Annotated in this window: 55 protein-coding genes, 1 pseudogene and 1 riboswitch (1 of these 57 cut by a window edge); of the genes and pseudogenes, 39 read left to right on the top strand and 17 right to left on the bottom strand. The window is 35.6% G+C overall.

All coding sequences use genetic code 11. From position 1 onward, the window contains the following. Positions 1-359 precede the first annotated feature (359 nt). Complete coding sequence (locus J2Z26_RS08325; RefSeq protein ID WP_193537311.1) at positions 360-920, bottom strand: FAD-dependent oxidoreductase; 561 nt, start codon at positions 918-920, stop codon at positions 360-362. A gap of 221 nt (positions 921-1,141) precedes the next feature. Here J2Z26_RS08325 and J2Z26_RS08320 point away from each other — a divergent pair, with 221 nt between their 5' ends. After that, the gene (locus J2Z26_RS08320) at positions 1,142-1,693 is read left to right on the top strand and encodes a sigma-70 family RNA polymerase sigma factor (protein WP_319638062.1); all 552 of its coding nucleotides are present in this window, start codon (positions 1,142-1,144) and stop codon (positions 1,691-1,693) included. After that, positions 1,677-2,876 (top strand): hypothetical protein, encoded by a 1,200-nt coding sequence (locus J2Z26_RS08315; protein ID WP_193537309.1) that lies wholly within the window; start codon positions 1,677-1,679, stop codon positions 2,874-2,876. The genes J2Z26_RS08320 and J2Z26_RS08315 overlap by 17 nt, the downstream gene beginning before the upstream one ends. 69 nt (positions 2,877-2,945) lie before the next feature. Here the strand turns inward: J2Z26_RS08315 and J2Z26_RS08310 are convergent. From J2Z26_RS08310 to J2Z26_RS08300, 3 genes and pseudogenes are all read right to left on the bottom strand, one after another. Beyond that, a pseudogene (locus tag J2Z26_RS08310) lies at positions 2,946-3,269 on the bottom strand (hypothetical protein); the annotation flags it as partial. 18 nt (positions 3,270-3,287) lie between these two features. After that, positions 3,288-3,455, bottom strand: coding sequence for a hypothetical protein (locus J2Z26_RS08305; RefSeq protein ID WP_193537305.1), 168 nt, complete (start codon positions 3,453-3,455; stop codon positions 3,288-3,290). Then, complete coding sequence (locus J2Z26_RS08300) at positions 3,452-3,787, bottom strand: winged helix-turn-helix transcriptional regulator (RefSeq protein WP_193537391.1); 336 nt, start codon at positions 3,785-3,787, stop codon at positions 3,452-3,454. The genes J2Z26_RS08305 and J2Z26_RS08300 overlap by 4 nt, the downstream gene beginning before the upstream one ends. Positions 3,788-3,971: 184 nt before the next feature. Here J2Z26_RS08300 and J2Z26_RS08295 point away from each other — a divergent pair, with 184 nt between their 5' ends. The 11 genes from J2Z26_RS08295 (at position 3,972) to J2Z26_RS08245 (ending at position 12,675) form a co-directional block, all read left to right on the top strand. Next, a complete protein-coding gene (locus J2Z26_RS08295; protein ID WP_193537303.1) occupies positions 3,972-4,703 on the top strand; it encodes a GTP cyclohydrolase II in 732 nt (243 codons plus the stop codon). A gap of 240 nt (positions 4,704-4,943) precedes the next feature. After that, positions 4,944-5,144, top strand: coding sequence for a helix-turn-helix transcriptional regulator (locus J2Z26_RS08290; protein ID WP_193537389.1), 201 nt, complete (start codon positions 4,944-4,946; stop codon positions 5,142-5,144). Between the two features lie 3 nt (positions 5,145-5,147). Next, positions 5,148-5,450 carry a hypothetical protein gene (locus tag J2Z26_RS08285; RefSeq protein ID WP_193537301.1) on the top strand — a complete coding sequence of 101 codons (303 nt, stop codon included), beginning with the start codon at positions 5,148-5,150 and terminating at the stop codon, positions 5,448-5,450. Positions 5,451-5,461: 11 nt separating this feature from the next. Next, the gene (locus tag J2Z26_RS08280) at positions 5,462-5,650 is read left to right on the top strand and encodes a hypothetical protein (protein WP_193537395.1); all 189 of its coding nucleotides are present in this window, start codon (positions 5,462-5,464) and stop codon (positions 5,648-5,650) included. Positions 5,651-5,828: 178 nt separating this feature from the next. Next, positions 5,829-7,241 carry a flavin monoamine oxidase family protein gene (locus J2Z26_RS08275; protein WP_193537299.1) on the top strand — a complete coding sequence of 471 codons (1,413 nt, stop codon included), beginning with the start codon at positions 5,829-5,831 and terminating at the stop codon, positions 7,239-7,241. A gap of 97 nt (positions 7,242-7,338) precedes the next feature. After that, positions 7,339-8,442: an AI-2E family transporter gene (locus J2Z26_RS08270; RefSeq protein ID WP_193537297.1), complete on the top strand. Its 1,104-nt coding sequence runs from the start codon at positions 7,339-7,341 to the stop codon at positions 8,440-8,442. Between the two features lie 139 nt (positions 8,443-8,581). Further along, complete coding sequence (locus tag J2Z26_RS08265) at positions 8,582-9,574, top strand: phosphotransferase enzyme family protein (RefSeq protein ID WP_193537295.1); 993 nt, start codon at positions 8,582-8,584, stop codon at positions 9,572-9,574. Between the two features lie 121 nt (positions 9,575-9,695). Beyond that, positions 9,696-10,622 (top strand): ABC transporter permease subunit, encoded by a 927-nt coding sequence (locus tag J2Z26_RS08260; RefSeq protein WP_193537293.1) that lies wholly within the window; start codon positions 9,696-9,698, stop codon positions 10,620-10,622. 14 nt (positions 10,623-10,636) lie between these two features. Continuing rightward, the gene (locus J2Z26_RS08255) at positions 10,637-11,533 is read left to right on the top strand and encodes an ABC transporter permease (protein ID WP_193537292.1); all 897 of its coding nucleotides are present in this window, start codon (positions 10,637-10,639) and stop codon (positions 11,531-11,533) included. A gap of 116 nt (positions 11,534-11,649) precedes the next feature. Continuing rightward, positions 11,650-11,940 (top strand): HNH endonuclease, encoded by a 291-nt coding sequence (locus tag J2Z26_RS08250; protein ID WP_193537290.1) that lies wholly within the window; start codon positions 11,650-11,652, stop codon positions 11,938-11,940. 87 nt (positions 11,941-12,027) lie between these two features. Next, positions 12,028-12,675, top strand: a complete 648-nt coding sequence (locus tag J2Z26_RS08245) for a hypothetical protein (RefSeq protein ID WP_193537288.1) — start codon at positions 12,028-12,030, stop codon at positions 12,673-12,675. 28 nt (positions 12,676-12,703) lie between these two features. Here the strand turns inward: J2Z26_RS08245 and J2Z26_RS08240 are convergent, their stop codons facing one another. Then, entirely contained in the window at positions 12,704-12,928 is a 225-nt protein-coding gene (locus J2Z26_RS08240; protein ID WP_193537286.1) for a hypothetical protein, read from the bottom strand. 225 nt (positions 12,929-13,153) lie between these two features. Here J2Z26_RS08240 and J2Z26_RS08235 point away from each other — a divergent pair, with 225 nt between their 5' ends. From J2Z26_RS08235 to J2Z26_RS08215, 5 genes are all read left to right on the top strand, one after another. Then, complete coding sequence (locus tag J2Z26_RS08235) at positions 13,154-13,663, top strand: GNAT family N-acetyltransferase (protein WP_193537284.1); 510 nt, start codon at positions 13,154-13,156, stop codon at positions 13,661-13,663. Positions 13,664-13,909: 246 nt separating this feature from the next. Further along, on the top strand, positions 13,910-14,695 hold the full coding sequence (locus J2Z26_RS08230; RefSeq protein ID WP_193537282.1) for a DUF1189 domain-containing protein: 786 nt from the start codon (positions 13,910-13,912) through the stop codon (positions 14,693-14,695). A 34-nt stretch (positions 14,696-14,729) separates the two neighbouring features. Continuing rightward, complete coding sequence (locus J2Z26_RS08225; protein WP_193537280.1) at positions 14,730-14,927, top strand: hypothetical protein; 198 nt, start codon at positions 14,730-14,732, stop codon at positions 14,925-14,927. 30 nt (positions 14,928-14,957) lie between these two features. Continuing rightward, positions 14,958-15,206 carry an OsmC family protein gene (locus J2Z26_RS08220; RefSeq protein ID WP_193537278.1) on the top strand — a complete coding sequence of 83 codons (249 nt, stop codon included), beginning with the start codon at positions 14,958-14,960 and terminating at the stop codon, positions 15,204-15,206. A 161-nt stretch (positions 15,207-15,367) separates the two neighbouring features. Further along, a complete protein-coding gene (locus J2Z26_RS08215; protein ID WP_193537276.1) occupies positions 15,368-16,093 on the top strand; it encodes a hypothetical protein in 726 nt (241 codons plus the stop codon). Positions 16,094-16,348: 255 nt separating this feature from the next. Here J2Z26_RS08215 and J2Z26_RS08210 read toward each other — a convergent pair whose 3' ends face one another. Together J2Z26_RS08210 and J2Z26_RS08205 are read right to left on the bottom strand one after the other, a co-directional pair. Beyond that, positions 16,349-16,807, bottom strand: a complete 459-nt coding sequence (locus J2Z26_RS08210; protein WP_319638061.1) for a Fur family transcriptional regulator — start codon at positions 16,805-16,807, stop codon at positions 16,349-16,351. 208 nt (positions 16,808-17,015) lie between these two features. Further along, a complete protein-coding gene (locus J2Z26_RS08205; protein WP_227413734.1) occupies positions 17,016-18,152 on the bottom strand; it encodes a CAP domain-containing protein in 1,137 nt (378 codons plus the stop codon). A gap of 204 nt (positions 18,153-18,356) precedes the next feature. Here J2Z26_RS08205 and J2Z26_RS08200 point away from each other — a divergent pair, with 204 nt between their 5' ends. The 9 genes from J2Z26_RS08200 (at position 18,357) to J2Z26_RS08160 (ending at position 28,225) form a co-directional block, all read left to right on the top strand. After that, the gene (locus J2Z26_RS08200; RefSeq protein ID WP_193537272.1) at positions 18,357-19,328 is read left to right on the top strand and encodes a bile acid:sodium symporter family protein; all 972 of its coding nucleotides are present in this window, start codon (positions 18,357-18,359) and stop codon (positions 19,326-19,328) included. Between the two features lie 150 nt (positions 19,329-19,478). Next, the gene (locus J2Z26_RS08195; protein ID WP_193537271.1) at positions 19,479-20,324 is read left to right on the top strand and encodes a methyl-accepting chemotaxis protein; all 846 of its coding nucleotides are present in this window, start codon (positions 19,479-19,481) and stop codon (positions 20,322-20,324) included. A gap of 151 nt (positions 20,325-20,475) precedes the next feature. Beyond that, positions 20,476-20,592, top strand: a riboswitch (SAM riboswitch). A gap of 194 nt (positions 20,593-20,786) precedes the next feature. Next, complete coding sequence (locus J2Z26_RS08190; protein WP_193537269.1) at positions 20,787-21,902, top strand: sugar ABC transporter substrate-binding protein; 1,116 nt, start codon at positions 20,787-20,789, stop codon at positions 21,900-21,902. Between the two features lie 658 nt (positions 21,903-22,560). Next, a complete protein-coding gene (locus tag J2Z26_RS08185; RefSeq protein ID WP_193537267.1) occupies positions 22,561-24,117 on the top strand; it encodes a sugar ABC transporter ATP-binding protein in 1,557 nt (518 codons plus the stop codon). After that, entirely contained in the window at positions 24,068-25,066 is a 999-nt protein-coding gene (locus tag J2Z26_RS08180) for an ABC transporter permease (protein ID WP_193537265.1), read from the top strand. Before J2Z26_RS08185 ends, J2Z26_RS08180 begins: the two co-directional genes overlap by 50 nt. 121 nt (positions 25,067-25,187) lie before the next feature. Further along, on the top strand, positions 25,188-25,823 hold the full coding sequence (locus J2Z26_RS08175) for a pentapeptide repeat-containing protein (protein ID WP_193537263.1): 636 nt from the start codon (positions 25,188-25,190) through the stop codon (positions 25,821-25,823). 144 nt (positions 25,824-25,967) lie between these two features. Further along, the gene (locus J2Z26_RS08170; protein WP_193537261.1) at positions 25,968-26,384 is read left to right on the top strand and encodes an SRPBCC family protein; all 417 of its coding nucleotides are present in this window, start codon (positions 25,968-25,970) and stop codon (positions 26,382-26,384) included. Then, the gene (locus tag J2Z26_RS08165) at positions 26,385-26,759 is read left to right on the top strand and encodes an ArsR/SmtB family transcription factor (protein ID WP_193537259.1); all 375 of its coding nucleotides are present in this window, start codon (positions 26,385-26,387) and stop codon (positions 26,757-26,759) included. It abuts the gene before it with no gap. A 140-nt stretch (positions 26,760-26,899) separates the two neighbouring features. Beyond that, the gene (locus J2Z26_RS08160; protein ID WP_193537257.1) at positions 26,900-28,225 is read left to right on the top strand and encodes a hemolysin family protein; all 1,326 of its coding nucleotides are present in this window, start codon (positions 26,900-26,902) and stop codon (positions 28,223-28,225) included. 43 nt (positions 28,226-28,268) lie between these two features. Here J2Z26_RS08160 and J2Z26_RS08155 read toward each other — a convergent pair whose 3' ends face one another. From J2Z26_RS08155 to J2Z26_RS08140, 4 genes are all read right to left on the bottom strand, one after another. Further along, positions 28,269-29,498, bottom strand: a complete 1,230-nt coding sequence (locus J2Z26_RS08155; protein WP_193537255.1) for an MFS transporter — start codon at positions 29,496-29,498, stop codon at positions 28,269-28,271. A 13-nt stretch (positions 29,499-29,511) separates the two neighbouring features. Beyond that, positions 29,512-29,997 carry an NUDIX hydrolase gene (locus J2Z26_RS08150; protein ID WP_193537253.1) on the bottom strand — a complete coding sequence of 162 codons (486 nt, stop codon included), beginning with the start codon at positions 29,995-29,997 and terminating at the stop codon, positions 29,512-29,514. Between the two features lie 118 nt (positions 29,998-30,115). Next, the gene (locus J2Z26_RS08145; RefSeq protein ID WP_193537251.1) at positions 30,116-30,895 is read right to left on the bottom strand and encodes a tyrosine-protein phosphatase; all 780 of its coding nucleotides are present in this window, start codon (positions 30,893-30,895) and stop codon (positions 30,116-30,118) included. A gap of 440 nt (positions 30,896-31,335) precedes the next feature. After that, on the bottom strand, positions 31,336-32,268 hold the full coding sequence (locus tag J2Z26_RS08140; protein WP_193537249.1) for a manganese-dependent inorganic pyrophosphatase: 933 nt from the start codon (positions 32,266-32,268) through the stop codon (positions 31,336-31,338). A 204-nt stretch (positions 32,269-32,472) separates the two neighbouring features. On the opposite strand from J2Z26_RS08140, the gene J2Z26_RS08135 reads away from it, so the two are divergent. From J2Z26_RS08135 to J2Z26_RS08100, 8 genes are all read left to right on the top strand, one after another. Further along, entirely contained in the window at positions 32,473-32,928 is a 456-nt protein-coding gene (locus J2Z26_RS08135; RefSeq protein WP_193537247.1) for an NUDIX hydrolase, read from the top strand. Further along, a complete protein-coding gene (locus J2Z26_RS08130) occupies positions 32,922-33,077 on the top strand; it encodes a hypothetical protein (protein WP_193537245.1) in 156 nt (51 codons plus the stop codon). Before J2Z26_RS08135 ends, J2Z26_RS08130 begins: the two co-directional genes overlap by 7 nt. Further along, positions 33,077-33,982, top strand: a complete 906-nt coding sequence (locus J2Z26_RS08125; protein ID WP_193537243.1) for a hypothetical protein — start codon at positions 33,077-33,079, stop codon at positions 33,980-33,982. Before J2Z26_RS08130 ends, J2Z26_RS08125 begins: the two co-directional genes overlap by 1 nt. A gap of 1 nt (position 33,983) precedes the next feature. Next, positions 33,984-34,586: a hypothetical protein gene (locus J2Z26_RS08120; protein WP_193537241.1), complete on the top strand. Its 603-nt coding sequence runs from the start codon at positions 33,984-33,986 to the stop codon at positions 34,584-34,586. Between the two features lie 121 nt (positions 34,587-34,707). Continuing rightward, positions 34,708-35,307: a hypothetical protein gene (locus J2Z26_RS08115; RefSeq protein WP_193537239.1), complete on the top strand. Its 600-nt coding sequence runs from the start codon at positions 34,708-34,710 to the stop codon at positions 35,305-35,307. A gap of 132 nt (positions 35,308-35,439) precedes the next feature. Continuing rightward, the gene (locus J2Z26_RS08110; protein ID WP_193537237.1) at positions 35,440-35,850 is read left to right on the top strand and encodes a hypothetical protein; all 411 of its coding nucleotides are present in this window, start codon (positions 35,440-35,442) and stop codon (positions 35,848-35,850) included. A 182-nt stretch (positions 35,851-36,032) separates the two neighbouring features. Continuing rightward, positions 36,033-36,575, top strand: coding sequence for a VUT family protein (locus J2Z26_RS08105; RefSeq protein ID WP_193537235.1), 543 nt, complete (start codon positions 36,033-36,035; stop codon positions 36,573-36,575). A 102-nt stretch (positions 36,576-36,677) separates the two neighbouring features. After that, positions 36,678-37,184 (top strand): DUF1648 domain-containing protein, encoded by a 507-nt coding sequence (locus J2Z26_RS08100; RefSeq protein ID WP_209794325.1) that lies wholly within the window; start codon positions 36,678-36,680, stop codon positions 37,182-37,184. 45 nt (positions 37,185-37,229) lie between these two features. Here the strand turns inward: J2Z26_RS08100 and J2Z26_RS08095 are convergent, their stop codons facing one another. Then, complete coding sequence (locus J2Z26_RS08095) at positions 37,230-38,141, bottom strand: DL-endopeptidase inhibitor IseA family protein (protein ID WP_193537231.1); 912 nt, start codon at positions 38,139-38,141, stop codon at positions 37,230-37,232. A gap of 245 nt (positions 38,142-38,386) precedes the next feature. Between J2Z26_RS08095 and map the strand changes: the two genes are divergently transcribed. Then, positions 38,387-39,130 carry a type I methionyl aminopeptidase gene (gene map, locus J2Z26_RS08090; protein WP_193537229.1) on the top strand — a complete coding sequence of 248 codons (744 nt, stop codon included), beginning with the start codon at positions 38,387-38,389 and terminating at the stop codon, positions 39,128-39,130. Between the two features lie 101 nt (positions 39,131-39,231). On the opposite strand, the gene J2Z26_RS08085 is transcribed toward map, so the two are convergent. Together J2Z26_RS08085 and J2Z26_RS08080 are read right to left on the bottom strand one after the other, a co-directional pair. Then, positions 39,232-39,318, bottom strand: coding sequence for a YjcZ family sporulation protein (locus J2Z26_RS08085; protein WP_193473254.1), 87 nt, complete (start codon positions 39,316-39,318; stop codon positions 39,232-39,234). 187 nt (positions 39,319-39,505) lie between these two features. After that, positions 39,506-39,592, bottom strand: coding sequence for a YjcZ family sporulation protein (locus J2Z26_RS08080; RefSeq protein ID WP_193473254.1), 87 nt, complete (start codon positions 39,590-39,592; stop codon positions 39,506-39,508). Between the two features lie 224 nt (positions 39,593-39,816). Here J2Z26_RS08080 and J2Z26_RS08075 point away from each other — a divergent pair, with 224 nt between their 5' ends. Beyond that, on the top strand, positions 39,817-40,302 hold the full coding sequence (locus J2Z26_RS08075; RefSeq protein ID WP_209794323.1) for a hypothetical protein: 486 nt from the start codon (positions 39,817-39,819) through the stop codon (positions 40,300-40,302). Positions 40,303-40,335: 33 nt separating this feature from the next. Next, positions 40,336-41,022: a serine/threonine-protein kinase gene (locus J2Z26_RS08070; RefSeq protein ID WP_193537226.1), complete on the top strand. Its 687-nt coding sequence runs from the start codon at positions 40,336-40,338 to the stop codon at positions 41,020-41,022. A 43-nt stretch (positions 41,023-41,065) separates the two neighbouring features. Here J2Z26_RS08070 and J2Z26_RS08065 read toward each other — a convergent pair whose 3' ends face one another. Both J2Z26_RS08065 and J2Z26_RS08060 read right to left on the bottom strand, forming a co-directional pair. Then, on the bottom strand, positions 41,066-41,788 hold the full coding sequence (locus tag J2Z26_RS08065; protein ID WP_193537224.1) for a DUF421 domain-containing protein: 723 nt from the start codon (positions 41,786-41,788) through the stop codon (positions 41,066-41,068). Positions 41,789-41,799: 11 nt separating this feature from the next. After that, the gene (locus tag J2Z26_RS08060; RefSeq protein WP_227413759.1) at positions 41,800-42,663 is read right to left on the bottom strand and encodes a VanW family protein; all 864 of its coding nucleotides are present in this window, start codon (positions 42,661-42,663) and stop codon (positions 41,800-41,802) included. Between the two features lie 149 nt (positions 42,664-42,812). Between J2Z26_RS08060 and J2Z26_RS08055 the strand changes: the two genes are divergently transcribed. Further along, positions 42,813-43,679 carry a hypothetical protein gene (locus J2Z26_RS08055; RefSeq protein ID WP_193537221.1) on the top strand — a complete coding sequence of 289 codons (867 nt, stop codon included), beginning with the start codon at positions 42,813-42,815 and terminating at the stop codon, positions 43,677-43,679. Positions 43,680-43,730: 51 nt separating this feature from the next. Here the strand turns inward: J2Z26_RS08055 and J2Z26_RS08050 are convergent, their stop codons facing one another. Continuing rightward, positions 43,731-43,855, bottom strand: the 3' portion of a protein-coding gene (locus tag J2Z26_RS08050; protein ID WP_193537219.1) for a hypothetical protein. 451 nt of this gene lie beyond the right edge of the window; only the last 125 of its 576 coding nucleotides appear in the window; its start codon lies beyond the right edge, outside the window; it ends in the stop codon at positions 43,731-43,733.

Below are 43,855 nucleotides of genomic sequence, written 5' to 3'. Positions count from 1 at the left end.
CGAGGTCACATAAATCAGTTTATGAACCCTCAAAAGAGTGAAACCAAGAAAGTGAGGTCACATAAATCAATTTATGAACCCTCGAAAGTGTGAAACGAACAAAGCGAAGTCACATAAATCAGTTTATGAACCCTCGAAAGTGTGAAACGAACAAAGCGAGGTCACATAAATCAGTTTATGAACCCTCAAAAGAGTGAAACCAAGAAAGTGAGGTCACATAAATCAATTTATGAACCCTCGAAAGTGTGAAAAGAACAAAGCGAAGTCACATAACTCCTTTCTTAAGTTCCACATCAGCTTCATACAGTAAATAAGGCAATAATCCCCACATCGGATTATTGCCTTTTTAAAAGTCATTCTTACTTTAACACGTCATGATCAACATAACGTTCGCCATTAAGTTCGCTAATTACATTAATGGCAACATGTGCACCGTGTCCAGCTGTGATGATAGTATGCACACTTAACCCTGCTACAGTACCTGCACCCCAGATACCCTCGATGCTTGTTTTACCGTCAGCATCAACATCTAAAACAGTTTTAATTCTAGGCTCTGTACCTGGCTTTGTTTTTAAGCCTATTTTTTCAGCTAGATCAATGCCGATTCCAGTTGCGAAAATGACATGTCTTGTTTCGAAGGTTCCATTTTCCGTCTCAACAGTGAAGCCTTCGACAGTTTTCTGGATGGTTGTCGCTTCTGTTTGGACAAACTCTGTACCGAACTTCCCGGCTTGTTGTTTTCCAATTTCAATTAAATCTGGCCCGGAAATTTCTTTTACACCATAATGATTCTCAACCCAAGCTCTTTTAGTCATACTTTTATCGTTGTCTAGCACTAAAGTCTTTTTCCCTGCTTTTGCAGCAAATAAAGCAGCGTTTGCACCAGCAGGCCCAGCACCGATTACTAAAATGTCATACATATTTGTTCCTCCTAATTATTATCCTTATATATCTTACTATCATTATTTTAGTAAAACGAAATAGAAAGTGTCAATTTAGTTGCTCACGCAGTCTTAACTACCAAAATTACTTTTTGAAACCTAAGCTATTGATATCTCGTCAAATATATGTCATTAACGAAATATTAACCGGTTTTTATATAAATGAACACGAGCTTAAGCGAAAAAGAGGGTGATACAGTGTGAATACACTACATGAGGTTCGGTCAAAAAATGACCAGTTAGAAGTCATTATGAATAGGTTTGGGGAAGAGATAAAAAGACTGATATTTAGTTTTACAAAAAACTGGACAGTAACAGAGGATTTAACTCAGGAAGTATTTGTTTCCGTTTATTTACATTTAGAGGGTTTTAGAGAAGAGTCTCAGATTAAAACATGGGTTTATCGAATTGCGATTAATAAATCAAAGGATTATCTGAGAAGCTGGGCATACCGAAAAATGGTGATTACGGATTCTTTTACACAAGAGAAAGACTATTTAAATGAACAGCCAGATATTCTTCTCGTAAAAAACCTTGAAAACCAACAGCTATTTGAACAAGTGATGAAACTTCCTTTGAAATATAGAGAAGTTATTATCTTATTTTACTTGAAAGAACTATCAATTGAAGAAGTGAGTGAGATGCTTCAACTTAACACCTCGACTGTAAAAACAAGGCTAAAAAGAGGCAGGGATAAGCTGAAAAATAGTTTTATCGTAGAAGGAGGCAATCATGATGGAATCAAAGCTTAACAAATTAAAAGAAGATTATCAGTCTAGCTTTTCTTCAAGACCAGTATTTACAGAAAAGGATAAGATGAGAATTAGAAGTCGTATCGAAAATGGTACTATTCCAAACAAATTCTCCGGCACTCACTTTTTTCCTAGAATGATGACCGCGTTTGTTCTCGTAGCATTGTTTGCATTTGCGGTGGGTATTGCTGGAGAAAGATTGGGGCTATTTGACTCTTTGGGACCAGCGAATGATATTAAAACTCCTGTTGGAGAGGAAACAGAACGTGAAGGTGAAGTTGAAGAGCAACCAATAGAACTCACAGAGTCAGACAAAATAACAGAGGCCCTACAAAGAGAAGGATTACCTTTAGTAGGAAATAATATCTTTGATCCTAAGAGTGTAAAGCCGGGTGATCAAGTGGCTGGATGGCGTCTAATTGAAATTGAAGCTATCCCTGGTTCCTTGGAGTATCCATATGACACAACAAAAGCTTATTTTGAAGGGAAAGCAACTATTACAGGCACTATTGAGCTTGTGTCAGAAACAAATGAACTTTTCGGTGGTATGGTTACTTTTACAGTAGATGAAGAATCAACTCACTTGTTGCCGATCTCCCATCATGATACTAGAAAAAAATGGTTGATTTTTGAAAATCAAGAAGAGGCAAAAGAAATCCTCCAACTCTCCTCCGGAGAAACATTGGAGGGGGTAAAAGTGACCCTTGCTAATTATAGTGTTCAATATGTTCCTAGTGATGTCACAGATTTTGCGACACTCATATCGTTTGATGGTGCCTCAAGTTTTGAGTTGATTTCACCGGAGCTCGAAAAGGTCTATCAACGCTTTCGAACAGATTTCAATGAAGAAGCTCTAATTGGATTAAGCCCGTTAGATATTTTTAAACTTTATTATTATGCTGCATCGATTGAAGATTACCGCACTCAATATGAGCTTTTTATTTTTGATGAGGAATATATAAGAGTATTTGAAACCTATGAAGATTACCTTCAAGCTGTAAATGAGACTAGAGAAGCGAGCTCAAACTTGCTCGAAATGATCAGCAAGAGCAACTTAATGGAAGTTATCCTGCCTGATGATGAGAATGCTGCTATTACAGTAGGGGATCTAGAGGGTACAAGTTTTGGGCTAGTTAAAAATAAAAAAGGAATCTGGAAGGTTCAGTGGCTTCCTCTCCAGTAAAATAAGCACAAAAGAAAATAGCCGGGTAGTGAACAATTTACATGTCATCCCGGCTTTATTATTTCAGACTTATTTTAACCCCTGTATTTCCTCTTTGATTTCAGCTACTGTCTTTTCAAGCTCTTCGCCCCAATGATCATTTACTGTATGAAACACAAAATTTCCGTCCGTATCTAGTAGAGCATAGCCCCTATAAGGAACGTCGTTATTTTTCATGTTAAATGGGTCAATGATTTTAAACTCAGGGTCAGAAATAAAAGGTAAACTATAACTAAATAATTCCTCTAAACCATTATATAGCTCCGCTTGTTCCTCAGGTTTATCGGCACTTATGATATACATGTTAGCATCAATATCATTTAATAATTCAAAGTTATCATGCAACTGACCTAGTTGCTGCTGACAAAGTCCTCAGGTGTAGGTTGTTATAAAGAAGAAAATAACTGGTTTCTCTTGTGGAAAGGTCACTTCATTCCCAGTGTGATCCAGAACTGTAATCGGTTCATTCATTGTATTTGCACCACACGCTGATAAAAGTAGTGTGAACAATAATAGAATCGTGGCATATCTTCTTTTCATCGGTTACTCCTTTCAATATCTTCATCTGTTATCCACTCTTGTGACCAATTTTGAATCTCCGTAATGATAGGTTCTAATGCGCGTCCCTTTTCAGTTAATGAGTATTCAATTCGCACAGGTGTTTCAGGAATAACTTCACGATGAACGATTCCTTCTTTTTCAAGTTCTTTTAGTCTTTCAGATAGAAGTCTTCCACTTATCGGCAAAGATGCTTCCATCGAACTAAACCGCTGTGTACCGGAAAGAAGTGAAAAAACAATCAATCCACTCCAACGGGTGCTTATTATTTTCATGGCAATTTCAAATCTAGGGCATAATATAGATGGATTTATTTTTATCACCTCATTCGGATTTAGGACTACTTTCTTGCATTTTTCTAAAAAGAACCTTAATATATTTTAACGTATACTAACTTTTTAAAACAAGTTTATTTTTAATAAAAAGCTCACATGACGTAAATTTGTTACACTAATGAAGGTCATTACGTTTAGTAAGTGAAAAGAGGAGTAAACAATGATGAACAGCAGCAAACTTGACGCAAATACCCTATCTATAATAGAGAAAAAAATAAAACTTATCAAATCAGCAAAGGGTGCTATCTACTTAGTAGGACCTATTAAACTTCCAGTGACACTTGCTGGAAAAACGGTTATTTTTCAGTGGTATTGTTGGTTGCAATGCAATGAAGTAACTGAGAATTATCAGCGTATTATTGAAAAGCTTTCTTCCGTTAATTTAGCTGAACTTCAGCAATCAAGTGTTCTAGTGTATGGTGATTTTGAAAATGATGAAGAAGCACTTATACGAATGCACTCAATTTGTCATACAGGAGATATCTTTGGTAGCAAACGTTGTGATTGTGGATACCAACTCGACCAAAGCTTACAAATGATCGTTGAACACGGTACGGGTGCTTTGTTCTATCTAGCAAATCATGAAGGTAGAGGAATTGGCCTATTTAGTAAGGCAATGGCATATGTTCTTCAAGAAAATGGCTATGATACGGTTGAGGCAAATCTACAGCTTGGTTTCGTTGACGATGCTAGAAATTACGATGATGCCATTCTTGTCCTTAAGGCACTGAGATCAAACCCAGTGACATTAATTACAAACAATCCTAGAAAAGTAGAAGCATTAAAAAGTGCTGGTATGGATTTATCAGGTCGTACACCACTCTGGGGGGATATCTCTGAATTTAATGAAAAATACCTAAGTACAAAGGTTGTCCGTTCTGGACATTTGAAATAATAGGTGAAAAATAAAGTCAGCCGACTAGGCTGGCTTTTTTTGCTTGAAAAAGCTGAAATGAAATGTTATTCAATCTAACTTAACTACCATTCTGTCGAATCTTTAAGATATTCGTTCTAACGCCAAGCTTACATGAAAACTAACTAAAATTAACTCTTGTAATAATATACCAATGTAAAGTATACTTTACGTAAAGTTTGTTTTACGTAAAGCTAGCTTTACATCAGGAGGTTGATTCCTATTCAAAATCGATTACGGGAAAAACGTGGAGAAAAGAATATTACACAAGAACAATTATCAGAATTAGTTGGCGTTTCAAGGCAAACCATTATTTCATTAGAAAATGGGAAGTACAATCCATCATTGGAGTTAGCTTTTAAATTAGCTAAAGCGTTTGGTTGTCATATTGAGGACATTTTTATTTATCAGGAAGGGGAGTAACTTATGGGAGAGATACAATGGATTGGATTAGCAGGTTTATGGGGAGGAGCTATATTTGGTTTTTCAGGCTGGTGGTTAGGTAGAAGAATGGCAGCCAAGAAGCGGGGACTTGATGAGCGTTATCTTCAAATATGGAAAAATGCACGTGGAGGTAGTTGGATGCTTACATTAGGTGCTTTGTATGTCCTGTTTACCTTGCAATTAATGGGGGTTAGTTTATCTGCTAATACAACATTGGGAATTTTGTTCATCGTTCATTTAGCAGGTTGGGCTGTGCTAGGCGTATACAATCAATTTAAACTGTAGGAGGAGTGTTGATGTTTAAGAAGGTAGATGAGAGTCAGATGTTTAAAAGGTCATTACAAATTGGTTTAACGGTTAGTTTGTTTTTTCTCCTTGTTTCGCTTTTTACTGGGCAATGGGGTTTCTTCCTTTGGAGCTTATTGCCAACTTTTATTACAAGCACGAATGGATATTTTATTTCAAAAAAGGCTTCACAAAAATGAGACGAATCTTCGATGAGGATTCGCCTTTTTTTATTGTTGGTTCTTTTCTCAAAGATTGTTGTTATTTACTATGAAAAAGACTTGGTGTTTTCATTAAAAGTATTGTTATGAAATGCACATAAAAAAATCATACTAATATCTATCACTTAACATAGGAAAGTAGGAATTATTAATATTTATGGAATACACGCGTGAAGATGTATATCACTCAGAAAGTAGGAAGAATCGCTCAATTGCCATTGTTGGTGGCGGTCTGGCCGGTTTAACATGTGCCTACCGCTTGGCCACTCATGGAATTATGGCAACAGTATTTGAAGGGAATAGTCGGCTTGGGGGGAGATGTTGGACGGAAAGGGCAATGTTTAAAGGTAGTCAGTTTGTAGAAAGAGGAGGTGAAACGATTGACTCGAAACACACCTCAATTCTTTCTCTAATTGAAGAGCTAGGTTTAGAAGTGGATGATCTTATTGCTGCAGAGAAATCTTATGCCAATCCTTGTTATTATTACAACGGAGATAATCAATATCATCAGTTACAGCAAGAATTACAAGAGGTCGCTCGAAGACTGAATAATGAATACAGAAGAGCAGAGTTTCCAGTGCTTTACTACCAGTTTACAAATCGAGCTTGGGAGCTAGACAATATGTCTATCACGGACTGGATTGAACAAAATATCGAGGGAGGGGAACAATCAACTGTCGGGCAGCTTCTATGTACTGCCTATTCAATTGAGCATGGAGCAGACTGTAGTGAACAAAGTGCACTTAATTTGGTTCAATTATTTTCAGATGAACAATCGACCAATTCTTCAGTATATGGAAGTGCTGATTCAAGGTTTAGAGTTAGTGGTGGAAATGATTTACTTATTAAAAAACTAGAAGAGAAATTGTATAACCAAATAAAACGAAATCATAAGCTCGTATCAATTATCAGAAATACAAATGAAACCTATACACTGTCTTTCCAGAGTAAAGGAACAATCGAAAAAGTGCATGTTGACTATGTTGTTTTAGCAATTCCTTTCTCTGTATTATCAAATTCTGTCGATTTTTCCCACAGTGGATTTAGGCCGTTAAAAGTAAATGCTATAAACGAATTAGGTATGGGCTGTAATTCCAAAATACATATGCAATTTGACCAGAGGATATGGCAACAGTGTAACTATAATGGAACCTCATATTCGAATCTAGGCTATCAGTACACGTCCGATAGCACGAGGGCTCAATCAGGTCTACAGGGAATTCTTGTTCAAATTTCTGGAGGAAGTAATCTAAAGTCTATGGCTGAAAAAGGAGTAGATGAGTATACAAGAGAAGTGATTATGGAATTAAATCAAGTTTTTCCAGGGCTTCAGCTTTCCTATACGGGTTTGAAAAGTGTTGATTTATGGTTTAAAGATAAGTGGGCTGGTGGATCTTATTCTTTTCGTAAGATCGGCCAGTTTACGAGATTTGCAGGTGTAGAAATGGAACGTGAAGGTTGCTGTTTTTTTGCAGGTGAGCATACTTCAGTAAGGTTTCAAGGATATATGAACGGAGCCGTAGAAAGTGGTGAGAGAGTTGCTTTGGAAGTGATTGAGTCTCTATACTAATAAGACTGTCCATTCCCTTATTCTTGATGGTGTACAAATTCCATAAATACCCTTACTATAGAAATATATATATTCTAAGTAAAAGAGGTAGGTATGGTTGATTAAAAATAAGTTTCAGTCTTGGACATTACAAATACTAATTTTAGTTACAATTTTATATTTGTCATCAAAAATTACATTTTTATTTGAACCGGTTGTTGTCTTTGTTTCAACATTGTTTTTTCCGATTATTATTTCAGGGTTTTTGTTTTTCTTATTAAATCCAATGGTAGGTCTGCTGCAGAAATGGAAAATCCCAAGAATACTTGCCATTCTAATCATGTATATCGTGTTTATTGGGGTAGTTGTCTTAGTCATTAGTATTCTTGCACCATTGATTTCAAGTCAATTTACACAATTGGTAAAAGATCTACCAGTTTATGCTGATCAGACAATGAAACTTATCGACGACTTATCGAAAACGCCACAATTTAATTGGTTTATGACTCAAACATATGTACCCATTAATCAAATTGAAAATGAACTGATTCGCTTTGCCAATACATTACCTGACCGTGCTTCACAAACAATAGCAAATATTTTTGGTTTAATTGCCAATGTTACGATTACGGTTATTACGGTTCCATTCCTCCTCTTTTATATGTTAAAAGATGGACATAAATTTCCGATTGCACTATCGAAGTTTTTTCCTAATTCGATTCGAAAGGAAACGATCGATACACTTAAGGATACCGGGGAAACCTTGGCAGCGTATATTCAAGGGCAAATACTTGTTGCCTTATTTGTAGGAACCTTAGCGTTTATTGGATATCTTATTATTGACTTACCTTATGCATTAGTGATGGCGATGATTGTTGCAGTAACAAATATTATTCCGTACGTTGGTCCTTTTTTAGGAGGAGCACCAGCTGTCATTATTGGTTTTTTCGTTTCACCAACAACAGCACTCCTTGTTATTGTAGTTATTGTGATTGCTCAACAAGTGGAAGGAAATCTACTTTCTCCATTAATTTTAGGAAAACGTTTAGATACACACCCAGCTACTATCATTATTTTATTATTAGTTGCGGGTAACTTGGCCGGTGTTTTAGGGATGATTCTTGCAATTCCAACCTATGCTGTGTTAAAGACAGTGGTACTAAATACTGCCAGGTTGTTAAAAGCGAGAAGAGAACATCTTGAAGAAACCAAACTAGAATAGCAGGAGAAGCCATTCATTTTGTGGATGGCTTTTTTGTGCATTAGTGGTAATATATTCCTTGTGTAATGAAAAACAAGAATAATAAAAATATTTTTCTTGATTACCAACACCAATAGATAGATTAAAAGAGGTGTTTACTATGATGCAGCTAAGTACAATGAAAAAAATAGTGTCAACGGTTGATCAAGATTGGCGAAGTCCATTCGCTGAACAACTCTTAGAAAAATGGGGTTATGATGAAAAAGAAGTTTACTATTATCGCGGAAGTGCTAATTTTATTTTTGTTTTTAAAAGAGAGGGTCAATGGCATTTTCTACGATGTAATGAGTCAACTGAAAGAAACCTCGAGGATTATCAATCTGAGTTGGAAATCCTCCAACTTCTTGAAAACTCTAGCGTCCGCGTTACGAAACCAATTAGGTCAAAGGATGGAAATTTAATTGAAACGATACTTACTGAACTAGGAACCTATCATTGTGTTGTATTCGAGGCATTAAATGGTGAACAACTGGAGCTTGAGCAACTTGATGAGAATGGGTATTTCTCATGGGGGAAAACACTTGGTCAGCTGCACCAAGCCTTTATGAAACTACCAATCTCATTGAAGGAAAGTCGCCCTAGTTGGAGAGATCACATTCAATTTATAAAGGATACTGTTCCAGCTGATGAGATATCTTTCTATCAGGAGCTGCATGTAGTGGAGGAGTGGCTGACTAATCTGCCGATTACAGATGAAACATTTGGTCTGATTCATTATGATTTTGAATTGGATAATCTCAAATGGAATGAACAAGGTATAAGTATTCTAGACTTTGATGATAGTGTACAACACTGGTATGTTGCCGATATAGCCTATGCGTTAAGAGACTTATTTGAACAAGAAGTTGATCTATATCATCCATCTTTCACTCAATTTATGAAAGGCTATTCATCCGAAAATAGTGTCAATTTGGATCTACTAACGGACCTAGTTTGGTTTATGAGGCTTCATCATCTCGTTACTTTTGCAAAGCTTTATCGATCGCTTGATATTAGTAATGAAGATACGAATCCGAAGTGGCTTTCGGAATTAGTAAGTAAATTTGAGACAAAGCTTGAAAACTATCGAGCTTCATTTTTAAAAAATAAATAAGTAAAGTAATTAACACCGTTCCTATATTGGGACGGTGTTTTCTTAAACTCTTACAAAAAAAGGAAAGAAGGACATGGCGCCGAATATTTATTATACATATAGAGAGTAAGGGGGCAGTCCAATGAAGATAGTCCAAGAAATGGTAAAGCTTTTTTTTATCTATTTGTTAGTAGTAACTTGCATCATTCTCTTCGTTCTAGTTCCAAGAACGCCAAACCTGGAGCTAAGTGGGGGTTGGGCAGGTGTTATGAAATATGATTATTCGTTTAGTTTAGCAGATTATAAGAACAATGTGGTTGGGTACCTTTCTCAGGTTGTAGAGACTAAAAGCCTCGGTCCTACCAAGTGGAAAACGAGAAGTGTGGAAGATGAGTTGCTTAAATTCGTTCCAAAAAGCATGTTAGTTGTGTTCCTAGGCCTTTTTCTTTGTCTTTTGTTTGGTGTACTAAAAGGAATCTATGATTTTAGAAAAACGAACACGAAACAGAACCTCTTTGGTAATGGTACTACTTGGTTATTTCAATCCATTCCAGACTATTTTATCATCATATGTGTGATATGGATTGTTTATTTTAAGTTGCCGTTTACGATTTTAGGAGACGAAGATTGGTATAAGTTTATCGCTCCAGGAATTTTAGTTTCCATTGCCCCGTCGTTTTATGTTGCAAGACTAACATCCGTTTCATTGCTTAGTCAAAAAGACGAGCCTCATATTCAGGTAGCCTTTTCAAAGGGCTTTACGGAAAAACTAGTTCTGTATCGTCACATGTTTAAACAATGCATAATTACTGTTTCAGGATACCTTCCTTCAGTTATGGTTTTCTTGTTATCTAATTTATTGGTGGTGGAATATTTACTAGCTTACGAGGGTGCGGCATATCGATTGTTCTCAGCCATAGGATATTCAAATTTTATTAGCCCATCCATGCTGGCTAGAAAAGTGGATGAGAGTGGATTAATTATAGGAATCAGTATTTGCTTTTTATTATTCGTTATGGTTGCTCATATCGCCAGTCGACTAATAAAATTAAAACTTGAGCCAAAGTAAGAGGTGAAAAAACGATGAAACATAACCGACTTTTGTTTATAGGGATAATCATGGTAACTATTCTACTACTAATTACACTAATTGGTCCCTATATTCCTTATGTTAAAAATGAAATAGATGAAGCGAGTCGTGTGAGGTTTGGGGAAAATAACGTCATCATGACTGCTCCATTTTCGCCTGAAGAACAATTTCCTTTTGGGACCGATAGGGAAGGAAGAGATTTGTTAAGTGTTCTTATCGTAGGTGCCAAGGACACGTTGCTAATGATGCTTGTCATTTGTCTGATTCGTTATTTACTTGGTATTCCATTAGGGCTATTGGCATCGAGGGGTAAAGGTTTTTTCTCATGGATTGTATCCTCATGGAATCATATTTTCTCAAGTGTGCCCATTATCTTTTCTGCTATGATTTTATTAAGCATTCCGGTGCTAGTTTTGCATGAGTTTCGTTTTTTTTGGTCAATCCTGATTATAGCCTTAATAGAGGTTGGTAAAGTTGCTCATATAGTTCAAGAAGAAACGATTGGTATTTTAAAAAAGCCCTATATTGAAGCTGGAATTACGGTAGGTATGCATCCATTGAGACAGCTAATCTCAAACATCCTTCCTAATATCTTACCGGCGATTGTGGTCAACTTCTTCATTGATATAGGGCGCACTGCACTACTAATTGGTCAAATGGGTATATTTGGTATCTTTATTTCTCAGGTCTTTGTTCAGACTGGTGCATTTGCAGCTGAGACAGTGAACACAAGCTTAAATTGGTTAACGTTATTGGGACAAGCGCGGAAAGATATATTAAATGCCTTTTGGATTCCGTTTTATACTTGTTTGGTAATCACCTTTACCGTTTTTACATTTAATATTTTAGGAGAAGGACTCAGAAGACATTATGATCGACGGTCAGTGTAATTTTATAAAAGAATGTTTGGATGAGAGGTTAATGGAGGATACTTAGTTTAACAATGCATAGTTGCAAAGATGAGTGGAATTTTGCAAACTGATAAAATAGGTTTTGGAGGATTGTTATGGAAGTTTGTGAACTTTGTGGTCGGGATGAAGTGGATACGACAGTACATCATTTAGTACCCAAGGAAATGGGTGGAACTTTTGGTGAAACTGCTAATTTATGTATTCCGTGCCATAAACAAATACATGCACTTTATACAAACCAGGAAATTGCTGCACGATTAGCCACCATCCGAGATCTAAGGGAGGATGAAAAGTTATCAAGCTTTATTAAATGGATTCGTAAACAACCTTCAACCAAACTAATGAAAATTCGTAAATCCAATGAGCGGAAACGTAAAGGAAGATGACAGGTGTACATACATATGATTCCATTTTATTGGATAAATTCGGTGATATTTATGGTACGATAGATAAAAAGACATATAGGGGGAATTATGAAGACTTTAATAAAATGGGTATTAGGTATTCTATCTGGTATTGTTTTGATTATTGGCATAATGATTTTTATTTTTCTCCAAAGCATGAAGCCAGATAAAGATGAGGTTGCTAAGATTGAAAGACAAGCTGAAGAATATATAGCAAACACCTTTACCGATAAAGTCGTTATATTTGATACGTTATATGATAATATGGGAAACTTTACTCATTTTGAGTATGCTGCTAATGCAGAAAATAAACGTGATGGGACGCAGTTTTTAGTGTTCTTTAATAAAGAGACAAATCAAATGGAAGATACCTATATTGCGGATCAATGGGAACGACAATTAGAAGGTGAAATTCGACCTTATCTAGAAAGTACATTGGGTACACTTGATGAACTTTGGATCTTTTACCCAGAAAGAACTGGAATTGAGTTCAACGTTGACCCAAATCAACCGAGTAGTTATAAGGATTATGAAGCGAAACCTCATGTGATGATCTTTATCCCTAGGAAGGCAGACTCTTGGGACAAAGAACTTTTTGAAGGCATCGTTAGCTATTTGCAAAAAGAAGCAGGGGTTAAGCATGGCAGTGTTTCTCTTGAGTATATCGACAAAGGGGTCCGCTTAGAAGGTGATAAGAGCTGGCATGAGGAATTTTAACATGAAAATACGAATCAAAGTTACTTTACTACAGTAACCTTGATTCGTTTTTTGTTTCTTTGTTTTGCATATGTTCGAGTTCGAGTCGCAATTTCTGTGTTTCTATCAGGTAGTTTTCGTGTTTTAGTTTCTCAAGCTCTAATTCATCCTTGAGCATGTCTCGCTTTACTTTTGCTTGTTTTTGAAAATGCTCAGTAACAAGAGCTACCAAAGGAATCGAAAATATCATTACAACCGCTACTAATCCTGTCATGGGAATACCTCCTTATTAGTATCTTCATATACGTATTTGGTTGTTAGTGAGTTTCATTTTCTGAAAAATTACTTTTCATAAGTTTACCAAATGTGGTAGGTTTTTGGTATGGGTTATATAAAGTTATTATAAGATTAGAGGTAATAATTGAATTGACGACAAATTAAAAGGGCAATATGATTACCCTTGGTGGCTTGAGTATTTTAATTAATGGGGGATTACACAATGGAGCAAAAAGTGGTGATTGAAGAAGTTCTCGTACTTGATGAGTATATGGGTCAGCTTTCAGAGCTCCTCGTACAAGTTGTAGAAGATGGTGCATCAATTGGATTTCTCCCACCTTTGGGAATGAGTGAAGCCCGAGCATATTGGGATGGTGTCCTACAGACTGAATGCATTCTATTTATTGCAAAAGTAGGAAATGAGATTTCTGGTACCGTTCAACTCCATTTGAATATGAAGGCAAACGGATGTCATCGTGCAGAGGTGGCCAAATTAATGACACATCCCGGATTTCGACGAATGGGGATTGGTCGCCAGTTGATGGAAAGGCTAGAGGAAAAAGCGAAGAGTGAGGGAAGGTCACTACTTGTTCTCGATACGAGAGAAGGAGACCCGTCTAACCAGCTATATCGCACAATGGGATATTTGGAAGCAGGGAAAATTCCAAATTACGCGAAATCTGCTAATGGTGAGTTCCATGCTACCATTTTTTACTACAAAGAACTTGATTGATTCGAAGGGGTGTTGGTAATTTATACCTCCCTATATATGACCTAAACGCAACACCTTCATCCATATACCCCTGGGTAAAAATTTCAAACAAACTATATATGTATATGTCTAGGTCAGATACTCAATGAAAAAAAGATATGACATTTCCTGCCAGTTTTTATTACATGAACTAAAAAAATAACTTGATTATTTTCAAAACTAATGAATAAAATGGAAAATAAGACAAGGTTTAGGAGGATTTACAACATGGGATTTTTTAATAAGTTTATTTTTAGTATGGGGAAATTTGAAAAGTATCCAGATATGGTTAAGCAAGGTGTAGGAAAAGCATTTCTCTACCTATTTCTATTCACGCTACTTTTTGGAACGATACATAGTATTATTATCGGATTCCAGATTAATAAGGATATAGGTGGTTTTGTTTCGGATATTAGTGGCAATATTCCTGAGTTCACTTTTTCAAATGGTGTGCTTGATGTGAAGGAACCAATGCCCATCATACACGAAGATTTAGATGGTAGTACCCTTATTATTGATACAACGGGGCAAACAACACCTGATATTTTAGATCAATATGAATCAGCGACACTAATTTTATCTGATCAAGTCATTACAAAAGAAAATGGATTTAAATCAGAAGCATTCTCTTTCGGCGATTTTGTTGGAATCACGTTTGACCAAGATGATATCGTTGACAAATTACCTTTACTACAATGGTTTAGTTTTATTGCTGCATTCTTTGTCTGGATTGGCTTTTTCATCGGAAAGTTATTCAGTTCACTGCTATTAGCATTGGTAGGTTTAATCCTTGCAGCAATCCGAAAAAAGAAGCTGTCTTTCGGAAGTCTTTACAGCTTAGCTATTTATGCTTTAACTGTACCTATTCTATTAGATATTCTGCTACAAGTATTTAGCGCAGACTTACATAATCTAGTATATTATGTGATTGCAATTGCATATATGTGGCTTGCTATGAAGCATTTCAGCCCAAAGGAAGAAAGTGAGTTTAGCGAACCAATTGACACATACTAAAACAAGCCAAACTAGTATCAATGGAGGGGATAGGATGAGTAAACCAATTGAATTGACCAAAATTACAATTATTCAAAAGCAACCCCCACATCGTCAGGCATTTATTAAAGGTTTTGAAGATGAGCCAGTTGACTATGGTGTCCATGGAGGGGTAAAGGAATTCTATGGGGCTGTACCCGAAGTGGAATATCCTTCAACCCTAGACCATATCGTTGCAGCTGCTGGTGGTTGACTAACGGGAACGTTATCACGCGCACTGGTAGTGCGTAAAATCCCAACGTATCCAGATAAACTAAAAACGAGTGTTGAAGGAACCATTGAAGCACCGGATGGTGTATTAAAGATTACAAAAATCCGTTGTCACTATGAGTTAAAGATTCCAGCGGGTAAGCGGGACGCAGCTGAAAGAGCTCTAAATGTTTTTGAACAAGGCTGCCCAGTTGCCCAAACCCTTAAGGGAAATGTGGAGTTCATTCATTCATGGGACATCGAAGAATATGAGGAAGAATAAAATGAAGAACAACCAATTCTTTGGGATTGGTTGTTTTTTTGTAGGTACAAAGACTTAAAAATAATAAAACTTTCCTCATATGGTAGAAATTAGTTTTCATATTGTCGACGTAATTATATAATTAAGTCGAAAAAAGTAGAAAAATTGAAGGAGTGCTAATAGTGGAGATTATTAACAAGGGATTAGCACTTGCGTCGATTGAAGCAATGGCTAAGGTTGAGGTCATGGACAAATACCTGGATTTCTATGGAAAGAAGATAGATTCTATTGAAATACGTAGCATTGTTAATGATATTTTTGGGATAAACTTAAATCGAGTATCAGAAGAGGGAGAGGGAAAGGCAACGCGTTCCTATCCAGATGAAATCATGGATGGGGTAAGGCAGATACTTTCTATGGAAGGCACCTTGAGCGAACAGGAAGCCTATATTATGTCGCTACCGAAGGTTCAGGTAATGGATTTATATCTCCAGTACTATGGTGAGAAAATAGAAAGCTCAGAGATTCGTAGAGTCATAGACCAAATCTTTGGTATAAATTTAAATGGAATTTCTGGCTTAGAGGCAGCACGTATATCTCTCTATTCTAAAGGTCAATGGATTTCAAAAACGGAACGTGACCTATTTGAGGTACATACTGGAACTGGAGACATTGATGTATGGATTTTACCTTCAAAGTATTTAATTGAGAATACAGGTATATCAACATTGCCTGAGGAACTACAAAATTTATTGAAAAACCTTGGGTACTGGTATAACAGTGATAAGGGTACATTCTACTACTCAACAAATTACAATGAAACGGTACCAGATGTGTTTAAAGGTCAAACGATGGGGGCAATTAGCAACATTGTTAATTTAATTACAGCTAATAATCCAGATTTATAGAGAGCAACAGAAAATTAAATAAAAACAGGTGATTTTACTGAAATCACCTGTTTTTTTATTTATGTCACTTACTATTCATAGTTTTAATACGGATGCCACAATTACACTTCACACTATGCTTTAGCATTTTTACAATACCCTGGCATTTTGGACAAATCTTCTGCTTAGTTAACATAGATTTCTTCTTCTTCCTTTCTATGATTACTCTTTATTATATTTATTCTCAAAAGTTACTCAATAAATGGCTATTCTGCCCTATTTATCAGCCTGACAAACTGTACACTCACCATAGATTTCAAATTGGTGAGTACGAATATAAAAGTTTGTTAGCTTACGTACAATTTGTTCTATTTCAACCAGACTTGGGTAGTTAAAATCTACAATAGCACCGCATGTTTCACATATTACGTGATAGTGGTTCGAATTGTGCAGCTCATATTTGCTAAAACCGTTTCCATAGGGAAGTTCCTTTAGAATATTGAGTTTCACGAATAATTTAATATTGTTATAAATGGTTGCAACACTGATATAAGGTATTTCACGATGGATATCATCAACTGTTGGATGCCCTTTTAATGACATGATTGTTTTTATGATAATAAGTCTTTGAGGAGTGATTCGTAAACCATGTTCTTTCAGAAAGGGAATGAGTTCTTTGTATTGATCATCTTCTTTCAGAAAGGGAATGAGTTCTTTGTATTGATCATCTTCCACGCTAAAACATCCTATCCACATATATTTGAAATTTAGGATCCAATTATAGAGATATGGATCAAGACAATTTATCGATATTTTATGATAACATTTATTAAAGTAAAATGAATACTTTTTTATAATAACTATAATTAAAAGAATATTTTAAATAGTTACCTGTTGGCGTCATAAATAAAAAAAGAACACCTCGTTTGGTGTTCTTGCTAAGTCAATTACTGTAAAACTTTTGTGTATAGTATGGCTGTGATTTTGTATTAAAAGCTACGCCAACTCCTAAATTTCTAAAATCTGGCTGGAGGATATTTTCTCTGTGACCTAAGGAGTTCATTAATCCCTCATGAGCAAATATACTACTAAATTGTCCATAGGCTAGATTTTCCCCTGCAACTGTGAAAAGTATATCGTCTTCTAACATCCGATCAAAAGGGGACTGTCCTTCAAGGTTAGTATGTGAAAAATAATTATTTTGAGCCATATCAAGACTATGTTTGCGGGCTGTTTCCTTAACATGATCGTCCCATGAAAGAATAGGTAATTCATGATTTACACGAGTGGCATTCGTTAAGTCGAACAATTGGTACTCAAAGCCTTCTTTTAGTGTATCACTAGAAGCTGTATAAAACTCTTTTTTACTTTTTTCTACCTCTTCACTTACAATTTGTATGGAGGTAACAGTATCTTGTTGATGTTGGTCGTAAAAGACGGTGACATAGCTGTTATCCACTAAAAATACATCATAATCACGGTCTTTTTCAAATTGGTAATAGGTCATCCCTTTTCGAATCTTATTAAGTGGAACTCCCAATTTCTCTATTACTGATGCCTTTACGCTTCCTCTTTCTATACCATGAGTGGAGGAGATGAGGTCGTGAGGAGTATATAATCCTACTACCTCATCGTTTACATTATAGGAAATCATGATAAAGTTTTGATAGTTATCATGATAGGCATTCCACATCAGACCATATTCATTAGGAGTTGATCTAATCGGTGAGCCAATCCTTTTTTCTATCTCACTTCGTGTTTCACCAAGTTCAACATTATATATCGAAAAAGCTTGCTTTGTTGGAGTTATTAACTCAGGTTTTTGGACCTCGGTTTTTGAATTCACATCTGTTTCTGATGTTTGTAACCTTTGGTCAAGCTGATCCATCAATTGAATTATACCTTCTTGAATTGTTCCAACAGCAGCAATATATTCAGGACTTGCACGTATTTCGTCTATGTCTGTTTTTAGTGTGTTTAGCGTAACATCTAATTTATTTTTTTCTAACCATTTTTCAAAGGTAGACCAAGCTGAAAAAAGAAATAAAAGAAATGCAAATAATAATATCAATCGTCTCAAGCGATCTCAACTCCTCTCTTGCGTACTACCATTCTAGCCAGAAAAAATGAGTTTCAACATTATTTTAGAGTAAAATTTGAAGAATTGTAAGAGTAATAATGGAAATGAACACTATCCTAACACGTATCTATTCAAATAACTGGTATTCTAGTAGAATAAATAATTAGGTTTTGTTGATGCAACTATTTAGGAGTGTTTTTTTAAATGTTACAGACAGTAAACAAACAACTAGAAAAATATATGGCTTTGATTACTCCAACAGGAGTTGTTCTTGGAGTGTTATTTGCAGTTTGGTTAATTGATTTCACCTTTTTAATACCCTGGATTTTTGCCTTTATAACATTTGCAGGAAGTTTAAGTTCAAATTTTACCGCTCTGAAAAGAGCAATCCTACATCCATTGCCAATCATACTAGCGTTAGGGTTATTGCATATCTTAATGCCAGTCTGGGCGTGGTCAGTAGGACATCTTACTTTTAGTGGTGATGTATACACAATTACTGGGTTAATATTAGCTCTAGTCATTCCAACTGGGATAACGAGTGTTCTCTGGGTTTCGATATGTAGAGGAAACCTTGCTCTAACCTTATCAATCATCTTGATTGATACATTACTATCCCCGTTTATCGTACCTTATACACTTTCTATCTTTGTTGGTACGAAAGTGGAGATGGATGTTGGTGGCATGATGACAGGTTTATTTTTAATGGTTGTCTTACCTTCACTAGTAGGTATGGTTTTGAATCATATAACGAATGGGAATATAAAGGAGAGTTGGGGACCCAAATTAGCACCATTTTCCAAAATCAGTTTAGGTCTTGTTGTAATGTTAAATGGCGCGATTGTAGCTCCATATTTACGAAATGTTGATTTAAGACTAATCTGGGTGGCTGTCGTTGTTTTCTTTGTTGCTTTCACAGGGTACTTGTTCGCCTTTTTACTAGGCAAATTATTTAAGTGGAATCAGGAAACGGTAATTGCTCTTACCTTTACTGGCGGGATGCGAAACATCAGTGCTGGAGCAGTTATTGCAACTTCCTTTTTTCCGGCACAAGTGGCTGTACCTGTTGTAGTTGGGATGTTGTTTCAGCAGTTACTCGCCTCATTGTTTGGATATGCTCTTAATCGACATTATAGACATAAAGAGGATGTTGCTCAAAGACATCATGTGGGTTAAAGGTTGAAGATTTAGATTAATATAGTTCTTAATACCTAATACTAAAATAAATAATGATAGTAGAGGTGTATAACGATGGACCTTTTAGACTAAATGGACTAAAATGTTAATCATATTACAACTATAATTATCTTAGAAAGAGGATAAATTATGACGATATCATTTATTCCTGAAAAAGCTACTGAACAAGAGGTACTATCAAACATTATAAAAACTATTCCAATCATTCATTCTATGCTTCCAGATATTGCTATAGGGGTTACGAATACTGAAGAGTGGTTAGTCTATTATCCTAGTAAAAAAATTGATATCGGAGCCCGTCCTGGCATGAAAATTAATCCAGAAGAGCCATTAACTGATTGTATCCGCTTTAATAGGAAAATTGAAGTAGAGGTACCGGCAGAATTTTTTGGAATTTCCTTTACTGGGTTAGCTGCACCAATCGTTATTGGTAGGAAAGTAATTGGGGCAGTTGCCATACAGATGCAGAAACAAAATGAAAGAGCATTACGCAACATATCTGAGCAAATTGTTGACTCTCTTTCTACTGCAAACAATCAAGTTCACAATATAACTCAAGCGGCTTCCGATCTATCATTAATAAGTGACGGATTAATGGAAAAATCAATAAAGGCATCAAAAGAAGTAGAAAATACAGAAGAAGTTCTATCATTTATAAAAAAAATCGCTGACCAAACCAATTTACTAGGGTTAAATGCATCGATTGAGGCTGCCCGTGCTGGTGAAAAGGGAGCTGGATTTTCAGTAGTTGCCAATGAGATTAGAAAACTATCTAATGAAACGGTAGCATCTACAGAAAAAATACGCAAAACACTAACAAATATTCAACAATCTATGAATGCAATCTCAATTGAAATTGAGAAGGTTGTTAAAGTCGGAAATAACCAGGCAAATTCAACAGTGGAAATTTCAAATTTTATAAAAGAAATTGAAATGATGAGTCAAAAACTAAAACAATATGCAGATGAGTTATAAGGCTTTGAACTTCTCAATGGCGGATATGAGTAATAATACTACTATTTAGAAGTTATTAAACTTTAAAAAAATTAAAAATATTTGTTGACATTATTTCTCTACCACGTTAAAGTAATAACTATCAAATTTAACCACAAACTTAATACGTGATCTCTTATCAAGAGTGGCGGAGGGACTGGCCCTACGATGCCCGGCAACCGTTCCATATTTTTAAATGGAATTGGTGCTAAATCCTGCAAAGCAAGTTATTTGTTTTGGAAGATGAGAGAGGATTATCGGATAATGCCGCTTAAACCTCTCTTTTTAGAGAGGTTTTTTTATTGTCTTCTTCTAGCTCTAGCGCCCTGAACAAGGCGCTTACGCTTTTGGGTACATAGCATCCTCTCAATACTACAGGCAAGGAGGAAAATGACAGCTCAGATCAGTATTAAGAAAACTACTTAGAAAAGGGGAACTAACAAAATGTTTAAAAAATCTTTAGTCAAAACAGTGTTAACTTCAGCAGTAGCCTTTACACTTCTATTAGCCGGCTGTGCTTCAGGAGAAAATACAAATCAAGCGAGTAATGAGAAAGTAAGTTTTGAAAATGTCCCAGAGCGTTTTGCGAATGGAGAAGGTGCAAAAATTAAAGTCATTCGTAAAATTGGTGGAGATGATCATACCGCACAATTTTTAGCTGGTGCAAAGGAAGAAGGAGAGTCACTTGGCTTTGATGTGGATGTATTCACAGCCAATGGCGATACAGCTAAATTCCATGATGCAATCGAGCAAGCATTAACACAAGACTATGATGGCTTTATTATTTCACATGGTGATGATGCTGCGACGGTTGATGGAGTGAAAAAGTTAGTTGAAGCAGGAAAAAGTGTCGTTACCTTTGATTCAAACCCAGACCTTGCAACAATTGCAGGTGTAACGTTAACATCTCAGGATGATGAAGCATTAGCAACATTAGCTCTTGAACAATTAGTAAAAGAGCATAATGGTGAAGCGAATATTGTGTACCTATGGGTAGATGGGTTTCCACCTATGGTAAGAAGAAACAATGTTTATAAAGAAGTACTAGCCAACAATCCTGAAATTAAAGAGGTTGAGCGTTTCGGTGTAGCAGCTGCTGATACATCTGTTCAAACCCAAAATGCGGTAGCAGCCATGTTAAACAAACATCCAAAAGGTGAAATCGATGCGATTTTTGCTACATGGGATGCTTTCGCAATCGGTGCAGCACGTGCAATTAAAGAAGCTGGTAGAGATGAAATCAAAATTTATGGTATTGATGTTTCTAATGCGGACCTACAAGAAATTCAAGCGGATGGAAGCTCTTGGAAATATACGGCTGCAGTAGATCCAAAATTAATTGGTGCTGTTAATTTAAGACTTTTAGCGAAAAAATTAGCTGGAGAAGAAACTCCACAAACTTATGACTTAGAAGCATCTCTTATCTCACAGGCTGACCTACAGGGTTCTAGTGATCCAGTTAATATGGTGAATCTAGCAAACATTGTAGAAGGCTGGGGTACATCAACTGCGTTTGATGAAGAATGGATGAAGGTGTTAAAAGAGCATTATCAAAAGTAAATTTTGTTGCTAATGGTTTATGTGACCTGGGTTTGGCCAGATGGTTGAAATGAGGTCACATAACATCATTTATGCGCCATGGGTTTGGTAGAAATACCGAAATGAGGTTACATAAATCCATTTATTCACCCTGTAATTGGTCAAATGGAGTAAATGAGGTCACATAAATCCATTTATGCGCCCTGTAATTGGTCAAAAGGAGAAAATGAGGTCACATAAATCCATTTATGTGCCCTGTAAATGGTCAAATGGAGAGAATGAGGTCACATAAATTCATTTATGCGCCCTGTAATTGGTCAAAAGGAGAAAATGAGGTCACATAAATCCATTTATGCGCCCTGTAATTGGTCAAAAGGAGAAAATGAGGTCACATAAATCCATTTATGTGCCCTGTAACTGGTCAAATGGAGAGAATGAGGTCACATAAATCCATTTATGCGCCCTGTAATTGGTCAAAAGGAGAAAATGAGGTCACATAAATCCATTTATGTGACCTGTAATTGGTCAAATGGAGGAAATGGGGTCACATAAATCCATTTATGTGCCCTGTAACTGGTCAAATGGAGGAAATGGGGTCACATAAATCCATTTATGCAACCGCAATCTAGCTATCTACTAGAAATGAAGTAACAATATCACTAAAAAGGAGTGAGGATGGATGTCAGTATCGCAACTTCACATGAATAACATTTCCATCGAATTTCCTGGTGTAAAGGCTTTGAATAATGTGAATTTTACAACCTCAACTGGAAAGGTTCATGCTCTTATCGGTGCGAACGGTGCGGGGAAATCAACGCTTATGAAGGTTTTGTCAGGTGCGTATAATCATTATTCTGGTCAAATCACCCTTGATGGGAAGCCGTTGTCCATCCAATCTCCAAAAGATTCTCAGGACTATGGAATTCAAATTGTCTATCAAGAGGTTGACACAGCCCTTATTCCTAATTTAACTGTTGGTGAAAATATCATGCTTAATCAGACAGTAAATAGTATGGTCAAGAGGTTATTCGTCAATTGGAATGAGTTACATAATAAGGCCACCACTATTCTAACTAAATTAAAAATAAAAGTATCCTCGAGAACATTAGTTAGTGAACTAACACTAGCTGAAAAACAAATGATACTCATTGCACGAGCAATCTTAACAGAATGCAAGTTTCTTATCTTAGATGAACCTACTGCGCCATTAAGTCAATCTGAAACAACTGAGTTGTTCCGAATTGTAAACGAGTTAAAGGCAAACAATGTTGGTATTATCTTTATTTCACACCGCCTACCAGAGATCTTTGAACTTTGTGATGAAATCACTATTATGCGCAATGGAGAATTTGTTAGCTGTGAATCAATCTCTCATACATCACAGAACCGGGTCGTTGAACAAATGTTAGGAAGAAAGCTGGAGGAACAATATCCTAATCATGCTATTACAATAGGAGAAACGATTCTTGAAGTTCATAACCTATCAGACACGTTTAAAACTAAGAACCTTTCAATCTGTGCTTCTGCTGGTGAAATTGTTGGGATAGCGGGTCTTGTAGGGGCTGGTAAAACAGAGCTGTGTAAAGCTTTGTTTGGCTCCTCAAAAATAACATCCGGAAAGATTCTATTAAATGGAAAAGAGATAAAAATTAGCAGTCCATTTGATGCTGTAAAACAAGGAATTGTGCTCGTTCCTGAGGAAAGAAGAAAAGAAGGAATTCTTGTTGAGGAATCAGTAGTAACAAACCTTTCAGTAGCCAATTTAAATAAGTTTACTAGCTTTTTTTCTTTTATTAATCGTGCTAAAGAGAAGGCCCAAGCAGTTGAATTGATTAAGAGTCTTGACATTAAAACACCTTCGACAGAAACGAAAGTTCAGCATCTATCAGGTGGAAATCAACAAAAAATTGCAATTGGTAAATGGCTCATTACGGATGCAGATGTTTATATTTTTGATGAACCAACTAAAGGGGTAGATGTTGGCGCGAAGAAGGATATCTTTGAATTGATTTCCGGCCTGGCTCGACGAGGAAAGGCAGTACTATACGCATCCTCTGAAACATCAGAGATTATTGGAATTACGAATCGAGTGTATGTCTTGTACGATGGAAAAGTGGCAACGGAGCTAGAAACTTCTAAAACGAACGAAGAAGAAATCTTATTTTATGCAGCTGGAGGTACTACACATGAAGGATTCAGTCACAGCAACTACGAACGTAAAGAAAAAATCCTTTGATCTATTTCATTTTTTTTATAAATACGGAACGATCCTGACAATCTTTATGTTAATCGCTGTTTTTGCCGCTGCGAACCCATCTTTTATCCAGGGAAACAATCTAATAAGTATTCTACGATCCATTTCGATCGTAACCATTATCGCGATTGGGATTACTATTTCTCTATCAGTTAATGGATTTGATTTATCAGTGGGCTCAGTGGCCTCGTTGTCGAATGCAATTGTCATATCGATGTTTGTTTGGTTTTCTCAAAATACAGTGATTGCCATTTTTGCAGCGATTACTGCAGCCTTGTTGGTGGGGGCTTTAAACTCCTTTTTAATTGTAAAGATGAAAATTCCAGACATGCTATTAACCTTAGCCATGATGTTCATCATTCAGGGGATAGCTCTAACATATACAAAAGGAGCAACTGTTTCTCAAAATATGATTATGCCTGATGGCAACTTTGCTGAAGGAGTTATTAGCCCATTTTTTGCTAGTCTTGGTCAGGTCCCTTGGATTATAATCATTATGGTTGTCGTCGTTGTTTTTGTTCATATTTTTCTAACGTATACAAAGCATGGTAGATACATGTATGTTATTGGAGGGAATATAGAAGCAGCAAGATTATCAGGTATTCCAGTTAATCGCTATAAGGTCATTGCATATCTACTGTCTGCACTGTTTGCTTCAATTGGAGGAATCATTTTAGCTTCTAGGGTCATGACTGCTGAGATTAACGCAGGCTCGCCCTATTTGATGGACTCAGTTGCTGCTGCATTTATCGGTTTTTCTGTTTTAGGAGCTGGAAAACCCAATGCCTTTGGTACATTTGTTGGTGCTGTTTTAATTGGTATTTTACAAAATGGATTGGTCATGATGTCTGTTCCTTACTATGCTATGGACATTATAAAAGGAACAGTGTTAGCCTTCGCGCTTGCAATTACGTATTATAAATTGAGGTAAAAGAAAAGAGGGTAGTATTCTACGTTATGTAGGATGCTACCCTTTTTAGGTTAAATCATGTAACATAAGTTATTAGAGAAACCAGAAGGGTCTCTCATCAATTGAGAAGGATGTTCTTATAATGAATAAAATAAAGATTCAATCACCAAAAATACCATCGTACTTAGAATCAGCTAATTTTGATGATATGGAAGACAGGTACATAAGTGCATGTACTATAAGTGACTGTACTATTTTTGAAGAAGAAATCAATCGAATGCGTTTTGATCAAGTTGTTTTTAAAAATGTAACCTTTATGGATGTTACATTTACGAATATTGAACTTACCGATGTTATCTTTGAAAAGTGTGACTTATCAAATACAGACTTTAGTGGAGGAGCTATCCATAGAGTAGAATTTATAGAATCAAAATTAGTTGGTCTAAACCTAACAGAGGCCACTTTCGGAAATGTGGTATTTGATAACTGTTATGCAAACTTAAGCTCTTTCGGATATGCTTCTTTAAAGAATGTGAAATTTGAAAGGTGCTCCCTACGTAATGGGGATTTCTTTGAATGTAAATTCAACAAAATAGATTTTACGGATTGTGATTTAGTTGAAGCCAACTTTACGAATACTTCATTAGATGGAATTGATCTTAGTAGTTGTAAAATTGATCAATTAAGTCTTTCACCAGGAGATTTGAAGGGATGCGTAGTATCAAGTGAACAAGCAATTGCATTTGCAAGGCTTTTAGGGATAGTAATAAAAGAATAACAAAAGGCAGTTCTTGAGTACTTTCGAGATCTGCTTTTTCCTGTTTTAAAAAATATAGTAAGGTTGACATGAAACCAAATGGTTCTATATAATGTAAAAAGAGAAACCATTTGGTTTCATATTAGAAAGAAAGAAGGTATTGAAATGCCAACTGTACAGGATATAAAACAAACTATAACATTTAATGCGCCTATCCAAAAAGTATGGGACAAAGTATCAACTTCAGAAGGAATTGCTGCTTGGTTTATGCCAAATGATTTTCAGGCAGAAGTAGGGCACGAGTTTCATTTGCAATCTCCGTTTGGTCCGTCACCTTGTAAAGTATTAGAAATTGAACCACCTAATCGTTTAGCATTCACTTGGGATACAGATGGATGGATTGTTGAATTCATTTTAAAAGATTTAGGGGATAAGACTGAGTTTACGTTAATCCATAGTGGTTGGAGAGATTCTGAAGAAATTGTAGGAAAGGCCAACGAAAAAGCTTCTGTTATACGTGATCGTATGAACCAAGGATGGACAAGCATTATTGAAAATCTTGGTAAGGCAGTGGAGGCTTAGGTGTCCCAGCCCGCGCAAAAGCATGATGTTTTCCAAGCAATTGCAGACCCTACTCGTAGAGAAGTATTAAAATTATTAGCAGAAAAAGAGCTACCTATCTCTGAGATTACCTCACATTTCCCAATGAGCCGAACAGCGATTGCAAAGCATTTAAATATTCTTTCAGAGGCTGACCTAGTTAGCGGGCGAAAGGTTGGAAGAGAGAAAAGATACAGGCTACACCCTGAATCATTTTCAGAGTTAAAGGATTGGTTGTCCTATTTCGAACAATACTGGTCGAATAAACTTTCAATGCTTAAGCATCTTGTGGAAGAAGAAGATAGTGAGCTCAAAGTTGTAAAGAAAAAAGATTACCATCATGACAGGACCGATTAACTTCGGTCCTTTTTTCAATACCTATTTTTCGAATAAAATATGACATTTAATAAAAAACTAAACAAATGAGAGTAGCAAATCCCCTCACATAAAAGAGGATTATTTATTATATAGAGGATTACTAATTGGAGCTGGTAACAGTGAGTATGGAATTAATCATTCTTTTGATTTTAATAATACTGAATGCTTTCTTTGCTGCATCAGAGATCGCCCTAATTTCTTTAAATGATAATAAAGTAAAATTGATGGCGGATAGTGGAGATAAAAAAGCAATAATGCTCTATAACCTTCTGGATGAACCTAGCCGGTTTTTAGCTACGATTCAAATTGGAATTACTCTTGCAGGGTTTCTGGCGAGTGCGTTTGCAGCGGGTAGCTTTGCCGGGAAATTAACCGATTTACTAATTACTTTTGGGGTACCTTTACCGGCACGTTTACTTGATACACTTTCGGTAATTGTGGTTACCCTTATATTATCCTACTTTACATTGGTAGTGGGAGAGCTCGTTCCAAAACGACTAGCTTTACAAAAAGCTGAAGCTATTTCAATGTTTGCAGTTGCTCCATTAACCTTCCTTTCAAAAATTTCTTCACCATTTGTAAAACTATTAACATTTTCAACGAATACAATTGTTCGTCTTTTTGGAGTAGACCCTAATGCGGAAGATGAAAATGTAACAGAAGAGGAAATTCGTATGATGGTGGATGTTGGAAAAGAGAGAGGGACGATACAAGAAGCCGAGAAAATAATGATTAATAATATTTTTGAATTTGACAACAAAACGGTTTCTGACATCATGACACATCGGACAAACATTGTCGCCATTCCCTTACAATACACGCTAAAGGAAACGACTAGGCTAGTTTTAGATGAGAGATACACCAGGTTTCCAGTTTATGAAGAGAACATAGATAACATCATAGGTGTTTTGCATTCCAAGGATTTAATTCAGTTTATCGAAAACTGTGAGGAAGAGCGTTTTAATATAAGAGAGCTTTTAAGGGACCCTTATTTTGTTCTTGAATCAAAACAAATTGACGACCTTTTAAAAGAAATGCAGGAATTCAATATTCACATGGCTATTGCAGTTGATGAATATGGAGGTACCGATGGTATTATTACAATAGAAGATATCATTGAGGAAATCGTAGGTAATATTTTTGATGAATATGATGAAAATGAAGAGGATAAAAATGAAATTGTTGAACTTGGCAATGGCCAATATCTGATAGCGGGAAGTGCCAACCTATATACAGTTGAAGAAATAGTAAAAATGGACTTGCCAACAGATGAATTCGACACAATAAGTGGCTTTGTGATTGGTCAAATCGGCTATATTCCTTCCGCTCATGATTTACCCATAGTTGAATATCAAAACATCATTTTTTCAATTGAAGAAATGAGTGATAAACGTATAATGAAAGTTAAGATAACGGTTAAGGAAAATGAAGTAAATAAAGACTAAAACAAGCAAAAACGTAGAATCTTCGTTTTTGCTTAGTTTTTGTCTAATTCGATAATTCATTTGTTTCTTTAAAATAGATCGCTCTAGATGGTCTATACACTAGTAAGATTAAAGCTAAGCTAACAACCATGTTAAGTACAGAGGCAATGATAATGGTATAACGTAGTTCTAAAATCTCCCCAGTAAAACCAATTAACAAGATTAATGCAATTTGAAGGAAACTTTGGAAGGTCCCAAACACACTTAAGATCCGCCCCATCATATCGGTTGGTACGTTATTTTGAACAAACGTCATGAAACCAGTGTTATAGAAAGCATTAAAGTAACCTAGTATGATAAAACCAACTGCGACAGATGTGAAAGAGAACGATAAAGCATAAATCAGGTAACCGATAGCAACCATCAAGTAACCAATTCCCATTAGTTGCTGGATTGAGAGTCTCTTTGAAAAAACTGATACGGTCAGAGAACCTATAATATGACCAATTCCTGTTATGCTAATTAAATATCCAAAATCTGCTTCCGAAAGTCCGAGAACCTTTTGAGTGAAGACAACCTCTTGAGCGTCCATTCCTAAGGCAATAACCATTATAAACTGAGCAATCGCGTAGATTGTTACTATGTACTTACTGTTTTTACTAAAGGTTAGAACATGTCGCCAATCCTGTTTAAGGTTAGTGAGACTTAAGGCATTCCCGTGTGAAATACTATTGTTTTTCTCTAGATTTGGTAGAAGGAATAAGATGATTGCTGAAACAATAAATGTAACTGCGTTGATCCAGATAGCAACTTTTGCAGAGCTAATAATTAATAGTACACCTGCAATTGCAGGGCCAACTAAAAAAGCACCGGATGTCACAAGACTACGATATGAATTGAATTTTTTTCGCTGCTCCTGTGGGATTAATTTCGTGATATAGGTCATTGATGTTGGCTCGAAAAACGCTCTTGCAACAGAAAGAAAAAATAGACAGGCATAAATAAGCCATATCGATGTTAAAAAAGGAATAATAGCTACTAAAAGTGCACGAAATATGTCAGAGGCAATCATAAGATTTCGCTTGTTACTTCGATCAATGACACTACCTGACCAAAATTTTGTAAGTATCGAAGCAATTGGCCCCATAATCCATAATCCTGCTACTGCAGCCGCCGAATTTGTGACTTGTAGGACAAGGATATTAATAGCTATAAGGTAAATAAAATCACCAAAGGTGGATGTGCCAATCCCGAATAAAAGTAATAATGAATTCTTTTTTGATGTCTGGTTCAAACAAACAACTCCCTTATTTCATAGCTTCCTTTAATATGAGTGTACTAAGCTCGTGATCATCTATCACATATGGGAGTTCCTCTGGTTCGACCCATATTCTTGAAGTTGCTTCATTTTCACGTTTAAAAGGAAGACATTCAGTTATGTCCATTCGATAAAACAATTGATAGCCAATTAGAGGATACTTTCCGCGGGGATCAAAATGTGGGTTTTCTTCATGACTTACTTCAATCATTCCGATATATCTGTGAGTCCCTTTAACATATCCCTCTTCATACACTTCTCGATGGAGAGCATCTTCAGGTGTTTCATTGGCCTCTATATGCCCACCTGGTGTGTTAAAGCCTCTTCCATTAATATGTACAAGTAATATTTTGTCTTTATAAAAGCAATACCCATGAACACTCGTCACTTTCTCATGAGGAGGAAGTTCTGTAGTAGGATACCATGTAAGCTTAATATAGTGCTCGTCCCAATTCACATAGATAGTCTTTGTCATAGGATTCATCCTTTTCTAGTAAACTTATAACTTGATTCTACCAAAATATGGAGAGAGAATAGGGTGTTTTTTTCATGAAAGAAGGTTACCTGGGGAGTAGGTAACCTTAAAACCCAACTTAATCTAACATCAAGTCTCTAATATTTTGGAGAGTTCGCTTTTCAATTCTACAGCCTTCTATTAAAAACCCTTCGACTGAACCAAATTGTTTCAACATATAGTCATGTGTATCTTTTAAATAATCTGCTTTCACAATAAGCACTGGTTTAATTCTTTCTCGTGGGATTTGAAATAAACTCATCAACCTTATAAATCTTTCAATCTTTTTCATTCTTGGTTCAATTAAGTCATTAGAACGTAAGTACTCCTGCATGACTGTTTCAAAAGGAACACCACATGTCAATTGAATCAGAGCTGAAAGGAGTCCTGTACGATCTTTCCCTCCTGTACAGTGAATCAAAGCAGGCAAATTACGAGATTGTGAGATAAGAGTTAGCGTTTGATTTATTTCTGCGACTCTTTCAGTAGCCATGCTTTGATAAAAATCCTTTATTAAAACTTCAAAATCCAAATCCTTTGAATTGCCCGTTAGGAACTTGAAAAACTCTTTATGTGAAAAATCCTGGCTATCATGGTAAATCGGGATGTGAATTTGTTGTAAGTTTTTAATCAATGGAACCCGGTCAGGCTTTGATTTTCTTTCATTCTCAGTTCGAAGGTCAATGATTAATTTTAAGTTATGTGATTCCAAGGTTGTGAGGTCTTTTCGTGTTAATCGTGATAATTCATCTGATCTGTATAGTACGCCAGATTTCATGTACCGACCATCTGTTGTTTTTAGCCCACCAATGTCTCGAAAATTATATAATTTATCAAATGTTTTTATAGTTGTTGTCATGTCCTGATCCTTTCACTATGTGGAATGCATCTCCACAAATTGTTTATTTAGTAGATAACCCTTCTTCACTATTCACTCCACCTTTCTACGAGAATTTGCCTTATCGGCATTTACTATTATACATGGTAGATTTTCCTAGTTAAAGATAAAGCTAGGAAATGTATGAATACGATAAAGACACTTTGTTTAGCGAGAAAATGGGGTAGATCAACGAGTAAATTAAGTAGAACCGCGAGAAAATCCAGCAAGTCGCGAATATGTTAGTGGGAAAGGCGAGAAAAGTGGTTTATTGGACTGAGCTGATCTAGAGTAAGACAGTATTTCCTGAAAAATCGTAAAGAATACTCTAGTTTACGTTGTAAATTCCTTAGTAGGAAGCTAAAGCCCTAATAACTCACAAAAAAACTGGCACCAGTTATTCACCAGTGCCAGCAATATGCTTATCGTCTAGCTAAAGTTTCAGTTAAAACCGGTACGATTTGCTTTTTACGAGATACAACACCTTTTAATAAGGTTGTGTTGTTATCTAATTTAACATTGTATGCTTCTTCAACAGCATCTGCCTGCTTACCAAGAGCAAGACCTACTGAATCATTATTTAAAATGTCAGTAACCACGAAGAAGAATAAATCTAGGTTTTTAGCTGCGATAACAGCATTTAGTGCATCTTCAATTTCACCTTGACGAGCAAGAACCTCTTTCGTATCAACAGCATTTACTTGTGCGATTTCCACTTTATAACTACCCATTTGGAACTCTTTTGCATCAAGAGTAATTAATTGAGCAATTGTTTTATCACTTAAGTCTGCACCAGCTTTTAGCATATCAAGACCATAACTATCCGCATCTACACCAGCAATCTCAGCTAGTTCACGAGCTGCAGCTACGTCTTGGTCTGTGCATGTAGGTGATTTGAAAAGTAACGAGTCAGAAATGATCGCAGAAAGCATTAAACCAGCAATGTTCTTTTCAATCTCTACACCATTTTCCTTATATAGTTTATTCAAGATTGTTGCTGTACAACCAACTGGTTCACAACGGTAGTATAAAGGATCACTCGTCTCAAAGTTAGCGATACGATGGTGATCTATTACTTCTAATACCGTTACTTCTTCAATGCCATCTGCACTTTGTTGACGCTCGTTGTGGTCAACTAAGATAACTTTTTTAGCTTCAGTTGCAACAGAGCTGATTAAACGAGGAGCTTCCGCTTTGAATGTATCTAAAGCAAATTGAGTTTCCCCATTAACTTCTCCTAATCTAACTGGCTCAACATCCATGCCAAGTTTCGTTTTTAAATCTGCATAGGCAATCGCAGAACAAATTGTGTCAGTATCAGGGTTTTTATGACCGAAAATAAGTACTTTTTCCATACTCGATCTCCTTTATATATGTAGTTTGTTTGTTATAAGTTTACCATATGTTAGTCGATTAAAAAATGAAAGACCACTAATTAGAATATCACAAAATACGTATGTCGTAATCTTCATTTTTTTACTTTTTTATAAAAATGGTAAAATCAACTGGAAAAAGAATGGTATAATATACGGAAAATTGTGAAGCTGGAAGTGGATAGTATGATACGAAAAGCAGTGGGGGCTATTATTTATCAAGAAGATGAAATTCTACTTGTACATAAGGTGAAAATGAGCGAGGCAAAATCAGGGCCAGAAAAGATAGTAGGAGAATGGGATTTCCCAAAAGGTGGAGTCAAACCGACTGATTTTAATCTTGAAGAAGCACTACTCCGGGAATTATATGAAGAAACCGGTTCAAAGGAATATCAAATCAAAGGTAAGTTTGACCAGAAAGTTTGCTTTGAATTTTCTCAGGATATAAAAGAAAAGATTGGCTATGATTCACAGGAAACGACGATGTTTTATGTTGAATTTCAAGGAGAACGAGCTTTATTACAACCTATTGATGATGAAATCAGTCAGGTCAAATTTGTTAAGAGAGACAAAGTCTTAGATGAACTAAGTTATGGTGAGACAAAAGAGTATTATAGATTGGTGGTGATCAAAAGATGTTAATCCTAGTCAGTTTGCTCTTTATTACAATTTTGTTATTATTAATCTTTCTGTTCAAAAAAGTGAGAAAGCTAGAAACAATGCTTGAACAGCAGCAGGTAGAACATAATGAAATGCTCGTTTTATTAAAACAAATCAAGGAGGAGAAATGATGAAAAAATCCATATTGTATGTTGGATTAGTGGTTATACTCCTTAGTTGGGTTGGCAATTATCTCTATTTTTCTATGAATCAATTAGATAAACCAGTTATGCTCAAACACTATTACCAAGAACATATTGAAGAGGAAACGTTATTTGAATTACATTACTTAATTAATCGTAATCAAAAGGTAGATATTTCAACTATTCATATTCCTGGATTAGACTATGTTCAAATCATTGATGAAGACCATCAATACAATACATATCGACATCATAAATTAAAAACAATTTTTGTTAAAATTGACAAACATATGCTAGAGGACAAAATCAAAGATGGCTTCGTCATTAATGAAGTCGAAGCGTTCCTAACAAATGGGGAACGTGTTATATATGATATTGGAGAAATTACCCTTGCTGAGTGGAAGCGAGGTCCATTTGAATTTCGTGCTGCAGGTGGTTCTTCAGATGGCAGCTCCTTCGATTTTGTGGCTGCAGAAGAAGATCTAACTCTACATTCGTACGAAATACCATATCTTGAAAAATTATCAAATGGGTTAACATTGTTTGTAAATCATGAGCAAGCTTCACTTACGCCCATTGCTATAGAGATGAGAAATGGGCACCATTTACCAGATGATAATCCAGCAGAGAAGTTAAAGGATGTTACGGTTGACAAATTAGATCAGAAAATCTTTCCACTTGAATTGGGAGCAGGGGAGTTCTTAAATGTAGAGCACCATTTTTCTTTTACTGACAAAGACCCAAGTCAACACCATTATTACTATTTTGAGGTTGTATTTAATGGAGAAACAAAGGATGGAAGTTCCTTTACACATGGTACGGTTCTTCATTATAATCCGTATTTTAGTGAGTACGATATAAAGCAGATAATAAAAGAGGAAAGGGGGAAATAAGTTGAGCAGTGGTTATAATAGGCTACTTTGGGGATTTCTACTTGTTATACTCGATCTTCGAATCATAGGCTTTGATCTATTAATCGATGCAGTTGGTTACTTTATTGTTGTTTCGGGTTTAAAAATCTTAAGTGCACAATCAGAATCTTTCAAGAAAGCACAAGTTTTTGGTGTAATTCTCGGCATCCTTTCAATTCCCTCAACGATTGATTTTGCAGCGACATTACCATTAGGACAAGGGATTTTACCGACCAACCTTTTCATAGGTTCATTGTTTTATTCTAGCATTCTTGGCTTTTTACACATTGTTCTCGCATTTTGTATTTTTAGAGGAATGATAGATATGGCTATTAAAGCCAATCTTCATGGTATGCCGAAGAGAGTACAAGGAAGAGCGCGTTTTTATATTATTACGTCCATCATTATAGTTGCAGTCATGCCACTATTATTGAATTTGAATGATGAAACAGGAATGTATGTACTTTTTACTTTTGCATTTGTATCTTTTATTGTTGAATTATTTTTTATCCTACTTATCAGAGAATTTAGGAATTCATTTCGAAAATTGGAGAAAGTAACAATCATTCCAAGAGATGAGGCTTAGCAGCTTCATCTTTTTTACTCCACATAGTGCAATGGTTCTAATTCTTATGTTAGTCCTCACGTATCACCGCTTAAAAGAGTATACTGCAACATAACATTCTTTTAAGGGTGGTAATTTTATTATGAGATGGAGAAATTATGGCTTATGGGCTTCAATTGCCTCTCTTTTATATATGTTTTTTCGGGACATGGGACTTCAAATTGATTTAACACAATGGGAAACCTACGTTAATGGTATATTAGGTGTTCTTGTAGCTTTAGGAATCATTTCAAATCCAGAGGCAAGTAAAGGGTACTTTAAAATTAAAAAAAATGTAACGGGGCAAACAGGTCAACAGATGGCACAAAACGTACAAAATCAATTCGTTCAGAATGAGATGACAAATCAAAATCAGCAAATGCCTACCAATGAACCGAGCATTCAAAATTCTGCATCGTATGGGGTACCGATGACTTCTCAAAACAATAGTGGAGAAAATGCAGTAAACCAACAACTCCAACAACCGATCAATCCAGCAAATCAACAAGGTCAAATGCAACAAACTCCAATGAATCAACAAGATCCAGTGCATCAACAAAACCAGGTTCAGCCAAATACAATGAAACAACAACAAAATATGCCACAACCTCAAAACAAGCCTCAGACAAATAATCAACCAAGGGAAGAAGTTGAAGCCCCGCCAATGGAACAAATAGGTGCTGAGCATAACGAGAGATGGTAAATTCGAAAGGTAGTTAGCGAGAAACTAACTACCTTTTTTTACGTTTACTTTTAAAAGTAACAAACAAAATTGGAGATATTCTTTAATTCTTGATAGAATAGTAGAGAATATAGTTTTACTGGAGGACCTAATATGTCTGCTATTGATAATTTAGTTACAGAATATAATGATGTACTTGTTAATATATATCAGTTTAATGAAGATTTACAAAATGATGAAGAGGTTGCTTCTTTCTTAAGTCAATTTAAGCACTGGTATTACATCCCCGATCTAAATATGTTTGGACCAAGTAAATACATTGGTTATAAAAACATAAACTCGATTGTTTTTAACCAAGGAATCCAAAAGTCTGAAGTAGAGACCGGCAAAGTTCTAAAAGAATGGTTTTACCCACTTGAAACTAATACGAATGAAGATCTTGTTTTACGTACTGAATTAGCTAGTTTGTTAGAACAAGCTGATAAAAAGTTGCGTGCAAATGCAATTATACACGTGCCAAAAAGCGTATTATTTTTAATGCTCGAGCCTAAATCTGTTGGGTAAGTTTGTACTAATTATAGAAATATTTAAAAAACAGCATTTAGGATCTTTTTTATGATACAATAGCTTCACTTGAATAAAAAATCCGCATTTGCGGTAGAGGTTATTAGCTACCCTCTCAAAAAAACTAAGAGGAAACAGTACTCCTTTTGGTGTACTGTTTTCTTTATTTGGAGGAAAGAAAGATGAGGATTTTATTTTATTTATTGTCAATTGTTGCTGCTAACGTAGTAACAGCAAAGTTTGCCCCAATGCAGGTGGGAGTTTTCTTAGTACCAATGGGGACATTCTTAATCGGTGCAACTTTTATTTTTAGGGATCTTGTCCAAAATAAATATGGGCGAAAAAAGACCTATATGTTCATTGGATTAGCTCTGCTTATGTCAGCACTTGTTTCGTATTTATTAGGTGATACACTGCTGATTGTTGTTGCGTCTGCCTTAGCATTTATAGTTGCTGAAACAACCGATACAGAAATATATACAAGATTAAAATTACCAATGGCCTGGAGAGTGTTTTATAGCGGTCTTGTTGGTGGATTCCTTGATTCAGTTATTTTTGTTGTAATCGGATTAAGCCCAATTGGAGCAGGATTCCTAACATGGGAAATGGTCATTTTTGCAATTCTAGGTCAAGTGATATTTAAAACAATCGTTCAGGCAATAGGTGCGCTTGTATTGAATCAAATTCACTCTAAATCTAATAAACAAGAACCACTTATTAGCTAACTAAGAGAATCCTCCGGGCACGGGGGATTTTTTATATTTTTGAAACTTTTACTCTGCCACATTCGTAAAATCTATATCAAGCAAGTATAGGAAGTGATTACTATGTACAAAGAAAACAAGCGCCCTAAACTCAACTTGAAAACCACACCATTGGAATTTATATTAAATGCTATATCCCTATGTTTAATCATTTTGTCGGTAGTTTATCTTATAGTTGAATGGCCTAGCTTACCTAATCAGGTTCCAATGCATTTTAATGGAGTTGGAGAGGCTGACGGGTGGGGGAGTAAATGGACAGTTTGGGTTCTTATTTTCATCGGAAGTCTATTATGGGTAGGTATGTTAATCTTATCGCGCTTTCCACATGTATTTAATTATCTAACTGAGATTACAGATGAGAATGCAGAGTTTCAATATAAGAATGCTAAATTGATGATGACTTTAGTAAATACAATAATCATCGTAAACTTCACATACTTAAGTTATCAAATTGTACAGGTAGCAAAAGGTCTTTCAAATGGATTGGGGACATGGAATATGTTGATATTTATTTTGGTTTTATTAGGAACAATATTTACATTTATGTTTCGATCCTTACGTGTAAAATAAGAAGCTTGGAAATTGATTCCCAAGCTTTTTTTTATTATTATTCTTCTAATAAGATAAGTGTTCACTGGTACCAATACTTTCAATTTTAAATTCCATCTCATTTGTTTGTTGAATTAGGAAGAATAATTGGTTTACTCCAGTTGATAAAGAACCTTTATATCCATTTTCAAGTTCTACATAAATTTTAGCTTTGTATTCAACCTGGTATTTACTTCTAGAAATCTCTGTTAATTCTTTAACCTCAACTTTTTTAATTCCTTTTTTAAATGTATTTACATTAAAAGTGGTAGAGTCAATCAATTGTTCTTTTGAATGGGTAGAGTCAACTAGTAAATAATTAAAGAAAATAAGCGCTGGATTTATGTTAAATGGGATATCCAAATCTAAATAGGGTTCTTTGTCTATTCTCCAACCTACTTTTCCAACATATTTAAATTCAGCCATGTACATTACTTTTTGATCTGTTTCGCCTACTGGAACAGTTATACGATAGAACTTTCTATTTTTCTCTGTCTTGATATATTCTGTTTCAGCCTTTTCCCATTGTAATAAAGATCCCCCGTCTGCTTCTAGCTGGGCCAATTTACCGTTATATTCAATTATTCCCATTTCCTCAATAAACTGCTCGGCTGCTTTATGAGTTAAAGTACGTTTTAGGTATTTCAGTAACTCCTTTTTTGTATCAATATCAGAAGATAAAAAACGATAAAACTGGTCTTTATACATAAAAGATTTGTATTCGCCTTCTTTATAACTTCCTCCTGACTGTACATATGCCTTTGTTGAGGCAAACTTGTGTGATAAGGAAACGACTTGCTTCGAAGATATTTCTTTTTTTGCATTAACTAGTGATACAACGCTTTTTTCATTAACTTGCGAAGCCTCGCTAGCTTGAGAAAATGGTGTTGTTAGTAATCCAATTGTTAATCCAGTGATTATTAGTTTTTTGATGTTCATTAGCTTTCCTCCAAAAGGTTATAATGTTGTTTACAAATTGATTTTATAAAAAAGGAGAAGGGTAAAAGTTACAAAAAGTTTAAGAAAAGGTAGATGTTTAGTTACAGTAACAAAAATCGAATTTTAAAGTGATGAATATGATAGGAATAGTTTCGTTAACATTTCTATTTTAAGCAAGTTTATGTAAATTACAGTACAGATAGGGTATAGTTAAGAAAAAGATTAAGGATGAGAGGAACGAGAAAATGATTGTTAAAAACGAAGAAGAACTACAAGCTTTAAAAGAAATTGGAAAAATTGTTGCGACCATTCGTGATGAGATGATCCAAATGACGAGGCCCGGAATCACCACAAAAGAATTAGACGAACATGCTAAAATATTATTTGAAAAGTTTGATGCAGTCTCGGGCCCAAAGGGAGAATATGATTTCCCTGGCTATACTTGTATTAGTGTTAATGAAGAAATTGCTCATGGAATTCCGGGTTCTCGAGTAATTAAAGAGGGAGATCTCGTTAATATTGATGTGTCAGGCTCAAAAAATGGCTATTTTGCAGATACCGGACTTTCCTTTGTGGTTGGTGAAGGGGAGGAAGTATTAGTTAAAATTTGCAAGGTTGCTAAAGAGGCATTTGAAGCGGGCTTGAAAAAATGTAGGGCTGGTTCAAAGCTTAATGGGATTGGTAAGGCTGTCCATAATGTAGCGAAAAAGAATGGTTTAACGGTTATTAAGGATTTAACAGGTCATGGGGTAGGCCGTGCCCTTCATGAGCCTCCAAGTCATGTGTTAAATTATTTCGATCCGTGGGATAATGAACTGCTTCAGGATGGTATGGTGATTGCGTTTGAACCATTTATATCTACAAATTCTGAGCATATTACTCAACTAAGTGACGGCTGGACTTATGTTCCTAAGGAGAATAGTTTTGTAGCACAAATCGAACATACGATTATCATAACTAAGGATGAGCCAATTATTATTACTTTGTAATGCACTTCTATTGGTAGTTTATAAATGAGTAAGTATACAAACAAAGAACTCTGTTAAAAAAACAGAGTTCTTATATTTTAAACTAAATTTATTTAGTTAAATTACATCCAAGATGCGCCAACAATGATTAACAAGATGAATAGCACAACGATTAGTGCGAATCCACCACCATAACCAACTCCACTCATTAGAATAACACCTCCATTTGTGTTACTTACTATATACTATGGAATGATGGGTTGTTTCGTAAGGGATAAACGCCCAGTTTTTCCGGGAAAATGATTTTTTGCAATAATATTAAACATAAAAGAGCCCTATCTTCAAATTGAAGAATAGGGCTCCTGCTATATCCGAACTTATGATTATTTAATTAAATTACATCCAAGATGCGCCAACAATGATCAACAAGATGAAAAGCACTACGATTAGTGCGAATCCACCGCCATAACCAACTCCACTCATCAGAATAACACCTCCATTGTGTTATTTACTATATACTATGGAAAAAGTTACGTTTTGTAAGGGATAAATGCCTATTTTTCTAGAATAATATCTTAGATTCTGCCCATAATGGAGACCTAGGGGCAAAATAATGCCATAAGACAAAATATGTAGTAATAATATGTAGTAATAATATGTATTATATATGAAAAATGTCCCTAACTCTTTTAGAAAGTTGGGCTACAATGAAGGAGAAAAAGAAAAGTAAACTAACACTCATTTCTATTTTTAGTTGTATATATATTTGCTTATCAATAATAACTGTTCTAATAATTGATTCCTTTAGTTTCTATCCAAATGGTTATCATTCAACACTTAGTGACGATATACTAATTATTACGGAAACAAACTTTATAGGGATGGAAAAAGAGCAGTATTCTTTTCGTATAACAGATGAAAATGTTAAATCGTTATGGTTATTACAATATAAAGTGTATGAAATCAGAAATGCCTGGGTAATCACTATTTTATTTTTTGCTCTTTTACTTACATTTCCTGTATCTGGATTAGTTGGTAGGTATATAACTTATCTGAAACCATTTACACGTTTAATTAGACCTCAGTGGGTACGAATTTATGTTATTATTTCTTTGGGGATTCTTGCAGTTAATATAGTGGAATATCCGCAATTGCTCAAGGAGATGGAAAATCTTATTCGTTCTCTTTCTTAAATGTACCCAAATAATACAAAGGGTAGTGGTCATATGGAGGACAGATGGAAGAGTGTTGATGAGGATCTACGTAATATAAAAATCACTTCAACTAAAAATAATGAACTGGTAACAATAGGTCAGTATAGTCAAGTATTAGAGTGTATTGGGGTTGGTACAGATGCAGCTGTATTCAAGCAGCGATATGAACCTTCTTTTGCTTTTAAGGTGTATGCAGAAGATAAATTAAGTAAGTTGGATGCTGAGTTCTTAGTGTATCAAAAGCTAGGGAAAGCAGAATGGTTTCCAGTCTTATTCGGTAGAGGCCATAATTATCTTGTTATAAGCTACGAAGAAGGTATGACCTTATATGACTGTCTTCGAACCGGCACACATATCCCATACAGTGTGTTAAAGGATGTTGAGGAAGCAAGAGATGACTGTCTGAGGAAGGGGTTAAATCCAAGGGACATTCATTTAAAAAATATTTTACTTCAAAATGGAAAAGCTAAGCTGTTAGACGTTTCAGAATATATTCACCCCGGTAACGATTATCGCTGGAATTATTTAAAACAAGGGTATGAAGAGTACTATGATTTAATAGACGGCAAAAGGATTCCATTATGGATCATTGAATCAGTTCGACTATTATATCAACAGTCAGCAGACCAATCATTTGATTTTCAAGTATTTACAAAAAAACTAGTCAATAGATTTAAGAGCTTTTTAAGTGTGAAGTAAATTCCCTGTGTGCCTTGCTCGCAGGGGATTCTTAGGGTTATTTCTAATGCAAAATATCTGGTGGAGAACTGGTCTTATTATTTACAACTGAATAAGTGAGTTCGTTTTTTGCATTTACTGAAGCGAAGAAAATGTCATTTCGATTTAGACCATGTTTTGAAAGCTCACCTAGAACCCATGCTTCATCCAATTCTAACTGGTTGAGGATATCGGTGTATATTTTTCCTTCAACTATGACCGGATAAGAGACACCCGCTTTACTTTTGAAAATATTAAGGTCTTCTAAAGTAGGTGTTAATTTAGTAGCCTTTTTTAATACGGTTAATTTACCGTTAGCCTCAATAATTCCAACATCGACTTCGCTAAGATCAAAAACATCTTTCTCTCTTAGCATCTGTAAAATATTATCTAATGAATAACGAATCTTCTTCATTGCACCCATAACAAATTCTCCATTTCGAATGACTATGGTTGGTTCAAAGGTAATTAACCTTCCAAACCAACGTCTTTTAATGGACCAACTTGAAAACACACGTTGTAAAAGTGCAACACCAACAACGGCTAAGGCAGTGTGTAAATGGACAATCTTCGGGTCTGCAATGTCTGCACCGACAAGTGAACCTAAGGATAAAATGATTAAAAAGTCAAAGACGGGTAGTTCACCGATAGAGCGCTTTCCCATCATTAATGCCGCAAATAATAGTAATGGATAGATAGTAAGTATTCGACCATACACAACAAGTATCTCTTTCAAAGTTTCACCCATTTCCTTTCCCCCTATATTGTTCTTGGTTTGTAGTTAATTACATCAGAGGAATAAATCTTGATAATACACCTTCCGCCTGAAGTAAAGGCACGAATTAATATAGGTTGATTGTACGTATTTTTAAATCGAAAATCAGGACCATACCAACTAACAGTTGCATCTCTTCCAGGTGGTACATATGGAACTTGCTTACTATGTGAGTATCTCTGTACAATATCTAGTCCAGCTAAATCAACGGAATTAAAAAGTGTTGAAGAGACCTGGCATATCCCACCACCAATTCCCTCAGATAACTCACCTTTAATAATGATGGGAGCAGGAAGATATCCTTTTTCCTCGGTTCTTTTTCCTACTACTTCATTGAAAGAAAACGTTTCTCCAGGAAAAACAACAGTGTTGTTTATTGCTTCGGTTGCTAGTCCAATATTATGAGACCGCTCTTTATTACGTGTTTTATAATAGGTCATATATTGCCCAATCTGTTTTGTATGTATTGAGACAAGCAATTCACTGTCCACCCTAGGGTAAATTGTAGAAAGAGGGATTGCTACTTTTAGAGGGCCCTCATTAAAAAAGTAGTTATAAAACATGCTTCTAAATTTATCTTGATTTAATCTATAGCCAACTTTTTCTTGGAGTAATTCACCGTACTTTCCAAATTTTGCATTTATCGGTTTTTCATATACAAGAGAATCTAAGTCATTAATAAATTGGTTGTACTTAGACTCATCTATAACTGGTACGGTTAAGAGGGGGATGGAAAACTCGCCTCTGTTTACTATAGAAATGGTCTCGCCCTTTTTGGTAAGAATCAAATTTTCTTGTGGGTTGATTGGTTGTAAAAAAATCGACATAAGTGCCAAAATACTCAACAATTTCATAAAAATAATCAGCCTCCTATTCTTAGTATGAGAAGAGGATTACTTTTTAATGTTGCTGTATTTTAATTCCAGTATTTTTCATTTATCGAATCTTAAAGTTTGAACAAAAATAGTAATAACAAAAAAGAATGAGGTTTATGATAATGTTAATTAAAATCAGCAAGGTTCTAATGATTGTGAGTATATTGTTTGGATTCAAAACGTTAAATACGAAAGCAGTTGAGATTCAGGACATAGATAATCCTATAAGCTTCACGGTTGAGGTTTTGCCGTGGGAGCTGGTCAATACAATAATTCCATATAAATCTGTATTTACGATTATTGATGTAGAAACTGGAATGCAATTCCAGGTTCAGCGTAGAGCGGGCAGAAGTCATGCTGATGTGCAGCCACTTACTAGGAAAGATACAAAAATCATGAAAGAGATCTATAGTGGAAAGTGGAGCTGGAAAAGAAGAGCGATTTTTGTGTTAAAGGACGATAATATCCTAGCTGCTTCTATGCATGGTATGCCTCATGGAGCCGGGGCTATACAAAATGGATTTCCAGGCCACTTTTGTGTTCATTTTATTGATAGCACTACACACCGTTCAAAACTTGCGAATAGAGCTCATAAATTAATGATCTTAAAAGCAGCTGGCCAATTAGAGGATTATGTACTTCGGTCTAATCCATACGAGCTCATTCATATTTTCTCAGAAGGGATTGTCCAGAGAGATAAGAAAATATTAGCGCTAACTGTGCAAAGAGGGAGTGTGGACAAGCTTTTCAGAGATACTTCGGATATAGAGCAAATAAAAGTAAAAATTGATAAAGAATTGTCTAAAGAAACACTTTCAAATATGTCCTTTTTGAGAGTTCCAGTTGAAATGAAGATGTATGTTAGTGGAAAAGGGAAAGTGAGCTTACATACAGAATTTCAATTAGAAAGAGAAAGTACAACTGGCCCTTGGACAATTAACGGTAAAGATATCTATCAAAAATTGGGAGTAAGTAACGAGGAAGAGTAATTAAAGCATAGCACACAAAAACGCTTGGGGAATTTCCCAAGCGTTTGTTCATTAATAAGAAGCTTTTCTTCCATGTGTATTAATGTACTGACCTGAACCTGAAGTGCCATGAAACATAAAGATTAAAACAGGCACTAAGAAACAGGCACTTAAAATTAAGAGAATCACAAGCGTAG

This window comes from Cytobacillus luteolus, assembly GCF_017873715.1.
Classification (GTDB): Bacteria; Bacillota; Bacilli; order Bacillales; family Bacillaceae_L; genus Bacillus_BV; species Bacillus_BV luteola.
This window is presented reverse-complemented; position numbering and strand designations above follow the sequence as displayed.

Bases quoted from the DNA above. Each gene is read 5' to 3' on its own strand.
- J2Z26_RS08325 (WP_193537311.1), bottom strand. From the start codon at position 920: ATGTATGACATTTTAGTAATCGGTGCTGGGCCTGCTGGTGCAAACGCT.
- J2Z26_RS08315 (WP_193537309.1), top strand. From the start codon at position 1,677: ATGGAATCAAAGCTTAACAAATTAAAAGAAGATTATCAGTCTAGCTTT.
- J2Z26_RS08305 (WP_193537305.1), bottom strand. From the start codon at position 3,455: ATGAAAAGAAGATATGCCACGATTCTATTATTGTTCACACTACTTTTA.
- J2Z26_RS08295 (WP_193537303.1), top strand. From the start codon at position 3,972: ATGAACAGCAGCAAACTTGACGCAAATACCCTATCTATAATAGAGAAA.
- J2Z26_RS08285 (WP_193537301.1), top strand. From the start codon at position 5,148: ATGGGAGAGATACAATGGATTGGATTAGCAGGTTTATGGGGAGGAGCT.
- J2Z26_RS08280 (WP_193537395.1), top strand. From the start codon at position 5,462: ATGTTTAAGAAGGTAGATGAGAGTCAGATGTTTAAAAGGTCATTACAA.
- J2Z26_RS08275 (WP_193537299.1), top strand. From the start codon at position 5,829: ATGGAATACACGCGTGAAGATGTATATCACTCAGAAAGTAGGAAGAAT.
- J2Z26_RS08265 (WP_193537295.1), top strand. From the start codon at position 8,582: ATGATGCAGCTAAGTACAATGAAAAAAATAGTGTCAACGGTTGATCAA.
- J2Z26_RS08260 (WP_193537293.1), top strand. From the start codon at position 9,696: ATGAAGATAGTCCAAGAAATGGTAAAGCTTTTTTTTATCTATTTGTTA.
- J2Z26_RS08255 (WP_193537292.1), top strand. From the start codon at position 10,637: ATGAAACATAACCGACTTTTGTTTATAGGGATAATCATGGTAACTATT.
- J2Z26_RS08250 (WP_193537290.1), top strand. From the start codon at position 11,650: ATGGAAGTTTGTGAACTTTGTGGTCGGGATGAAGTGGATACGACAGTA.
- J2Z26_RS08245 (WP_193537288.1), top strand. From the start codon at position 12,028: ATGAAGACTTTAATAAAATGGGTATTAGGTATTCTATCTGGTATTGTT.
- J2Z26_RS08240 (WP_193537286.1), bottom strand. From the start codon at position 12,928: ATGACAGGATTAGTAGCGGTTGTAATGATATTTTCGATTCCTTTGGTA.
- J2Z26_RS08235 (WP_193537284.1), top strand. From the start codon at position 13,154: ATGGAGCAAAAAGTGGTGATTGAAGAAGTTCTCGTACTTGATGAGTAT.
- J2Z26_RS08230 (WP_193537282.1), top strand. From the start codon at position 13,910: ATGGGATTTTTTAATAAGTTTATTTTTAGTATGGGGAAATTTGAAAAG.
- J2Z26_RS08225 (WP_193537280.1), top strand. From the start codon at position 14,730: ATGAGTAAACCAATTGAATTGACCAAAATTACAATTATTCAAAAGCAA.
- J2Z26_RS08200 (WP_193537272.1), top strand. From the start codon at position 18,357: ATGTTACAGACAGTAAACAAACAACTAGAAAAATATATGGCTTTGATT.
- J2Z26_RS08195 (WP_193537271.1), top strand. From the start codon at position 19,479: ATGACGATATCATTTATTCCTGAAAAAGCTACTGAACAAGAGGTACTA.
- J2Z26_RS08190 (WP_193537269.1), top strand. From the start codon at position 20,787: ATGTTTAAAAAATCTTTAGTCAAAACAGTGTTAACTTCAGCAGTAGCC.
- J2Z26_RS08185 (WP_193537267.1), top strand. From the start codon at position 22,561: ATGTCAGTATCGCAACTTCACATGAATAACATTTCCATCGAATTTCCT.
- J2Z26_RS08180 (WP_193537265.1), top strand. From the start codon at position 24,068: ATGAAGGATTCAGTCACAGCAACTACGAACGTAAAGAAAAAATCCTTT.
- J2Z26_RS08175 (WP_193537263.1), top strand. From the start codon at position 25,188: ATGAATAAAATAAAGATTCAATCACCAAAAATACCATCGTACTTAGAA.
- J2Z26_RS08170 (WP_193537261.1), top strand. From the start codon at position 25,968: ATGCCAACTGTACAGGATATAAAACAAACTATAACATTTAATGCGCCT.
- J2Z26_RS08150 (WP_193537253.1), bottom strand. From the start codon at position 29,997: ATGACAAAGACTATCTATGTGAATTGGGACGAGCACTATATTAAGCTT.
- J2Z26_RS08145 (WP_193537251.1), bottom strand. From the start codon at position 30,895: ATGACAACAACTATAAAAACATTTGATAAATTATATAATTTTCGAGAC.
- J2Z26_RS08140 (WP_193537249.1), bottom strand. From the start codon at position 32,268: ATGGAAAAAGTACTTATTTTCGGTCATAAAAACCCTGATACTGACACA.
- J2Z26_RS08135 (WP_193537247.1), top strand. From the start codon at position 32,473: ATGATACGAAAAGCAGTGGGGGCTATTATTTATCAAGAAGATGAAATT.
- J2Z26_RS08130 (WP_193537245.1), top strand. From the start codon at position 32,922: ATGTTAATCCTAGTCAGTTTGCTCTTTATTACAATTTTGTTATTATTA.
- J2Z26_RS08125 (WP_193537243.1), top strand. From the start codon at position 33,077: ATGAAAAAATCCATATTGTATGTTGGATTAGTGGTTATACTCCTTAGT.
- J2Z26_RS08115 (WP_193537239.1), top strand. From the start codon at position 34,708: ATGAGATGGAGAAATTATGGCTTATGGGCTTCAATTGCCTCTCTTTTA.
- J2Z26_RS08110 (WP_193537237.1), top strand. From the start codon at position 35,440: ATGTCTGCTATTGATAATTTAGTTACAGAATATAATGATGTACTTGTT.
- J2Z26_RS08105 (WP_193537235.1), top strand. From the start codon at position 36,033: ATGAGGATTTTATTTTATTTATTGTCAATTGTTGCTGCTAACGTAGTA.
- J2Z26_RS08100 (WP_209794325.1), top strand. From the start codon at position 36,678: ATGTACAAAGAAAACAAGCGCCCTAAACTCAACTTGAAAACCACACCA.
- J2Z26_RS08095 (WP_193537231.1), bottom strand. From the start codon at position 38,141: ATGAACATCAAAAAACTAATAATCACTGGATTAACAATTGGATTACTA.
- map (WP_193537229.1), top strand. From the start codon at position 38,387: ATGATTGTTAAAAACGAAGAAGAACTACAAGCTTTAAAAGAAATTGGA.
- J2Z26_RS08085 (WP_193473254.1), bottom strand. From the start codon at position 39,318: ATGAGTGGAGTTGGTTATGGTGGTGGATTCGCACTAATCGTTGTGCTA.
- J2Z26_RS08080 (WP_193473254.1), bottom strand. From the start codon at position 39,592: ATGAGTGGAGTTGGTTATGGCGGTGGATTCGCACTAATCGTAGTGCTT.
- J2Z26_RS08075 (WP_209794323.1), top strand. From the start codon at position 39,817: ATGAAGGAGAAAAAGAAAAGTAAACTAACACTCATTTCTATTTTTAGT.
- J2Z26_RS08070 (WP_193537226.1), top strand. From the start codon at position 40,336: ATGGAGGACAGATGGAAGAGTGTTGATGAGGATCTACGTAATATAAAA.
- J2Z26_RS08065 (WP_193537224.1), bottom strand. From the start codon at position 41,788: ATGGGTGAAACTTTGAAAGAGATACTTGTTGTGTATGGTCGAATACTT.
- J2Z26_RS08055 (WP_193537221.1), top strand. From the start codon at position 42,813: ATGTTAATTAAAATCAGCAAGGTTCTAATGATTGTGAGTATATTGTTT.